The organism is Jannaschia seosinensis (assembly GCF_001408515.1).
In the GTDB taxonomy this organism is placed as follows: Bacteria; Pseudomonadota; Alphaproteobacteria; order Rhodobacterales; family Rhodobacteraceae; genus Jannaschia; species Jannaschia seosinensis.
Genome location: NZ_CYPR01000109.1, coordinates 1 through 53,468 on the forward strand (window position 1 = coordinate 1; position 53,468 = coordinate 53,468).

At 64.8% G+C, this 53,468-nt stretch carries 50 protein-coding genes and 1 other RNA gene; 18 read left to right on the plus strand and 33 right to left on the minus strand.

Annotation, left to right across the window (positions count from 1 at the left end):
• The coding region (locus JSE7799_RS08835; RefSeq protein WP_144431625.1) for an ATP-binding protein at nt 1-226 on the plus strand (226 nt) is incomplete at its 5' end.
• Nucleotides 227-587: 361 nt separating this feature from the next.
• On the opposite strand, the gene JSE7799_RS08840 is transcribed toward JSE7799_RS08835, so the two are convergent.
• Nucleotides 588-2,402, minus strand: a complete 1,815-nt coding sequence (locus tag JSE7799_RS08840) for an ABCB family ABC transporter ATP-binding protein/permease (RefSeq protein WP_055663290.1) — start codon at nt 2,400-2,402, stop codon at nt 588-590.
• A 66-nt stretch (nt 2,403-2,468) separates the two neighbouring features.
• Nucleotides 2,469-3,647 carry a LysM peptidoglycan-binding domain-containing protein gene (locus JSE7799_RS08845; protein ID WP_186201888.1) on the minus strand — a complete coding sequence of 393 codons (1,179 nt, stop codon included), beginning with the start codon at nt 3,645-3,647 and terminating at the stop codon, nt 2,469-2,471.
• A 111-nt stretch (nt 3,648-3,758) separates the two neighbouring features.
• Between JSE7799_RS08845 and JSE7799_RS08850 the strand changes: the two genes are divergently transcribed.
• Nucleotides 3,759-4,301 (plus strand): LOG family protein, encoded by a 543-nt coding sequence (locus tag JSE7799_RS08850; protein WP_055663292.1) that lies wholly within the window; start codon nt 3,759-3,761, stop codon nt 4,299-4,301.
• A gap of 6 nt (nt 4,302-4,307) precedes the next feature.
• On the opposite strand, the gene JSE7799_RS08855 is transcribed toward JSE7799_RS08850, so the two are convergent.
• The 8 genes from JSE7799_RS08855 to JSE7799_RS08885 all read right to left on the minus strand — a co-directional run bounded on the left by JSE7799_RS08855 (nt 4,308) and on the right by JSE7799_RS08885 (nt 11,128).
• Complete coding sequence (locus JSE7799_RS08855) at nt 4,308-4,781, minus strand: host attachment family protein (RefSeq protein ID WP_055663293.1); 474 nt, start codon at nt 4,779-4,781, stop codon at nt 4,308-4,310.
• Entirely contained in the window at nt 4,781-5,026 is a 246-nt protein-coding gene (locus JSE7799_RS08860) for a hypothetical protein (RefSeq protein WP_055663294.1), read from the minus strand. Before JSE7799_RS08860 ends, JSE7799_RS08855 begins: the two co-directional genes overlap by 1 nt.
• A 131-nt stretch (nt 5,027-5,157) precedes the next feature.
• The gene (locus tag JSE7799_RS08865) at nt 5,158-5,757 is read right to left on the minus strand and encodes a superoxide dismutase (protein WP_055663295.1); all 600 of its coding nucleotides are present in this window, start codon (nt 5,755-5,757) and stop codon (nt 5,158-5,160) included.
• A 54-nt stretch (nt 5,758-5,811) separates the two neighbouring features.
• Nucleotides 5,812-6,309 (minus strand): sarcosine oxidase subunit gamma, encoded by a 498-nt coding sequence (locus JSE7799_RS08870; protein ID WP_055663296.1) that lies wholly within the window; start codon nt 6,307-6,309, stop codon nt 5,812-5,814.
• Nucleotides 6,302-9,277, minus strand: a complete 2,976-nt coding sequence (locus JSE7799_RS08875) for a sarcosine oxidase subunit alpha family protein (protein ID WP_055663297.1) — start codon at nt 9,275-9,277, stop codon at nt 6,302-6,304. The genes JSE7799_RS08870 and JSE7799_RS08875 overlap by 8 nt, the downstream gene beginning before the upstream one ends.
• The gene (locus tag JSE7799_RS08880) at nt 9,274-9,582 is read right to left on the minus strand and encodes a sarcosine oxidase subunit delta (RefSeq protein ID WP_055663298.1); all 309 of its coding nucleotides are present in this window, start codon (nt 9,580-9,582) and stop codon (nt 9,274-9,276) included. Before JSE7799_RS08880 ends, JSE7799_RS08875 begins: the two co-directional genes overlap by 4 nt.
• Nucleotides 9,583-9,615: 33 nt before the next feature.
• Nucleotides 9,616-9,777, minus strand: coding sequence for a hypothetical protein (locus JSE7799_RS21030; RefSeq protein ID WP_186201889.1), 162 nt, complete (start codon nt 9,775-9,777; stop codon nt 9,616-9,618).
• Between the two features lie 106 nt (nt 9,778-9,883).
• On the minus strand, nt 9,884-11,128 hold the full coding sequence (locus tag JSE7799_RS08885; RefSeq protein WP_055663299.1) for a sarcosine oxidase subunit beta family protein: 1,245 nt from the start codon (nt 11,126-11,128) through the stop codon (nt 9,884-9,886).
• A 194-nt stretch (nt 11,129-11,322) separates the two neighbouring features.
• On the opposite strand from JSE7799_RS08885, the gene ccmI reads away from it, so the two are divergent.
• Genes ccmI through JSE7799_RS08900 form a run of 3 tightly spaced genes read left to right on the plus strand, consistent with a single transcriptional unit; the run spans nt 11,323 to nt 13,248 of the window.
• Nucleotides 11,323-12,531: a c-type cytochrome biogenesis protein CcmI gene (ccmI, locus tag JSE7799_RS08890; protein WP_055663300.1), complete on the plus strand. Its 1,209-nt coding sequence runs from the start codon at nt 11,323-11,325 to the stop codon at nt 12,529-12,531.
• Nucleotides 12,528-13,001 (plus strand): Holliday junction resolvase RuvX, encoded by a 474-nt coding sequence (ruvX, locus tag JSE7799_RS08895; protein ID WP_245624843.1) that lies wholly within the window; start codon nt 12,528-12,530, stop codon nt 12,999-13,001. The genes ccmI and ruvX overlap by 4 nt, the downstream gene beginning before the upstream one ends.
• Before the next feature lie 4 nt (nt 13,002-13,005).
• Nucleotides 13,006-13,248, plus strand: a complete 243-nt coding sequence (locus tag JSE7799_RS08900) for a DUF1289 domain-containing protein (RefSeq protein WP_055663301.1) — start codon at nt 13,006-13,008, stop codon at nt 13,246-13,248.
• Nucleotides 13,249-13,254: 6 nt separating this feature from the next.
• Here the strand turns inward: JSE7799_RS08900 and JSE7799_RS08905 are convergent, their stop codons facing one another.
• The 6 genes from JSE7799_RS08905 to JSE7799_RS08930 all read right to left on the minus strand — a co-directional run bounded on the left by JSE7799_RS08905 (nt 13,255) and on the right by JSE7799_RS08930 (nt 18,615).
• A complete protein-coding gene (locus tag JSE7799_RS08905) occupies nt 13,255-14,085 on the minus strand; it encodes a sulfite exporter TauE/SafE family protein (protein ID WP_055663302.1) in 831 nt (276 codons plus the stop codon).
• A gap of 57 nt (nt 14,086-14,142) precedes the next feature.
• Nucleotides 14,143-15,132, minus strand: a complete 990-nt coding sequence (gene dusA / locus JSE7799_RS08910; RefSeq protein ID WP_055663334.1) for a tRNA dihydrouridine(20/20a) synthase DusA — start codon at nt 15,130-15,132, stop codon at nt 14,143-14,145.
• A 230-nt stretch (nt 15,133-15,362) separates the two neighbouring features.
• Nucleotides 15,363-16,262, minus strand: a complete 900-nt coding sequence (locus tag JSE7799_RS08915; protein WP_055663303.1) for a substrate-binding domain-containing protein — start codon at nt 16,260-16,262, stop codon at nt 15,363-15,365.
• Nucleotides 16,263-16,316: 54 nt separating this feature from the next.
• Nucleotides 16,317-17,078 (minus strand): ABC transporter substrate-binding protein, encoded by a 762-nt coding sequence (locus JSE7799_RS08920; protein WP_055663335.1) that lies wholly within the window; start codon nt 17,076-17,078, stop codon nt 16,317-16,319.
• An 81-nt stretch (nt 17,079-17,159) separates the two neighbouring features.
• Nucleotides 17,160-17,915, minus strand: coding sequence for an ATP-binding cassette domain-containing protein (locus JSE7799_RS08925; RefSeq protein ID WP_055663304.1), 756 nt, complete (start codon nt 17,913-17,915; stop codon nt 17,160-17,162).
• On the minus strand, nt 17,908-18,615 hold the full coding sequence (locus JSE7799_RS08930; protein ID WP_055663305.1) for an ABC transporter permease: 708 nt from the start codon (nt 18,613-18,615) through the stop codon (nt 17,908-17,910). The genes JSE7799_RS08925 and JSE7799_RS08930 overlap by 8 nt, the downstream gene beginning before the upstream one ends.
• Before the next feature lie 468 nt (nt 18,616-19,083).
• On the opposite strand from JSE7799_RS08930, the gene JSE7799_RS08935 reads away from it, so the two are divergent.
• The gene (locus JSE7799_RS08935) at nt 19,084-21,009 is read left to right on the plus strand and encodes a glycoside hydrolase family 15 protein (RefSeq protein ID WP_055663306.1); all 1,926 of its coding nucleotides are present in this window, start codon (nt 19,084-19,086) and stop codon (nt 21,007-21,009) included.
• Nucleotides 21,010-21,339: 330 nt separating this feature from the next.
• Here the strand turns inward: JSE7799_RS08935 and JSE7799_RS08940 are convergent, their stop codons facing one another.
• The 10 genes from JSE7799_RS08940 to acuI all read right to left on the minus strand — a co-directional run bounded on the left by JSE7799_RS08940 (nt 21,340) and on the right by acuI (nt 32,694).
• Nucleotides 21,340-22,056 carry an alanyl-tRNA editing protein gene (locus JSE7799_RS08940; RefSeq protein WP_055663307.1) on the minus strand — a complete coding sequence of 239 codons (717 nt, stop codon included), beginning with the start codon at nt 22,054-22,056 and terminating at the stop codon, nt 21,340-21,342.
• A 3-nt stretch (nt 22,057-22,059) separates the two neighbouring features.
• Nucleotides 22,060-24,381, minus strand: coding sequence for a mechanosensitive ion channel family protein (locus tag JSE7799_RS08945; RefSeq protein ID WP_083480406.1), 2,322 nt, complete (start codon nt 24,379-24,381; stop codon nt 22,060-22,062).
• Nucleotides 24,378-25,406, minus strand: coding sequence for a cysteine synthase A (locus JSE7799_RS08950; RefSeq protein WP_055663309.1), 1,029 nt, complete (start codon nt 25,404-25,406; stop codon nt 24,378-24,380). Before JSE7799_RS08950 ends, JSE7799_RS08945 begins: the two co-directional genes overlap by 4 nt.
• 52 nt (nt 25,407-25,458) lie before the next feature.
• Nucleotides 25,459-26,568: an NUDIX domain-containing protein gene (locus JSE7799_RS08955; RefSeq protein ID WP_055663310.1), complete on the minus strand. Its 1,110-nt coding sequence runs from the start codon at nt 26,566-26,568 to the stop codon at nt 25,459-25,461.
• Nucleotides 26,569-26,581: 13 nt separating this feature from the next.
• Entirely contained in the window at nt 26,582-27,082 is a 501-nt protein-coding gene (locus JSE7799_RS08960) for a TrgA family protein (RefSeq protein WP_055663311.1), read from the minus strand.
• Nucleotides 27,082-27,540: a class I SAM-dependent methyltransferase gene (locus JSE7799_RS22020; RefSeq protein ID WP_083480407.1), complete on the minus strand. Its 459-nt coding sequence runs from the start codon at nt 27,538-27,540 to the stop codon at nt 27,082-27,084. Before JSE7799_RS22020 ends, JSE7799_RS08960 begins: the two co-directional genes overlap by 1 nt.
• A 103-nt stretch (nt 27,541-27,643) precedes the next feature.
• Nucleotides 27,644-28,081, minus strand: coding sequence for a class I SAM-dependent methyltransferase (locus JSE7799_RS22120; RefSeq protein ID WP_144431628.1), 438 nt, complete (start codon nt 28,079-28,081; stop codon nt 27,644-27,646).
• A gap of 115 nt (nt 28,082-28,196) precedes the next feature.
• Nucleotides 28,197-29,594, minus strand: a complete 1,398-nt coding sequence (locus tag JSE7799_RS08975) for a cryptochrome/photolyase family protein (RefSeq protein WP_055663314.1) — start codon at nt 29,592-29,594, stop codon at nt 28,197-28,199.
• Nucleotides 29,595-29,689: 95 nt separating this feature from the next.
• Nucleotides 29,690-31,561: a BCCT family transporter gene (locus tag JSE7799_RS08980; RefSeq protein ID WP_055663315.1), complete on the minus strand. Its 1,872-nt coding sequence runs from the start codon at nt 31,559-31,561 to the stop codon at nt 29,690-29,692.
• Between the two features lie 143 nt (nt 31,562-31,704).
• Nucleotides 31,705-32,694: an acryloyl-CoA reductase gene (acuI, locus tag JSE7799_RS08985; RefSeq protein WP_055663316.1), complete on the minus strand. Its 990-nt coding sequence runs from the start codon at nt 32,692-32,694 to the stop codon at nt 31,705-31,707.
• A gap of 335 nt (nt 32,695-33,029) precedes the next feature.
• Between acuI and JSE7799_RS08990 the strand changes: the two genes are divergently transcribed.
• The 7 genes from JSE7799_RS08990 (at nt 33,030) to JSE7799_RS09015 (ending at nt 37,507) form a co-directional block, all read left to right on the plus strand.
• A complete protein-coding gene (locus tag JSE7799_RS08990; protein ID WP_055663317.1) occupies nt 33,030-34,070 on the plus strand; it encodes an ABC transporter substrate-binding protein in 1,041 nt (346 codons plus the stop codon).
• An 80-nt stretch (nt 34,071-34,150) separates the two neighbouring features.
• Nucleotides 34,151-34,501: a transfer-messenger RNA gene (ssrA, locus tag JSE7799_RS19695) on the plus strand.
• A 59-nt stretch (nt 34,502-34,560) separates the two neighbouring features.
• Complete coding sequence (locus JSE7799_RS08995; RefSeq protein WP_055663318.1) at nt 34,561-34,902, plus strand: MmcQ/YjbR family DNA-binding protein; 342 nt, start codon at nt 34,561-34,563, stop codon at nt 34,900-34,902.
• 70 nt (nt 34,903-34,972) lie between these two features.
• Nucleotides 34,973-35,458, plus strand: coding sequence for an SspB family protein (locus JSE7799_RS09000; protein ID WP_055663319.1), 486 nt, complete (start codon nt 34,973-34,975; stop codon nt 35,456-35,458).
• Nucleotides 35,459-35,543: 85 nt separating this feature from the next.
• Nucleotides 35,544-36,935 (plus strand): class II fumarate hydratase, encoded by a 1,392-nt coding sequence (gene fumC / locus JSE7799_RS09005; RefSeq protein ID WP_055663320.1) that lies wholly within the window; start codon nt 35,544-35,546, stop codon nt 36,933-36,935.
• 159 nt (nt 36,936-37,094) lie between these two features.
• Nucleotides 37,095-37,280 (plus strand): DUF4169 family protein, encoded by a 186-nt coding sequence (locus JSE7799_RS09010; protein WP_055663321.1) that lies wholly within the window; start codon nt 37,095-37,097, stop codon nt 37,278-37,280.
• Nucleotides 37,277-37,507 carry a ribbon-helix-helix domain-containing protein gene (locus JSE7799_RS09015; RefSeq protein WP_055663322.1) on the plus strand — a complete coding sequence of 77 codons (231 nt, stop codon included), beginning with the start codon at nt 37,277-37,279 and terminating at the stop codon, nt 37,505-37,507. The genes JSE7799_RS09010 and JSE7799_RS09015 overlap by 4 nt, the downstream gene beginning before the upstream one ends.
• Before the next feature lie 6 nt (nt 37,508-37,513).
• Here the strand turns inward: JSE7799_RS09015 and JSE7799_RS09020 are convergent, their stop codons facing one another.
• The 3 genes from JSE7799_RS09020 to JSE7799_RS09030 are packed head-to-tail and all read right to left on the minus strand — an operon-like array spanning nt 37,514 to nt 40,431.
• A complete protein-coding gene (locus tag JSE7799_RS09020; RefSeq protein WP_055663323.1) occupies nt 37,514-38,683 on the minus strand; it encodes a mechanosensitive ion channel family protein in 1,170 nt (389 codons plus the stop codon).
• A 60-nt stretch (nt 38,684-38,743) separates the two neighbouring features.
• Nucleotides 38,744-39,838 (minus strand): 3-dehydroquinate synthase, encoded by a 1,095-nt coding sequence (aroB, locus tag JSE7799_RS09025; protein ID WP_055663324.1) that lies wholly within the window; start codon nt 39,836-39,838, stop codon nt 38,744-38,746.
• Nucleotides 39,835-40,431, minus strand: a complete 597-nt coding sequence (locus tag JSE7799_RS09030) for a shikimate kinase (RefSeq protein WP_055663325.1) — start codon at nt 40,429-40,431, stop codon at nt 39,835-39,837. Before JSE7799_RS09030 ends, aroB begins: the two co-directional genes overlap by 4 nt.
• Nucleotides 40,432-40,605: 174 nt before the next feature.
• Between JSE7799_RS09030 and JSE7799_RS09035 the strand changes: the two genes are divergently transcribed.
• A complete protein-coding gene (locus JSE7799_RS09035) occupies nt 40,606-42,105 on the plus strand; it encodes a hypothetical protein (RefSeq protein ID WP_144431629.1) in 1,500 nt (499 codons plus the stop codon).
• Nucleotides 42,102-43,022, plus strand: a complete 921-nt coding sequence (locus JSE7799_RS09040) for a site-specific tyrosine recombinase XerD (protein WP_055663326.1) — start codon at nt 42,102-42,104, stop codon at nt 43,020-43,022. The genes JSE7799_RS09035 and JSE7799_RS09040 overlap by 4 nt, the downstream gene beginning before the upstream one ends.
• A gap of 169 nt (nt 43,023-43,191) precedes the next feature.
• Here the strand turns inward: JSE7799_RS09040 and JSE7799_RS21675 are convergent, their stop codons facing one another.
• Nucleotides 43,192-43,770, minus strand: a complete 579-nt coding sequence (locus JSE7799_RS21675) for a VPLPA-CTERM sorting domain-containing protein (protein ID WP_055663327.1) — start codon at nt 43,768-43,770, stop codon at nt 43,192-43,194.
• Nucleotides 43,771-44,222: 452 nt separating this feature from the next.
• On the opposite strand from JSE7799_RS21675, the gene JSE7799_RS09050 reads away from it, so the two are divergent.
• Nucleotides 44,223-45,533, plus strand: a complete 1,311-nt coding sequence (locus JSE7799_RS09050) for an HlyC/CorC family transporter (RefSeq protein WP_055663328.1) — start codon at nt 44,223-44,225, stop codon at nt 45,531-45,533.
• 38 nt (nt 45,534-45,571) lie between these two features.
• On the opposite strand, the gene JSE7799_RS09055 is transcribed toward JSE7799_RS09050, so the two are convergent.
• Nucleotides 45,572-46,669, minus strand: a complete 1,098-nt coding sequence (locus tag JSE7799_RS09055) for a T6SS phospholipase effector Tle1-like catalytic domain-containing protein (RefSeq protein WP_055663329.1) — start codon at nt 46,667-46,669, stop codon at nt 45,572-45,574.
• The gene (locus JSE7799_RS09060; protein ID WP_055663330.1) at nt 46,656-48,953 is read right to left on the minus strand and encodes a xanthine dehydrogenase family protein molybdopterin-binding subunit; all 2,298 of its coding nucleotides are present in this window, start codon (nt 48,951-48,953) and stop codon (nt 46,656-46,658) included. Before JSE7799_RS09060 ends, JSE7799_RS09055 begins: the two co-directional genes overlap by 14 nt.
• A 196-nt stretch (nt 48,954-49,149) precedes the next feature.
• Between JSE7799_RS09060 and JSE7799_RS09065 the strand changes: the two genes are divergently transcribed.
• Both JSE7799_RS09065 and JSE7799_RS09070 read left to right on the plus strand, forming a co-directional pair.
• A complete protein-coding gene (locus JSE7799_RS09065; RefSeq protein ID WP_055663331.1) occupies nt 49,150-52,275 on the plus strand; it encodes a valine--tRNA ligase in 3,126 nt (1,041 codons plus the stop codon).
• Entirely contained in the window at nt 52,272-53,003 is a 732-nt protein-coding gene (locus JSE7799_RS09070) for a GT-B fold glycosyltransferase domain-containing protein (protein ID WP_055663332.1), read from the plus strand. Before JSE7799_RS09065 ends, JSE7799_RS09070 begins: the two co-directional genes overlap by 4 nt.
• 36 nt (nt 53,004-53,039) lie before the next feature.
• Here JSE7799_RS09070 and JSE7799_RS09075 read toward each other — a convergent pair.
• Nucleotides 53,040-53,468 (minus strand): transposase (locus JSE7799_RS09075; protein ID WP_186201797.1); only part of this gene is annotated, 429 nt, incomplete at its 5' end.

Genomic DNA, 53,468 nt, shown 5'->3' on the forward strand with positions numbered 1-53,468 from the left:
CGGCGCAGAGCTCTTGTTCGAGCTGATCTCGCAGCGCTATGAGCGCGGCTCCACGATGATCACCAGCAACCTGCCGTTCGACGAATGGACCGAAACCTTCGGCACCGAACGCCTGACCGGCGCACTGCTCGACAGGCTGACACACCACGTCAACATCCTCGAGATGAACGGCGACAGCTATCGGCTCGGCCAAAGCCGCGCCCGAAAGGCCCAAGCCAGAACCTGATCACCCGCCACAGGATTGGCCCTGCGGGCCAATGCGCCATGGCACGCGCCAGCTATGCGGCAAGCGCGCGCGCCATGGCGCTTGGCGCCCTGTCGCTGGCCTGGTTTTGCGCCGCCGCGTGGCCGGTTTTTACTCCGCCGTTGACATCCGTACTGTTACCTGAACGCCACTACCGCGCTTGGCATCCCCTTCACACAGGATGTGGAACAGGTTGTCCCGGGGAAAGGGGAGACTCGGTCATTATCAAGTTTGGGCAACAGAGCCGGTGAATGGGGATGAAGGTTAAAGTGCTACGCTGTTGTTAAACAATGGTTGTACCCAGCAACTGCTTTTGGTCAGCGCGTCATCAACAAACAGACCATTAAGCTGCATCATCCTCGGCCAGTTGCCGTTGCCACATGGCAGCGTATCGTCCGCCTTTGGCAAGCAAGGCGAAGTGATCGCCCCGCTCGACGATCTCGCCATCTTGAAGCACCACAATCCGATCCGCGTCCACCACCGTCGACAAACGGTGCGCGATCATGAGCACAGATCTGCCTTGTGCGAGGGTACGCAACTCCTTCTGAATCGACTGCTCCGTTTCGGTATCCAGAGCGGAAGTCGCCTCATCAAGCAGCAGGATCGGAGGGTCCTTCAGAAGAGTTCGCGCAATTCCGACACGTTGCTTTTCACCTCCGGAAAGCTTTAGTCCCCGCTCGCCTACGGTCGTATTGTAGCCCTCGGGTAGGCCTTCAATAAAGGCGTCGATTCGTGCGGCACGGGCCGCGGCGCGGACATCCTCAAACGTCGCATCAGGTCGTCCATAGGCAATGTTGTACCGGATGGTGTCGTTAAAGAGGACGGTATCCTGTGGCACCACTCCAATCTGCGCGTGGAGGCTTTCCTGCGTGACGTCACGAATATCCTGTCCGTCGATTTCGATGCTACCCTGCGCTACATCATAGAACCGAAACAGCAGACGACCGAGTGTCGACTTCCCAGATCCGGACGGCCCGACGATGGCGACCGTTTCGCCCGCCCCAACGTGCAGAGTGACGCTACGCAGGATCTGGCGGGCCTGATCATAACCAAATTCGACATCGCGAAACGATACCTCGCCGCGAGGCACCTCAAGCGATTTGGCATCCGGTGCATCGCTCACTTCCGGTGGCTGCTCAAGCAAACCGAACATTTCACCCATATCGACCAGCGACTGCCGAATCTCACGATAGACGGTACCGAGAAAGTTCAGCGGCATCGTGATCTGGATCATATAGGCGTTGACCATCACGAAATCCCCAACCGTCAAATCGCCCGATTGCACGCCGATTGCGGCCATGACCATGACCGCAATCAGCCCCGCCGTGATCAGGACGGATTGCCCGAAGTTCAAAGCCGCCAGGGAATAGGCCGTCTTCAACGCTGCGCCCTGATAAAGCTGCATTGCGCTGTCGTATCGCGCCGCTTCCCGCGCCTCGGCGCCGAAGTATTTGACTGTCTCAAAATTGAGCAAGCTGTCTATCGCCTTCTGATTGGCGTCCGTGTCCTGGTCGTTCATCTCCTTCCGGATTCGAACACGCCATTCAGTAACCTTGAACGTAAACGATACGTAGGCCGCGATCGTCACCAGAACGACCACAAGATACCAGACGTCGAATACAAAGAAGAGGATCGCCGCGATGAGGAGCAGTTCCAGGATCAGCGGCCCGATGGAAAAGAGCAGGAACCGCAGGAGGAATTCGACACCCTTTACGCCCCGCTCGATAATCCGGCTTAGGCCCCCGGTCTTGCGGCTGATGTGATATCGCATCGACAGTTGGTGCATGTGTGTGAAGGTTTCCGAGGCCAGTCGCCGCAGCGCCCCCTGCCCGACCGGCGCGAACAGAACGTCGCGCAACTGCTGAAACCCGATGTTGAGCGCGCGGGCCCCGCCATAGGCGATGGTCAGCCCGACCGCGCCGGCGCCAAGCGTCCAGGCCGGCGTTGCCGTCTCGGGCGCCAGCGCATCGGTCGCGGCCTTGTAGAAGAACGGGGTCGTCACCGCGATCAGCTTCGCCAGCACCAGCATCGCCAGCGAGACAACAACGCGCACTTTCAAATCCGGCCTGTCTTCCGGCCACAAATACGGCGCCACGCGGCGGACGATTTGGAGCGGGCGGGAGGGAACCTCCGCAGTGGTGATCCTGCTGGGCGACATTCTTGGTCCGATCGGGTTGCGCCGGAACAGGTTAAAGCTTGGCTTATGAAATGAAAACTCTACGCGCTAGTTTGCCGCGTCCGGCAAGGTCACGATCTGGCCCGGATAGATGAGGTCCGGGTTCTTGATGAAATCCTGGTTCGCATTGAAGATCTGCACGTAACGAATGCCCGAGCCGTAGTAACCTTCGGAGATCGCCCAGAGCGTGAAACCAGGCTGAACCGTGATCGCACTGATACCCGCCTCACGTGCGGCAGCGGCAATTTCGGGCGCCGTGCGTTGAAACGGCGTCTCAATGCGCCCCCTGACGGTGCCGTCGGCGCCGAGCGCATCGACGCGCAGGGTGTAGGTGCCGGATCGCACATTCGCCAGCTGAGAGGTCCAGGTCCCGGCACCATCCACCTGCGTCAGCTGGACCGGCCGGTTGTCGAGATAGATCGCCACCTGTCCATCCCTTAGGCCCGTCCCGCTGATCCGCACGTCGCCGTCGGAATCGTAACTGATCGCATCTATCTCGACGGGCGATTGATCATCCGGCGCATCTCCGGCTGGAACCGGGTTCATTGCGGTGACGCCATCCGGTCCCGCCCGAAACAGGCGCGGCGGCGCGATTTGAGAGGCAGCTACGCGGGAGACAGGAGATGTTGGCCGGATCTCTCGCTCAAGTCCCTCAGCCAGCACGCGCACGTCGTCGGCCGACGGTGCCACTTCCACTGCCCGGTGCGTCCCGTCGGTCGGATCCAAACCATTTTCTTGCCTCGGCAGCCGCTCGTCGAGCGCTTGCGGCATCGAGTCGTCCGAGGTCTCGGGCCGCGGCAGAGCGGCTGGGGCCATGATAACGCTCGCCTCACCGGGTGTGAGCCCTCCTGCCCCATCCCGCGCCTCAAGCGTCAGGATTCGCGGCACGGCACTGACACCGGTATCGAAGAGCGAGACGAAATTTCCGTTTTGATCCGTCTTTACGGCTGCGATTTCCTGCCCATCGATCCGGAGCACGATCTCGGCTCCGACTTCGCCTTTGCCTGCGATGACCGCAGATCCGCGAGCGTCGATGCGCACGACTTCAAAATTCGGAGGCACGGTGGCCACCACCGGGATAGCTACATCCCATGTGACGAGTTCCGCTTCCTCTTGAAACTCTGCGCCGTCCACCCGCTCCGACACCACAAATGGTGGAGACACGGCGAGCGGATCCGAATGAGACACGAGAAACCAGCCGCCGGCCCCGGTGACCGCCAGCGCCACCAGAAGCGCCAGCGCGCCCTTCCCGATCCGCATCTTCATATCCCGACCCCCCAAGGTCCTTGCACGAGTGTAGCCGTCGCGGCACTGGGGGTCAAAGCTGCCGGAGAGAGGGTGATGACGAAATCAATCTGCGTCTATTGCGGTTCGCGCGATGGGAACGATCCGCGTTACACGGCCTTGGCCGAAACCCTTGGCGCCGGCATCGCTAAGCGCGGCTGGCGGCTGGTCTACGGAGCTGGCGATGTCGGGCTGATGGGGAGGGTTGCGCGGGCGGTGCAGACAGGCGGCGGAGATACCTTCGGCGTGATACCCACGCATCTCATGTCGCTCGAAGTCGGGAAACGGGATTTGACCTCTTTCGTCGTCACCGAGACGATGCACGAGCGCAAGAAGGTCATGTTCATGAACGCGGATGCGGTGATCGTTCTGCCGGGCGGCGCCGGAACGCTCGACGAGTTCTTCGAGGTGCTGACTTGGCGCCAACTCGGGTTGCACAGCAAACCGATCGTGCTCCTGGATGCCGGTGAGTTCTGGGCGCCGCTTCAGGCGCTCCTGTCACATGTGGTGGAGAGCGGCTTCGCCGATTCCAGCCTTCTTTCCTATGTAAAGGCGGCCTCCAATCCAGAGGCCGCCTTGTCGTTCATCGCGGACTAGATCAACTCACGCGACGCGGTGATCATCCATCTCCGCGAGCGTCTCGACCACGATCTTCTCGATATCCGGCACCGGATGTCCGGTCAGGGTCTTGTCGATCTCGCCGATGACCTTATCGGACACTTCTTGATGCATCTCGTCGCGCAAGGTGCCGAGGACGCTCGGCGGCGCAACGATCACGAGGGAATCGAAGTCCCCCGAGTGAGCCATCTTGTACAACTTGTCCGACAGATCCTTGGCAAAGCGTTCCTTTTGCAGCTCGTGAAAATCCGTCTCCTGATAGCTCCGGACGCCGGGCGCCGCGCTCTCTTGCGTCGTGCCGGGAACATTGGCGCTCTGCTCACGATCCGGCGGATTGGCTTCCTCGTCCTTGCGGATGACCTCGAGGTTGGGGTCATCTCCATCTGTCCGGTTGACTAGAAAAAGTGCCTTCTCGCTATCGGTGACGACAACGAGCGTCTTGTTCTTCAGTTTGACCATTAATCCGTCTTTCCGCCGTGGGGACCGCCATGATTTTCGGACGGATCCTCTTCTTCCTTCGATTTGGTCACGCGGGTCACGCCGCGCGCACCCTGCTTCGTCGCGCGAAGCAGCGAATCTTCCGTGCCGATGTCGCGGGCGATGTCGCCCCCTTCCCGGCCCTGCTGCTTGGGCGTGTCGGGCATGTCCTTGATGTACTTGTCGCTGTCTCGGCTGCCGTCTTTGGATCGGTGGCGTTCGGCCATGATGCTGTCCTCCAAATCTGATCCTCATGAACCAACGTAGCCGGCCCGAGAGCGGTTCCTGAAATGCGAAGGGGCGCCCGCAGACGCCCCTTCGAAGTCCTAAGCGTAGCGCCCGCAGGAGACGCGCCGCCTCACATCCGCGAAGCGACGTTCTCCCAATTTACGAGGTTCTTGAGGAAGTTATCGAGATAGGCAGGCCGCTTGTTGCGGAAGTCGATGTAGTAGGAGTGCTCCCAAACGTCGCAGCCGAGCAGCGCGGTCTGGCCGAAACAGACTGGGTTCACGCCGTTTTCGGTCTTGGTGACCTTGAGCGATCCGTCAGCATCCTTCACCAGCCACGCCCAGCCGGAGCCAAATTGTCCCGCACCCGCCGCGGCGAACTCTTCGTGGAACTTGTCGACTGAACCGAAGCTCTCGGTCAGCGCGCTTTCAAGCTCGCCCGGCATTTTCTTGTCGCCGGGTCCCATCATCTCCCAGAACTGGTTGTGGTTCCAGAGCTGGCTGATGTTGTTGAAAATCCCGGATTGGGCGACGGCGTTCGGATCGTAGGTGCCCTTGATGATCTCTTCCAGGGACTTGCCGTCCCACTCGGTGCCCGCAATCGCCTTGTTACCGTTATCCACGTAGGCCTTGTGGTGAAGGTCGTGGTGGTATTCCAGCGTCTCCTGCGACATGCCGTGAGGCGCGAGGGCGTCGTGGGAATAGGGAAGGTCGGGAAGCTCGAAGGCCATGATACTCTCCTGTCGGTTGGCTTTACGGGTGATGTCGGCCGGAACCCTTCCGCGTCAACCCCCGACTGTCTTCGCCCCGCGCAGCAGATCCTCCGCATAGGTTGCGACGGAACGGAAACAGATCAGCCGCCAGCCCTCGCCCTCGCGCCAGATCGCGGCCGGGATCTGCGCCATGCGGGTCCGGCGCACCTCTTCGGCTTTCATGCGCGCGAAATCGACGGGCATCAGGCTTGCCAACGCGTCCTCCGCATGTTGCCCGGACAGCGCGAATACCTGCCGTGCATCGCTCGTGTTCACCACCGTCGCGAACGCGTCGCCAAAACGTGCGGTAAGCGCATCGGCAGTCGCACCGGCCTCGCCGTATTCGCACACCAGCATCAACTCGTCGGGAGACATCCACAGAAGCTGCCGCTCGCCGGAACGCTCGGACATCCGTGGAGCCGGGACCGCGCAGCCGGTTTCCCCCACAATCGCATCGCCGATCTTCGACAATTCGCCGCGGATCGTGACCATCCCGAGCGGCGGCAGACGTTCGACCGTCAGATCAGACATTCGCCTTTTCTCCTTCCGGATCGAAAAAGACGGTGTTCACGATGCGTGCCTCCTGCGGGCCCTGCCCGATCCGGGAGAATCGAACCGTCTCACCCATCCGTTCGGAACCGCGCTCGATCAGCCCCATGGCAATGCCGCGGCCCAGAGTCGGCGACATGTATGTCGATGTCACACGCCCCTGAACACGCTGCTGGCCGTTTGCGTTCCGTCCCTCGCCGATGGCATACGCTCCTTCTTCCAGCGGCTTTCCGTCGATCGTCTCAAGCCCGACGAGCTTCCAGCGATCGGCCTTCTGAAACTCGCTGCGCTGCTGACCGCGCTTGCCAAGGAAATCTTCCTTCTTCTTCGAAATCGCCCAGTCGAGCCCGAGGTCCTGAGGAACGACCGTTCCATCGGTCTCATCGCCGATCATGATGAACCCCTTTTCGGCCCGCATCACGTGCAACGCTTCGGTGCCATAGGGCGTGACGCCGAACTCCGCCCCCGCGGCGATAAGCGCCTCCCACAGTGCCAAACCCTGCGTCGCCGGAACCGCCAACTCGTAAGACAATTCTCCCGAAAAGCTGATCCGATAGGCGCGCAGGTCGAACCCGCCCAAGGTTCCGTCGGCCCAAGCCATGAACGGGAGCATCTCTGCCGAGACATCCATCCCGCCCAGCTTCTCCAGAACCTTGCGCGCGTTCGGGCCGACTACGGCGATCTGCGCGAACTGCTCGGTCACGTTGATGGCGTGAACCTTCCAGTCCCACCACTCGCATTGCAGCCAGTCCTCCATCCAGCCGTGGATACGGTCGGCCCCGCCCGTCGTCGTGTGACATAGGAACGTCTGGTCATCGATCCGTGCAACGACCCCGTCATCCATGAGGAAGCCCTGCTCGTCGCACATGAGGCCATAGCGGCAGCGGCCCGGCTTCAGGCTGCTCATCATGTTCGTGTAGAGCATATCCATGAACTTCGCCGCATCCGGGCCGCGTACCAGGATCTTGCCCAGCGTGGAGGCGTCGAGCAGGCCAAGGCTGTTGCGCGTGGCGCGGATTTCCCGTGTCACCGCCTCGTCGTGGCTCTCACCGTCCTTCGGATAGCAATACGGCCGCCGCCAGTGGCCGACCGGCTCCCAATAGGCGCCTTGGGCTTCGTGCCAGTCGTGCATCGGCGTGCGGCGCAACGGCTGGAACACGACGCCGCGTGCCTCGCCCGCCAAGGTGCCGATCGTCACCGGCGTGTAGGGCGGGCGGAACGTGGTCGTGCCAACCTGCGGGATCGTCGTGTCGAGCCGATCCGCAAGAACCGCGAGACCGTTGATATTGCTCAGCTTCCCCTGATCGGTCGCCATGCCGAGCGTGGTGTAGCGTTTGGCATGTTCGACGCTTTCGAACCCTTCCTGCGCGGCGAGGCGCACGTCGGAAACCTTTACGTCGTTCTGGAAGTCGAGCCACATCTTCGTGCGCAACTTCGGGCCCGCCGCCTCAGGCATAATCCAGACGGGCTGGATCGGCCCCTCCTCCTCCGCCACGCAAACGGGCGCTTCCGTATCCATCGCCTCCGCCGCGTCGGCCAAAACTTCGGCTGTCGTCAACGCACCCGATGCCGCGCCGATTGCGGTGACGAAGCCTTGCCCATCCGCGCCACTTGGCGGATTGTCGGGATCCGGACGGAACATGGCGCGAACCTCATCCCACCAGAGCTTTCCACCGCAATGCGACCACAGATGAACGACCGGAGACCAGCCGCCCGACATCGCCACGCAGTCACAGCGGATTTCCTGCATCACATGCCCTTCGCCCGCCTGAAGGCAGACCGAGACGCCGGTGACGCGGTCATCGCCGTGAACCTTGGCGATGCCCCGCCCATGATGAACCGCGACGCCCATTGCCTTGACTTCATTGACAATGGCACTGCCCGCCGCTGATCGCACGTCGAGAATGGCAGGCACGCGTAACCCGGCCTTCAATAGAACCTTGGCCGTGCGGTAGGCATCGTCGTTATTCGTCACGATCACCGTCCGCTCGCCCATCGAGACGGCATGGTTCACCACGTAATCGCGCAGCGCCGAGGCCAGAAGAACGCCCGGCACGTCGTTGCCCGCAAAGCTCAGCGGCCGCTCGATCGCACCCGTCGCGGCGACGACCCGCCCCGCCCGGACACGCCAAAGCCGCTCGCGCGGACCGTCTTTATGGCTCGTGTGATCCGTCAGGTTCTCGGTGCACAGGACATAGCCGTGGTCGTAGACGCCGGACGCCTCGCACCTCGACATCCGAACGACGTTCTCCATCCCGTCAAGATGTTGCAGGATGTCCTTCACCCAAGTGTCGGCAGCTTTGCCATCGATCTCTGCGCCGTCGGTCACGGATCGTCCGCCCCAGTCGGCGCGGCTCTCGACCAGCATGACCCGTTCACCGGCCTCGCCCGCAGCTTTCGCCGCCAACAAGCCGGCCACGCCCCCACCCGCGATGAGCGTATCGCAATAGGCGTAGCGATGGGCATAGGTGTCGGCATCCGCCTGCTCCGGCGCAGCGCCCAAGCCGGCCGCCTTGCGAATGAACGGCTCGAACACGTGCTTCCAAAGCGGGCGCGGGTGGATGAAGGTCTTGTAGTAAAAGCCCGCAGGCAAGAACCGGGAGCCGTAATCGTTCATCCGTCCGATATCGAGGCCCAGGGACGGCCAAGCATTCTGGCTCCGCGCGGTCAGCCCCTCATAGACTTCCTGTAATGTCGCGCGTCGGTTCGGTTCAAACCGCGCGCCTTCGCCTACTCCCATGAGGGCGTTGGGTTCTTCCGGACCCGCCCCCACCACGGAGCGCGGGCGGTGGTACTTGAAGCTCCGGCCCATGACCATGCGCCCGTTCGCCAGCAGCGCCGACGCCAGCGTGTCGCCGGCATAGCCACGCAACTCGCGCCCGTCGAAGGTGAACGTCACGGGGCGGCTGCGGTCGATCAACCGCCCGCCGATCTTCAGACGACGGCTCATCCACGGCTCCCCTTCTCGATCTTCATGCGTATCTCTGCGGGCGGCTCCGTCGTCTGCGCCGGATAGGTGCCGAATACTTCGAGCGTGGCCGTATCACGCGCAGCGAGAAACCATTTTCCGCAGCCATATGCGTGGCGCCAGCGTTCGAAATGCACGCCCTTCCGGTTCTCGCGCTTGAACAGGTACTGCTCGAACGACGTATCCGAACCGTCCGGTCCGACACGCTTCAGGTGCGCTTCACCGCCGGGAGCCAATTCGGTCTCCTCGACCGAAAGCCCGCAACAGGGACAGGTCAGGAGGAGCATAGCCCGCCTCGCAAATCAGAGAAATTTGAACGTTCAGCGCGACCCTTCGATGAGCACGTCCGGCGCACCGCCGAGGCCGAGATCGACCACGCCGCTGATAACGGCAGCGCCCACCAGGGTCGCGGCGACGATGACGCCGCCGAGAAGGAAATTGATGCCACGCGGAAGGCGTCGGCGGTGGCTGAAGCGTGCCATGGCGAACGATACTCGGCTCGTTGCAGGTTCGACGCCGGATATAAGTGCCCGCAGGCGTTCCGCCTACCCCCTTCAAGCGCTTGTAATTTTATGCGGCCGAACCGGATCAATGGGCCACCCCCGCGGCGACGCTTTCATCGATGAAGCGGCCCTCGCGGAAACGCTCCATCCCGAACTCCGCCGTGAGCGGCGAATATCCCTTCGCCATCAACTCCGCCATCGCGAAGCCCGAGCCGGGGATGGCCTTGAAGCCGCCCGTGCCCCAGCCGCAATTGACGAAGACGCCCTTGACCGGCGTTTTCGACAGGATCGGGGAGCGGTCGCCCGTGACATCCACGATCCCGCCCCATTGCCGCAGCATCCGAAGCCGGGAGATCATCGGGAAGGTTTCGACCAGCGCCCGCAGCGTCTCCTCGATGTGATGAAAGCTTCCGCGTTGCGTGTAGTTGACGAAGCCGTCCGTGCCGCCGCCGACCACCATCTCGCCCTTGTCGGACTGGCTCATGTAGCCGTGCACGGTGTTGGCCATCACGACGACATCCATGCAGGGTTTGATCGGTTCACTCACCAAAGCCTGCAGCGCCACGGATTCGAGGGGCAGCCGGAATCCGGCCTTTTCGGCCAGCACACTGGAATGCCCGGCCACCACGATGCCCAGCTTGTCGCAGTCGATCGCGCCTTGCGTCGTGTCCACGCCCGCAACGCGCCCGCCTTCGGTACGCACGCCGGTGACCTCGCATTTCTGGATGATGTCCATGCCCATGTCGGTGCAGGCCCGGGCGTAACCCCACGCAACGGCGTCATGACGCGCCGTGCCGCCACGGGCCTGCCAAAGACCGCCCAGCACCGGATAGCGCGGCCCGTCGATATTCATGATCGGACACAGCTCCTTCACACGCTGCGGACCGATCCACTCCGTCGTCACCCCTTGCAACGCGTTGGCATGCACCGTCCGCTTGTAGCCGCGCACCTCGTGATGCGTCTGCGCCAGCATGATGACGCCGCGGGGCGAGAACATGACGTTGTAGTTCAGATCCTGGCTTAGCGTCTCGTAAAGCGAGCGCGCCTTTTCATAGAGAGCGGCCGACGGATCCTGGAGGTAGTTCGAGCGGATGATCGTCGTATTCCGGCCGGTATTTCCCCCGCCGAGCCAGCCCTTCTCAAGGATCGCGACGTTGGTGATGCCGTAATTCTTGCCTAAGTAATAGGCCGTCGCCAACCCGTGCCCGCCCGCGCCGACGATGACGACGTCGTAACGCTTCCCCGGCGGACGCTTGGCCCAAGTTCGCCCCCAGCCCTCATGGTTGCGGAAGGCCTCGCGCGCGATGGCAAAGGCGGAAAAGCGTCGCATGGCCGGACCCCTCGTCTCTCATCGCCCCGAATGCCCGCTCCGCAACGGTCGAACAAGCGCTCGGGCGGCATCTGCGCGCCTATTCCCGACATCTCGTCTGCGCCAGTCGGTCACGATGCCGCAAGCACGCGCCGCGGGGGTTTCGGTCCGGCCGTTCGACGCGGTAGAGCGGCTCGAAATCTCGGGGGGACGGAATGGAGTTCTGGATCGTTGCCGCCTTCATTCTGGCGGCCTGCATCGCGGTAATGGCGGTTGCCCTGCGCACCCGCCCGGAGCGGGAAGACCCGCCGGACGTTGCGATCTACCGCGACCAGATGAAGGAGTTGGAGCGCGACGCGGCGCGTGGGACGCTCGGCCCTGAGGAGGCTCAGGCCGCGCGTGCCGAAGTCGCGCGCCGTCTGCTGGCCGCTGACCGTGCCGCCGGCACGGCGAAACGGCGCGAAAGCGGACGATTCGGCCTCGGGTTGGTCTTGATCGCGGTGCCTGTCGTTGCCGTCGCAAGCCTCACCTATTGGCGGATCGGCGCGCCCGGCTACCCTGACTTGCCTCTGGCCGAACGCATCGCGCGCGTCGAGGCGGCGCGGGAGGCCCGTCCGGGGCAAGCGACCGCCGAGGCCGATGTGCCGGACCGGATCGACCGATCCGATCCGCAGGTCGTCGAGATGGCTGCGCAGCTGACCGATGTCCTGCGCGATCGTCCCGATGATCTTCGCGGCTGGCGGCTGGCCGTCTCCACGCAGATGGGCATCGGCGACTTCGAGACGGCTTGGCGGGCGCAGAATCGGGTGGTCGCGATCCTCGGCGATGGGGCGACGGGAGAAGACTTGTCCCTGCTGGCCGAGTTGATGATTTTCGCGGCCGGCGGCTATGTGTCACCCGAGGCGGAGCGTGCGATCCGCGAGGCGCTGCGCCGGGATCCGGGCGACGGCACGGCGCGGTATTACGCGGGACTGATGTACAAGCAGGGCGGCCGCCCCGACCTCGCCTTTCGCATCTGGCGCAGCTTGCTGGCCGATTCACCCGAAGGCGCCCCGTGGCTCGCGCCGATCTACGCGCAGATCGAGGACGTTTCCGTTCGCGCGGGAGAGCCGACGCCAATTGCGGAACTGCCGCGTCCGGGTGCCGCGGGGCCCACGGCGGACGACATCGCCGCAGTCGAGGATCTGAGTGCGCAGGACCGGATCGAGATGATCGGCGGGATGGTCGATGGCCTTGCGACCCGCCTTGCCGCGGAAGGTGGTCCGCCCTCCGACTGGGCCCGGCTCATCACATCCTACGGTGTCCTCGGGCGGGGCGCGGCGGCCGCGCAGGTCTATGCCGAGGCGCAGACGGTGTTTGCCGACAACCGCGACGCGCTCGACCTGCTGGCCCGCGCGGCCGAAAATGCGGGGATTGCTCCGTGAGCATCCATGACGAGATAACGGACTTCGCCGCCGCGCTTCCTCCTTTCGGCGCGCTTCTCGGGCTCGACCTCGGCACCCGCACCATCGGCGTCGCGATCTGCGACGCGATGCGCAGCGTCGCGAGCCCCCTCGTAACCATACGGCGCAGCAAGTTCACGGCCGATGCGGTCGCGCTGGAGGCGATCATCGCGCGGCGTGGCGTGACGGGCCTGATCCTGGGCCTGCCGCTCAACATGGATGGCAGCGTGGGACCGCGGATCCAATCCACCCGCGCCTTTGCCCGCAACCTTGCGCGCCGCACGGAGTTGCCCATCGGCTTCTGGGACGAGAGGCTCAGTACGGTTGCGGCCGAGCGCGCCTTGCTGGAGGCGGATACGTCGCGCAAACGTCGCGCAGAGGTCATCGACCACGTCGCGGCCGCGTATATCCTGCAAGGCGCGCTCGACCGCTTAAAGCATCTGAGAGATTGAATACGTGACGAACGACCCGACTTCCGACCGCATCTGGACGCGTGCCGAGATCGAGAGCCCGTGCGTCAAGCTGTGCGTGGTTCATCCGGAGACACGCCGCTGCGCAGGGTGCCACCGGACGTTGGACGAAATTGCCGCTTGGTCGCGGATGACACCCGAAGCGCGACGTGCGGTGATGGCGGAACTGCCCGGCCGTGCGGCGGAGAAGCCCAAGCGCCGCGGCGGTCGCGCAGCCCGACGCGGCTAATCGGAGCTAAAAGCCGCCGCGAAACAGGGACTGGCGGAGCATGTTCAGCGCCACCAAAAACAGAAACGCTGCGAAGACGCGCTTGAGCGGCGTCGGATCCATTGCATGCGCCAGCCTCGCCCCGAGCGGCGCCGTCACGATGGTCATTGCCACGACCACGACGAAGGCCGGCAGGTTCACCAGGCCGATCGTTCCGGGGGGCTGCGTACCGGCCGCCGGGAGGACGAGGAACAGCACGACCGCAGGCACCGCGATCAGCATCCCGAATCCCGCCGCCGTTGCCACCGCGCGGTGGATCGCAACGCCGTGCAAGGTCATCAGCGGCACGCCAAAGCTGCCGCCCCCAATCCCCATCAGGACCGAGAGAAATCCGACGCCGGGTGAGTAGAGATAAGGCTTCCACCCTTTCGGCATCTCCTCGGCCAGACGCCAATGCGACCGCCCGAACGCCATGTAGAGCGAGACCAGAAGCGCAAGGCCCGCGAAGATCGCCGTCAGCGTCTCGGACCGTAATTGTTTGGCCACCAGCGTACCGATGGCCGCGCCTGCGATGATCCCCGGCCCCCAGGCGCGCAGAATATCGAACCGGACCGCGCCTTTCGCCGCATGCGCCTTTACCGACCGAAGCGAGGTGATCACGATCGTCGCAAGCGAAGTCGCCACGCAGGTTTGCATCAGCTTCGGGCCGTCATAGCCGATCGTGCCGAAGATGTAGTAGAATGCCGGGACCAGCACGATCCCTCCGCCGACGCCGAGCAGACCGGCAAGCACCCCCGCCCCCGCGCCGACGGCCAAGAGAAACACGGTAAGCAGGGCGAGCGCGGTTGGGTCGATCATCGGGTCCTCCGGAGTCGTTCCGGCATATCCGGCGCACCCGACGGTGGAAAGCACCGATCAGGCGGCGCGGACCATGACCTGTTCCAGAGCGTCGTGCAGGACCTCCACGCCGGCACCGGACCGCGCCGCGCCCTCGGATAGAATGCGCCGCCAATGCCGCGCGCCCGGCACGCCGTGGAAGAGGCCCAGCATATGGCGCGTCACCTGGTTCAGGCGCCCGCCGGCCGTGAGATGCTCTTCGATGTAGGGGATCATCCGCAGGACAGCCGTCTCCCGGTCAGGGCACGGATCCGGGCGGCCGTGAATCACGCTGTCGGCCGATAGCAGGATCGCGGCCGGATCGTGATAGGCTGCGCGGCCGACCATGACGGCATCCATCATGGCCAGATGCTCCGCCACCGCATCCAGCGTAGCGATCCCGCCATTGATCGAAAGATGCAACTTCGGAAACCGCGCCTTCATCCCATGAACAAGCGCGTAGTCGAGCGGCGGCACCTCGCGGTTTTCCTTCGGGCTGAGCCCCTGAAGCCAAGCCTTGCGCGCATGGATCGTGACGCCGTGTACGCCCGCATTGTTCATGCGCGACAAAAGGTCGGGGAGCACGTCCTCCGGCACCTGATCATCGACCGCGATCCGGCACTTCATCGTGACGGGCACGTCACCCGCCGCCTCCGCCATCGCGGCAAGGCATTCCGCGACCAGTTCCGGCCGCTCCATCAGAACCGCTCCGAAACATCCCGATTGCACGCGGTCGGACGGGCAGCCGACATTGAGGTTCACCTCGACATAACCGCGCTCCACACCCATGGCGGTCGCTTCGGCCAACTCGCCCGGATCGCTGCCGCCCAGTTGCAGCGCCACCTGCCCTTCGCGCGGATCGAGGTCGAGCAGATGCGTCGCGCCACCACGCACAAGCGCGGCGGACGTCACCATTTCGGTATAAAGCAAGGTTTCCGTGGTGAGAATCCGGTGGAACACGCGGCAGGCCGGCGTCGTCCAATCCATCATGGGCGCCACGGAAAGCTTGTAATCGTGGTTCATCTGCATGTCTCGCGCGCCTGCAAATCGTTCGGCCATCTGTACCAGATGGGGGCTTCGCCCACTTCTTTCGCGGCCCTATCGCACGAATGGTGCAGACAAAAGATATCGAAGTTCCGCCGGTCGCGTACGGGCAAAGCTTCGTCACCAAAACCGCTACAGAAACGCCGCATGATCTCGCCGCAGCAGTTGCCTCCCTTCGCTGCGGCAGAACCTTCTGCGTGTCCTACCCGGAGGTCTCAAGAGTTCCAGACTACCGCGCCGAGATCTTGCACATCGTAACCGCCGTAGGTTCTGGCCCGAGCCAAGAACGGCTCCGTGCCACAAAACGAGATCAGTTTGCGGACCTGCGGCTCGAACCAGGCCTTGCGATCTACGAGCAGCGCGAACTGCTCCTCGATCAACGGCAGGAACTCGAGCCCATAGCTGTGCGCACCGGCCTCAATCCCGAAGGCCGCGTCGGCCTCCCCGCGGCGCACCGCCTCGACCGCGCCGTCTTCGGTCCGCGCAACATCGGCGAAGTCGAGTGCCGACATATCCAGCCCCTCCTGAGCCGCAAGTTGCCGGAACAGGGTGTCGGTCCCCGATCCCGGTTGTCTCGGCACGATGCGCCGTCCCACCAGATCCGAAAGTTTCGAGGGGGCAGGTTCCCCGGAGCGGAAGACGAGGCCGCGCCGACGTATTGCAAACGAGACCAGCACGGCATTCAAGCCCCGCGCCGCGCGCGAAACCGCCGGCACATTCCAGTCGCCCGACTTCGCATCGTGTATGTGCACCCCCGCCGCCACGCCGTCACCGCGCACGAACCGATCGAGACCGTCGAGAGAGCCGTCGTAATAGGTCGCCAAGCCGCAGCCAGATTGTCGGATGGCCCAATCGAGAAGCGGGTCATGACTGCCCAGCAGGATCGGCGGTCTCGTGACGGACCCTTTCGTTGTCAGCCAATCACCTCCGGACTTAGCCCGCTCGATCCACTCGCGGATCTCGGTCGCCGGGAACAGGAGCTTTCCGGTGGCTCGGGAGCATGGAACCGCTCCCGAAGCAGCCAAGTCGTACACCTTGCGATCCTTCAGGCGCAGGAGCACGGCCAGTTCCTTCACGGTGAGATATTCGTGGTCCGGAAAGGCGTCGTCGGTCATGGGATCCCGGGCAGATTTAACTGGCGGCCGATCATGGCTGCCCGTCTTTGTCTATCAGTTCTCCGGCGCGTTGGGAAAGAACAGCTGCTGGCCGTCGACTTCGTAGTCTGCGATCGCCTCCTGCCCCGCATCCGAGACCAGCCAATCGGCAAAGGTCTGTGCCGCGTCGGAATTCACCGATGGGCATTTCTCGGGGTTCACGGGGATCACCCCGTACTGGTTGAACAGATCCTCATCGCCCTCGACCTGAACCGCATAATCCTGCTTGTTCTCGAAGCTGATCCAGGTGGCGCGGTCCGTGATGACATAGGCGCCCATGCCGATCCCGGCATTGAGCGTCGCGCCCATCCCCGAGCCGGTTTCGCGGTACCAGTCACCGCTCGCCGCGGTGGGATCCGCCTCGGTATCGCCCCAGAGCAACATTTCCTTCTTGTGCGTCCCGGAATCGTCACCCCGCGATGCAAAGAGAGCCCCCTCCTCCGCAATCTTCGACAGCGCGTCCTGCACATCGGTCATGCCGCCCACTCCGGCCGGATCGTCGTCGGGGCCGACGATGACGAAATCGTTGTACATCAGGTTGGTGCGCGCGGTGCCAATGCCTGACTCGACGAATTCCTCCTCGGATGATTTCGCATGCACGAGCAACACGTCGCCATCACAGTTCCGCGCATTCGCGATCGCCTGCCCGGTGCCGACGGCCACCACGTTGACCTGAATTCCGGTCTGGTCGCGGAAGATCGGCAAGAGGTGATCGTAGAGACCGGAATTGGCCGTGGACGTGGTGGACTGGACGATGATCGACTGGTCCTGCGCCATGGCGGCGCCGGCGAGGGCAAGCGTGGTGGCGGTCACGCTCAGGATTCTGAATAGCACTGGGTCTCTCCCTTTCTTGGTGGATCAGACAAGGAGTTTTCCGCTGAGGTAATTCCGCGCCGCGTCGCTTTGCGGCTCGGGGAAGAACTCGGCCGCGGAACTGTGTTCGGCGACACGGCCTCGCTCCAGAAACACGACATCGTCGGCCAGCCGACGCGCCTGGCCCGGATCGTGGGTGACGAAGATGATCCGCACGCCCCGCGCGCGCGCATCGCTCACGATCGCCTCGATTGCCAGCACCGAGGCGGGGTCGAGACTGGCCGTGGGCTCGTCGAGGAACAGGACCTCCGGATCGGTCGCGAGAGCGCGGGCCAGTGCAAGCCGCTGCGCCTCTCCGCCCGACAAGAGGCGCGCGGGTTGGGCCGCCTTGTGCGCGAGGCCAACGTGATCGAGCAGGAAATCGCGCCGCGCAACATCCTTCCCGCGCGCTCTCAGAACGAACTCGATGTTGGCAGCCACGGACCGTCGCAAGAGGACCGGCTTCTGGAACACCAAGGCCTGCCGCGAGGTGACACGTGTGGGCCGGACTTTGCCCCATGAGATTCGCCCCGAATTCGGCGCGATCAACCCGTGTAGAAGCTTCAGCAGCAGACTCTTTCCCGCCCCGTTCGGCCCCATGATCATGGTGCAACCGGTTGGACCCAGATCGAAATTGATGCCGTCGAGAATGGTTGCCTCACCAAGCCGCAGGACCAGATCACGCACCGCAAGCGGCAGGATTGCCGTCTCCTCTCCGCAATCCGCCAGAGGCGCATAGGTCATGATTGCGGCATCAGACATAGGCGTGCCGCACCGCCGCCATCCGCACGGATTGAACGGCCGCATTCACGCCCAAGGCTATGCCGAGGAGGATAATCCCCAGGGCCAGCGCCAACCCGAGATCGCCTTTCGAGGTTTCCAGCGCGATGGCCGTCGTCATCACGCGCGTCAGGTGGTCGATATTGCCCCCGACGATGATAACCGCACCGACTTCGGCCACCGCTCGGCCAAAGCCGGCCAATCCGACAGTCAGCAGCGAATAGCGCGCGTCCCACAGAAGCGCCTGCACCGTCTGCGTCCGCGTGAGGCAAAGCGATCGGAATTGTTCGGCATATTCGACGTGAAGGTCCTCGATCACCTGACGCGACAGCGCGGCGACGATGGGTGCGATCAGGATCGTCTGAGCGATGATCATCGCGGTCGGCGTGTAAAGCAGGCCCAGAAAGCCGAGGGGACCGGAGCGTGACAGATGCAAATAAACAAGAAGCCCGACGACCACCGGCGGAAGCCCCATCAGCGCGTTCATCACGATCAGAACCGCGCTGCGTCCCCGAAACCTGCCGATTGCGACCAAGGCACCAACAGGGAGCCCGACGATGCAGGCAAACGCCGTCGCCGTCAGGCTGACCCGCAGCGACAGAAGGACAATCTCCAGCAAGTCCGCGTCACCCGAAAGCACCAGCGCAACGGCAAGTCCCAAGGCGTCGCCCATGCTTTGCAAAATTTCCCACCTCGTGCATTTCACCCGCAGGCCGCATGATTATGCAGCTTGATCGCTTGAACACAAGGCGCGCTCGTCCGCCGAGGATGACGCGATCCAAGAGAGCCAAACGGAAAAGCAGAGGAAGAGACTGCAAAATTTTCACTTTGCCTACAAGGCGATCTTGGTCGGACCACGTATCGCTGGCTGGGAAAGTGCACTTTGCTGTTGGAGATCCGACCCCTCGGCTCTTCCGCAAATTCTGCGATTCATAAGTCCAGTCCGAGCCATGAAGGGCCGCTCGCGTCTCCGCTTGGCTCCTTGGGCCGGCACCAGAACAATCTCCATCAGCTCCAGTGACGATGTCGCCGCCCCGAACGCTTGAAGCAATTACTGCAGTGAAAGCCTGTTCCATGCAAAAGGTCGCACTTGGTTCCGTGACTGCACACGGTACAAGATCAAATCATACGGTAGAAAGGAGAGCAGCTTTTGACGGAAGGAAGCCGCCAGCCACCGATAGAGGATTACGCGCTAATCGGTGACTGCCATGGTGCCGCGCTCGTCTCCGGCAAAGGGTGCATCGACTGGTGCACGCCGCTCCGCTTCGACGGGGAGCCGGTTTTCTTTCAACTGCTCGACGCGAAAGGCGGCGGGTCGTGGAGCATTGAGCCGGAGGGGGTAACGCGCATCACGCGCGGCTATATCGAGCGGACGAACATCCTGCGCACCTGCTTCGAGACAGCGACCGGCACGCTGGAACTCGTCGACTTCATGCCGGTCGGCCGAACCCGCACCGCTTCGGTCCACGATTACGTGACACTCAACGCGCCGGGCTGGGTCGTTCGTCGAATGCGTTGCCTGTCGGGTCGGGTCGACCTGACCAGCCGTTTCCGGCCGCGCGGTGCGGGGTGGGCAACAGAGCCGGTGAAGATGGAGCTCCAGGATGGGCAGGTCGTATGCGAGGGCGGATTGACGCTCTGGTGTAACGGCGAGGCGCGGCAGGAAGAGGACGGGGCGGCGATACGGATCGCCCTCAACGGGGGCGACGTCGAAACCTGTGTCTTGACGAGCTTGGCACCGCTTTTCGACCCGCGAGAGCAGGCCGACCGCCTCTACGACGTCACCCACGCATTCTGGAGCGAATGGACGGAATATTCGCGCTATCACGGCCCTTACGCGGATGCGGTCCAGCGCAGCGCGCTGGCGCTGAAGCTTCTGACCTATGCGCCGACCGGAGCGATCGTGGCGGCGCCGACGACGTCGCTGCCCGAGCAGATCGGCGGAGGACGGAACTGGGATTACCGGTTCTGCTGGATCCGCGACGCGACCTTCGCGCTCTTCTCGCTGTCGGTGCTGGGCTACAGCGCCGAGGCGGACCGCTTTTCCGACTTCCTGTCGCGATTGTGCCTGCGCGAGGGGTCGACCCTCCGGATCATGTACGGCATCGATGGCGAACCTTTCCTGAGCGAGCGCACCCTCGACCATCTGTCCGGCTACCACGACAGCCGTCCGGTGCGGACCGGAAACGAGGCCGCCGAACAGCGGCAGCTCGACGTGTTCGGTGAACTTCTGGACTGGGCCGAACTGCGCGCTGTCTTGAACTCCCGCCTCACTGCCGACGAAGAAGCGCTCCTGAGCGGCGTCGCGGATCACGTGTGCAAGACGTGGCAAGTGCCGGATCACGGCATCTGGGAAATGCGATGCGAGCCGCGGCATTTCACGCAGGGCAAAGCGATGGCTTGGGTGACGCTCGACCGCGCAATAAAGCTCTTTGGCGACAAGCCGCTCTGGCGCGAGACGCGCGATGAGATTCTGCAGGAGATTCTCGAAAAGGGCTGTGCCGGCGATCCGCCGCATTTGACGCAGCATTACGGGGCGGAAACAACCGATGCCGCTCTCCTGCAGGTTCCCCTGCTGGGCCTCCCAATCGACCCCGCAATCCTTGCGCGCACAATCGAGGAAGTGGAGCGCGAACTTCGTTCGGGCGATCTCGTGCATCGGTACCGCGGCACCGATGGTCTCGAAGGCGACGAGGGTGCATTCTTCATCACCAGCTTCTGGCTCGTCGAGGCCTTGCTGACGGTCGGACGCGCGAACGAGGCGCGAGAGCTGTTCGAGCACCTTCTCACGCGCGCCAACGATGTCGGGCTCTATGCGGAGGAGGTGGACGCGAGTACCGGCGCCTTCCTCGGCAACTTCCCGCAGGCCTTCACCCATCTGGCACTGATCTCCAGCGCATCGTTGCTGCAACTCTACGACCGCGAAGGCGCCAAGGCGCTCAGGGGCTCCAACGCCGACCGTGCAAAGCGCATCGCCGGCGCCACGCGCGGCAAGAGGGCCCTGCTCTTCTCCCTCATCCGCAACCGGAGCATCCGGCTCCGGTCGTCAAGAAAGTCGGTTCTGTCGCTCACCTGAGGGCACTATTGGGCCACCTGGTCTGAGTTCAACACACGTCCCGCCGAAGCCAGAGGAATCAGCAAGTTTTGGTGACGGCGACGTTCCGCGATTCGGTCGTTTGGCCATCGTCAGCTTACCTGCCGATCGCCTCCAGAGCAGCAACCGTCAGTGGCCGGCCTTTCCAATTAAGGCCACACTACCGCACAGCTTTCCGCCAGATCTCACAGCTTCTTCGCGGTCAGAGGCCGTCTAGGCCGACAGCCGAAGCTCCGCCTGCCTGAGGACGGAAAAGACCGGCGGCTGGCTTCGCTCAAGCCAACTCGCTCCCGACGACATCGGCAACCCGGATCATGCGAATGTCAGGGAAATCCGGCGGTTGGAGCGGCCCTTGTTCTCGATCTTGCCCACCCGCACCGGACCGATTTCGGCGGTGGAGCGGACATGCGTTCCGCCGCACGGCTGAAGGTCCACCGGCACATCGCGATCCCCGATCCGCACCAGCCGGATGCGACCCGCGCCGCGCGGTGGCTGCACGGCGAGTGTCTTGACCAGTTCAGGATTCGCGTCGAGCTCGGCCTCGGTGATCCACTGCGATCCGACGGGATCGTCCGCGTCGATCAACTGGCCGAGGCGTGCCTGGATGAACTCGCGGTCCTGGATTACCTCGGGCATGTCGAAATCGAGCCGGCTCTTCTCTGCCCCGATCTGCCCGCCCGTCACCGGCAAAGGTACGACCACCGACAGGAGGTGCAGCGCGGTATGCATCCGCATGTGACGGTGCCGCCGCTCCCAATCGAGCCGCATCTCGACCTCCGCGCCAACGGGCGGCAGGGGCCCCGCTTCGGTCGGCAGCAGGACGATCTCGTCCCCGTTCCCCTTCACCGTATTCGCCACGTCGCAGGCGCCGCCGTCCCAAACGAGCCGCCCACTATCGCCCGGTTGACCGCCGCCCGTCGGATAAAACACTGACCGGTCGGTCACGATGCCGCCCTCCTCCGTCACGCGGACGACCCGCGCGGTCGCGGTCTTGAGATAGGCATCTTCGCGAAAGAGAGGTTGGGTCATGGATCAGGCTCCTTCGCCCCTAGGTTGCAAGACCTCTGGATTGCGCAGCCAGAGATCGCGTTGCGCGAAAGGTATCTCGATCCCTTCGGCAGCAAAACGTTCGGCGACGGCATGGTTGAGTTCGGAGTGCACGATCACCTTGAACAGGATGTCACGGATCACGACGCGGACCGTGAAATCGAGGCTCGACGCGCCGAACCCGTCAAACGTCACCAGAGGCGGCGGGGACAGAATGGCCATGGGATGCGCCTCGGCCACCTCCTGAAGGATCGTCTCCACCCGCCGCGTGTCGGTGCCATAGGCCACCCCGACCGTCACGAGGACACGCCCCGCCGAGTTGTCGAGCGTGTAGTTCGTCACGACACCGGAAATCAGGTCCGCGTTCGGCACGATTACATCCTGGCGGTCGAAAGTTTCGACGCGGGTCGAGCGGACCGAGATCTCGCGCACAAAGCCCTCGGTTCCGTTCACGTTGATCCAGTCACCCAGCTTGATCGGCCGCCCGATCAGCAGAATGATCCCCGAGACAAAATTCTGCACGATCGTTTGAAGGCCGAAGCCGATACCCAGAGAAAGAGCACCTGCGACGACCGCCAACCCGGTCAGGTCGATCCCCGCCGCGGTGATCGCGATCAATGCGGCGAGCGTGATGCCGACATAGCTCGTCCCCGACAGAATGGCGTTGGTGCCGCCCGTGTCGAGCTTTGTCTTCGGCAGGACGCTGGCGCGCAACACGCCGCGGATGAGCCGGACGAAGAAGAATCCGATCAGAAAGACGATCGCGAAGGTCAGGAAATTCGCGGGCGAAATCCGCGTTCCGCCAAGGTCGAACCCGCGCAGGAACGTCTGCCACCATTCCAGCAGCGTAATCGGCCGCAGACCCCAGATCAGCCCGAAGAGAGGCACCGAAGCCAGCGCGAGCGCAAACCCAACAAGCGTCGGAACGAGCGCATCGTGGCCCGTATCCGTCCGCCGCGTCACGGCGACGTAGAAATCGAAGACAAAGCCTTGGAGGATGCCGATCAGCGCGATGAGCGCAAGGCTGACCGCCGTCGGCCAAAGCAGCGCCGCGCCGAGATTGCCATAGCCGAGCGCGGCCGCAAGGGGCGCGAGGACGCCGACCACAATCAGCGCCCGACCGACCAGACGGGTGATCTGCGCCCAGAATGTGTGAACCTCCTCAGCCTCTTCGATCGTGATGCGCCCTTCGCTCAGGAACAGGCGCCCGAGTTGGAACATCACGATCCCGGCCAGCGTCAGCAGGACGAAGCGCGGCACGAAGATCGTTTCGGCCATGGCGACCGACGTCTCCGCCATGCCCCGCCATGCAATACCGAGCGCGATCAGGCCGCCCAACAGCAGGACCAACCGCCGCGCCCTGCCACGCCGTGCCGGTGAAATCGGCAGGAAAGCGTTCGCGCCCTCCCGCTTGGGCAAGGCCTGAAGTGCCAGCCACCGGGCGACGAGCACGGTGAATCCAAGGACCGGCAAAAGACCGATCGCCACCGTCGCCTCGGGACCGGAAATGCCGATCAGGATCGCGGCCCGCGAAATCGCGACGAGGCCAGCCACGGGTAACAGCATCTGCGCGAGCGAAATCGCCAGCAGCGCGACGCGGGCGACGGCGTTCTCGACCTCGCGCCGTGCGACGCGCGCACGCAGATGTCCGAGCCACACGTTCGAACGCCAGAGAAGAACGATCGCGATCAGCGCCAGCAGGCCCAGTTCCAGCCCGCGGGCCTGCCACACGGCACGCGCTTCGGGCGTGGCGAAGGGCGCGGCGACCTGCATGCCCAGATCCCGAAGCCAGCTGCCGAACGCCGCCACGGCCGGCGGCCACGCACGAGGATCGAGCGGCGTGACCGATTTGGAGAAGAGCCGCGCCGCGCGCTCCGCCTCGACCCGTTCGTCGAGTTCCGCGATCAATGCATTGGCTTCGGCGAACACCGTCTCCGCCTCGCGGACGGGGGCGAGCAGTTCCTCAAGCTGCGCGTTGAGCGCTTCCCGCTGGTCGGCAATCGCCTGCGGCTCCGATTCACCTTCGGCCGGAGGCGGCTCGAGCGCGTCGATCTGCGCCCTGAGCGCGGCCACGCGCGGACCGGTCTTGGCCATCTCCGCCTCGAAGGTCGCGCGCCAAGTCACCAATTGCTCGCGCAGCGCATCAAGCGCCTCAATCGTGGCGTCCTCGGCCGCGATGGCAGTTTCCGCGCTTTCGACGATCTCACCCCAGCCGAGTGCGCTGCGCGGCTCCTGCGCCGCGACAGGCAGCACCAGCAACAGCGTCAGCAGCAGGCCCGCAAGGGCACGCATCAAGCGAGGCGTCATTCGAAGACCGAAGGCACCTCGCGCCCGGGACCGTCCAGCCAATGCGGCACGGGCAGGCCCTTTGCACGCAGGAACTCCGGGTTCCACAGCTTGGACTGATATCGGGAGCCGTAATCGCACAGGATTGTCACGATCGTGTGGCCCGGCCCCATATCGCGCGCCATCTTTACCGCGCCGCCGACATTGACGCCCGTCGAGCCGCCCATGCAGAGCCCTTCGTGCTCCAGCAGGTCGAACACGATCGGCAGCGCTTCCTCATCCGGAACCTGGCAGACGAAATCGGGGGTGAAGCCTTCCAAGTTGCCGGTGATGCGCCCCTGCCCGATCCCCTCGGAAATGCTGTCGCCCTCGGACTTCATCTCGCCGTGCTCGTAGAAGTTATAAAGCGCCGCACCCATCGGATCGGCCAGCCCGACCTTGACGCCGCGCGGCTGCAGAACCTCCGCGACGCCCGCGACGGTGCCGCCGGTTCCCGCGGCACAGATGAAACCGTCCACGCGACCGCCGGTCTGCTCCCAGATCTCGGGCCCGGTCGTCTCCACATGCGCCTGGCGGTTTGCGGTGTTGTCGAACTGGTTCGCCCAGATCGCGCCGTTGGGCTCGGTTCTGGCCAGTTCCTCGGCCAGCCGACCGGAATAGCGGACATAATTGTTGGGATCGCGGTAGGGCTTCGCCGGCACCTCCACAAGCGTTGCGCCCGCCAGCCGCAGCATGTCTTTCTTTTCCTGGCTCTGCGTCTCAGGGATCACGATGACGGTCTTAAACCCCATCGACGCTCCTGCAAGCGCCAGCCCGATGCCGGTGTTGCCGGCCGTCCCCTCGACGATCGTGCCGCCGGGCCGGAGCGCGCCGCGCGCCACGGCGTCGCGGATGATCCACAGCGCGGCACGGTCCTTTACGGACTGACCGGGGTTGAGGAACTCCGCCTTGCCGAGGATTTCGCAACCGGTCTCCTCGGAGACGCGATTGAGCCGGATCAGGGGAGTGTTGCCGATGGTGTCGGCGAAGGATTTGTTGATCGTCACGGGATGCGCCTCCGGGTCTGCCTCCCCGGTCTAAGGTGCGTCTCCGTCCGCTTCAACCGGAGAGCGACGCCTTGTGAAGCGCCAGCCACTGCGCCGACAGGATCAGCGGCGCATTCGCCGCCTCGCCGGACGCGATCATCGCCACGAGGTCGTCGAGCGGCACGAGATGCGAGCGGATATCCTCGCTCTCCCCCTCCACGCCATACAAGCCGGGGATATCGTCAGGCAGGTCGCAGAGCGCGACATAGGAATGGATGATCTGCGCCAATCCACCGGGGCTCGGGTAATAACGCGCGACAAGACGGAGCGCGTCGAGATCGGCGGTCACGCCTGCCTCCTCCTCCAACTCCCGGAGCGCCGTCGTCTCGGGCCCCTCGCCCGCGTCGATCAGCCCGGCAATCGGTTCGATCATCCAAGGCTGCGTGTCGCCCTTGGCCAGCGCGCCCGCGCGGATTTGCTCCACCACCAGCACATGATTTCGGGCGGGATCGTAAGGCAGAACCGTCGCGGCGTTCGTCACATGACTGATGGCACGTTGAATGGTCCCCGAGCGGGTGCCGTCAAACCGGGGGTGATCGATCCGCCACTCCTCGACCCGGTGGAACCCTTCATAGGGATAGGCCACGTCCTCGACTTTCACAGACGCCCTGTCGGGGCCGCCACCAACTGTGATCGGGCGCCGCATGGCGCGGGTGGCGACGATGCCATCGGCGCGGGCATTGATGACCGATCGCATGGCGGCGACGTCCTCCGGCGTGCGACGTCCATGGGCACGCATCATCTCGGCCGCCGCCTCCAGGGTTCGGGGGCCGTGCTCGTGGATCCAATCATCAAGAGACCATTCCGCGCCCGCACCCGCGTCTGTGGTTCGATAAACCGAGGCCTCTACCAGACCGTCCTCCGTCGCGACCTGCACGCGCTCCGGTCCATATGCGAAAACGCGCTCATAGAAGTCGAGACGGTCCTGCGCCTGCGGGTCAAGCGGTTCGGTTACCATGACGCCAGCGCCGTCACCGGGCACCAGAACCGGCCAATTCCCCTGCGCCGACCGCTCCACCGCCCAGCCGTCGAGCCGCGCGGGAACAACGTCCACCGGCCGGCCCGCCACGACCTGCCGCAGCGCATCCCACATCAAGGTTCCGAAAAGAACGTAACGGCTCACGCGGCCTCCGGAGTCAGTGCCAGACGCGCCCGACGACCCCGCTGATCAGGCCAACCGCCACCGCACCAAGGAGAAGCGGGGCGAGGATCACCTGATTCATCACGATCTGCACGTCGTCCCACAGGAAACCCAGCCAAGCGTTCATGGCAATGCCCACTTGGGTGTATTTTCCCGACAGGGAGACGGTAATCATCTCGACGAAGCTGTGCAGCACGACCCCGAGGCAAAGAAGTACGATCGCGGCGCCGATCCCCGCCGTCAGAACCTCGGTTATCTTGCCGCCGCGCCCCCGCGGACCAGTTGCAGGACGGCCGATCACCTTCCAGCCCACGACCAGCGCGCCCAGTGCGGCGATTTCGCGGAAGAACCCGACGCGGCTGCCATCCGGCAGGACCTCGCGGAAGAACCCGACGCGGCTGCCATCCGGCAGGACCTCGCGGACGATGATCTCGCAGACATACCACGCGAGCGCGGCCATCAGCACCGCGGCAACCAGCTTGGCCGGCGTCGGCATCAGGATACCTTTCTGACGGTGGTCCAGATGACGTCACTTATGCCGCATTCGAACACCCCCGCACAGCCGGTCAGATCAAGGTTCCACATGCGGGGAAACCGCTCCTCGAAGCCCTGCTCGACGATCTCGTTCCAACGGCTGTTGAACCGTGCGATCCGGCGGCGTGGCGTGGTCGAGTAGCTATGCCCGGGGCTGAAGGATCTGCGATCTTCCAGCCCCGTGCGACGCTGCTGTCCGGTCAGCTTCATCGGCGCGGCCGGCATGTCGCTTGAAAAGATGTGCTGCTGAATAAAATCCAACTGCTTCGAACAGATAGCTCCAGCACCAGTCGGTGATCGTGGCGATCCGGAGCGACGCGTAGCGGCCGGGACGTCGGTGGTCGCGCAGCGTATCTGAATAGGCGCGCCCGTATCGCTGACCGACCGCCTCGAACATCTCGATTGAAGTGATGTGGTCATAGCCGCCGATCCCGTTAAAATAATCCTGCATCTTCAAGTCCACCTGCTCCGCAAGCGTCGCGCATTCGATGCAATCGCGGACGAAGTCGAATTGGCTTCGGCTTTAGGTCAGACCGATGACCCGAAGCCCCGCTTGGCGGCCGCGCATCTTGCGGATCCGTCCGAGCCGCAGCCGGTTTCGAAAACATATTTCCCCCTCGATCAGCTCCATCCGGTCGACGATCGACGCGTAATTGGCGGTCAGCGCCGCTTCGACACTGTTTTGCCCAGTCTCGAAAAGCTTAGCGGAACAAGTCGACATTTCATCGAGCCAGATACGACAGAAACTGTTGCCGAAGTCATAATGCGTCGCGAGGTTGCGCCGGGTATGCCTTTGGGTGTTCCGCACCATGTAGAAGCTTAACTTCTCCCATACGCGCAGAAGGCCCAAGCCGGCGACCTGCTGGATGAAAACATACCCCACCTTAGGCGAGATAACCCATCGAGCCCTGATCCCCCTCGCGAACGAATGCGCGATCGCATCTGGTTTGCCGACGATCAACTCGGCCGGGGGCCTGATTGCGGCCCCTTCGTGGCGGAAACACCGCCCCTCGGGGAGGACAATGTCGAGGCGGCCGGACCGCACCCGAGACGCACGGGCAAGTCCGGCGACCTGATCAGCCGTCGCCCCGCTGCCTGTAGGCGTCGAGCGCCGCTTCCCGACCCTCCTTCAACCCCACGATCGGCGTATCCGGCCGGTCCGCTCCCTTCGTCATGTGCCAGCCTTCGGGAACCGCCTCGTAGAACTCTTCGCTTTCGAGCCACCGGTCGCGGTAGCGCCCCTTCGGGTCAAACTTCCGGGCCTGCGTCTCGGGATTGAAGATGCGGAAGAAGGGCGATGCATCCGGCCCGGATCCGGCCGCCCATTGCCATCCCATCGCGTTGTTTGCCGGATCCCAGTCGATCAGCACGTCGCCGAACCAGTCGCAGCCGACGCGCCAATGCGTCATCAGGTGCTTGGTCAGGTAAGACGCCACCAGCATCCGCGCCCGGTTGTGCATTCGCCCGGTGACGTAGATTTCCCGCATCGCGGCATCGACCACGTCAAGCCCCGTGCAGCCCCGTCGCCACGCCTCGGCCTTTTCGTTGTCGCCTTGCCACGGAAACGCATCCCACTCCTTCCGCCAGTTAGAGGTCGTCAGACGCGGCGTGTGCCAAGCCAGATGATGGGCGAAGTCGCGCCACACGATCTCCCGCAGGAACGTTTCGGCGCCGGACCGCCCTTCCTGCATCGCCCGCTGTCCGGCGGCCCAGCATGCTCGGGCGGAGATCTCGCCATAGGTCAGGTTCTCGCTCAGACCACTTGTGCCGTCTTCGGCCAGCATGTCCCGCGCCCGGGCGTAGTCTTCGAGTTTTTCCTCGATGAACGTCGCCAACCGCGCCTGCGCCGTCTCCTCGCCGACATGAGCGTAGCGGGCGACGACATCGATGCCGCGCCGCATGTCATGCCCAAGCTTCCATTCCGCCAGCGTCTCCGTTTCCGGCCAATCGCTCGGCGCAGGCAATTCCGACGGAGCAGAAATCGGCGGCCCCGGATCGCGGTCCCGGACCGCTTTCCAGAACGGCGTGTAGACCTTGTAGTAGCTGCCAGCACCGGTCTGCACCTTCCACGGCTCGAAGAGGACATGGCTCTGGAACGTTTTCACGGTGACGCCGTCATCCGTCAGCCCAGCCTCCACGCCTTCGTCACGCGCCCGCTCGTTCGCAACGTAGAGGCGGTTCCAGACGACAGTGTCCGCACCCGTCTCCGCGATCAGCGCACGCAGGGTGGCCAGCGCCTCGCCCCGACGCAGGATCAGGCGCGAGCCGAGACTCTCCAGTGCGTCGGCATGGGCCGCGAGGCCGAGGCCCACGCGCCAGCGCGGCGCGGCGCCCCAATCCTCCGTCACCTCGTCATGGAGAAAGACGGGAATGACCGGGCGCCCCTGCTCGGCCGCCCAATCCAGCGCAGGATTGTCCGACAGCCTCAGGTCGCGCCGCAGCCAGTAGAGGATGGGTTTGGTCTGGTCGTTCATGTGGTGAACCTACTTTGCCTCGAATCGTGCGCAAGACTGCCCCCACGCAAAACGGGGGCCCGGAGGCCCCCGCAAGACACGCGATGCGTGTGGTGTCATTCGGCCGGAACGCCTTCCTTGATCACCTGCCGCTCGGCGCCCAGTCCGCGCCAGATCGCCACGCACATGACCAGAAGCACGACCGTGAAGGGCAGACCCGTGGAGATGACCATGGATTGCAACGACGCCAGCCCCCCTGCGGAAAGCAGAAGCACGATCGCCACGGCCCCCTCGAAGAGGCACCAGAACACGCGCTGCGGAACCGGCGCGTTGATCTTGCCGCCGGCGGTGATCGTGTCGATCACGAGCGACCCGGAATCGGACGACGTGACGAAGAACACGATCACGAGGATGATGCCGATCAGCGACGTGATCGTCGTCAGCGGCAGCGCCTCGAGCATGCGGAAGAGCTGCAACTCAAGCGCCGCATCCTGCGCCCCGGTATAACCGTCGACCAGCACCTGCTGAATCGCCGTGCCGCCAAAGACCGCCATCCAGAGCACGCAGACCAGCGACGGGATCAGAAGCACGCAGGTCAGGAATTCGCGCACCGTACGACCCCGGCTGACGCGGGCGATGAACATGCCGACGAAGGGGGACCAGCTGATCCACCAGGCCCAGTAGAACGAGGTCCAGCCTTGGCTGAAGTTTACGTCCTCCCGGCCGAACGGGTTCGACAATGCCGGAAGGTAGGTCAGATAGGCGAGGAGGCTGTCCGCGAAGCCGGTCAGGATCGCCAGCGTCGGGCCGACGAACAGCACGAACAGCAACAGCAGCGTCGCAAGGCCCATGTTGATCTCCGACAGGACCTTCACGCCCCCCTCGAGGCCGCGCACGACCGAGATCAGCGCGACGCCCGTGATGGCGGTGATGAGCAGCACCAGCAGCGTTCCGGAGTTCTCGACCCCGCTCTCCTCGACGTTGCTGAAGGGCAAACCGATGAACGTGCGCGTCCCTTCGGCGGCATCGCCGGTGCCGAACAGGTAAGTCAGACCCGAGGCCGCCTGCGTCGCGCCGAAACCAAGCGAGGTGGCGAGACCGAAGAGCGTGGCGAAGACCGCGAGAATGTCGATGACATGCCCCGTCCAGCCCCAGACCCGCTCACCGAAGATCGGGTAGAAGGCCGAACGCAGCGTCAGCGGCAGACCCTTGTTATAGCTGAACAGCGCCAGCGCCAGCGCGACGACCGCGTAGATCGCCCAGGGGTGAAGGCCCCAGTGGAAGATCGTCGCCGCCATGCCCAGACGAACCGCCGCGACCTCGTCGCCCGAGGCCGCGCCCAGTGGCGCCCAGTCGGACCGTGCGGTGGCGACGGCGAAATCGGCGCGCGCGTCGCCCAGACCAAATCCGTCCAGAGCCGCCTCAACGGCCTCCGGTGACGGAGCGACCACGCCAAGCGGCTCAGCGAATTGGGTCGGATCGCCAGCGCCGATGTAACTGACCCCGTAGGAGACGTCCCCCATCGCGGTGGAGAAGTGGGTCAACGGCTCCGACACGCCGTAGAACATCAGACCGATGCCCATGCCCGCCGCAAAGAGCATCGCAAACCAGCCGACGTAGTTGTAATCCGGCCGCGCATCGGCTCCGCCGAGACGCACAGAACCCATCGGCGTGACGATCAGCAGCAGGCAGAACAGCACGAAGATGTTCGCCGACAGCAGAAAGAACCAGTCGAAGCTTTGCGTGACCGAGGCAAACAGCCACGAGAACAAGCGCCCCGACTGCTCGGGGAGGGCCAGCGTGTAAAATGTGAAAGCGATGATCACCAGGCCCGAAGTTGGAAAGACCGGGTTGTGAATATCGAAACCGAACGGCCCCAGCTTGCCATCCTTGTTGTCCTGACCGACGCCGTAATCGGTGTCGATCAGGTCGTGTTCCCCTTCCGGGGCGGGAATACCGTGACTGCTCGTGTCGTCAGTCGAAGACATTACTGCTTTCCTTAATTTCTATTCCTGAGATTTGGGCATGCCAGTGGACGTCGCCACTGAGGATGAGCCGATTGTGACACAATCAAGGTCCAAAAGCGACACGTCCTGCCGGTTTTCGTTGTCGCGCGGAAAAAACCCGAGGTTCACGCGTTCATATCGACCACCACGCGTCCTCTGACCTGCCCTTGGAGGATGTCCTCGCCCAGCTTCGGCAGGTCCGACAGAGTGGCGGGCACGATTATCTCCTCCAGCTTGTCACGCGGCAGCAGATCCGCAAGGCGGGCCCAGGCGCGGACACGGTTTTCATAGGGTTGCAGCACGCTGTCGATGCCCAGAAGGTTCACGCCCCGCAGCAGGAACGGGATCACCGTGGCAGGAAGATGCGATCCGCCAGCCAGCCCGACGGCCGCGACGCTCGCCCCGTATTCCATCTGCCCCAGAAGACGCGCCAGCATCGCCCCCCCCACGGCGTCGACACAGCCGCCCCACGTCTCGCTCTCAAGCGGACGCTTCACCGTCTCGGCCAGATCGGCGCGGGGCACGATTCGGGTGGCGCCGAGCCCCGTCAGGTAATCGGATTGTTCCGGCCGCCCCGTCACGGCGGCAACTTCATGGCCCATCGCCGACAGCAGCGCGACGGCAACCGATCCCACGCCCCCCGCGGCCCCGGTCACGAGCTTCGGGCCGGGTTTCAGCCCGTGATCCTCCAACGCCTGCACGGCAAGCATCGCCGTCAGACCGGCCGTGCCCACTGCCATCGCCTCGCGCGTCGTCAGGCCCTCGGGCAGCGGGACAAGCCAATCGGCACGCACGCGCGCCTTTTGCGAATAGCCCCCCCAATGCGCCTCGCCCACGCGCCAGCCGGTCAGGACCACCTTGTCACCCGGGGCATAGCGGTCGTCGTCGCTGGCCTCGACGGTGCCGGCAAAATCGATGCCGGGCACGTGGGGGTAATTCCGCACAAGCCCCCCGCCCGGCCCAATGCAGAGCCCGTCCTTGTAGTTCACCGTCGAATACTCGACGGCCACCGTCACCTCCGCCTCCGGCAAATCGGCCAGCGTCAAATCCCGGACCGCGGCCGACGTGCCGTCCTCGGTTTTCTCCACCACCAGCGCTTGAAATGTGTCACTCATCTCCGGAACCTTTCCCTTTGATCCGCTCCGATCGTCCCGTCCCGCATCGTGCAGGTCTGGACGTTGCCGAAGCTCCGCCTGACTTTCACCATGCCGGGTGCCCGTCCGGAATGAAACTCCTCCGAACGCAGAGCGCGTCGCGGATCCTCTGTGCCTGGCGGGCTCGGAAAAGTTTTTTCGTCCGGGTGCTCATCTTTCCGGCGTTGAGAAGCTCGGATCGAAACATCCGGCCATGCAGCGATTAAGACGACTAACTCTACGCGCCGCGCGCTAGACATTCTCTGCCGCAGAGCCCAGTTTTCCGCACAATCAACGGTCCATAACGGGAGAGATCAATGACACGTCGCACCACCCTCCTCGCCTCCGCTGCATGCGTTGCGGCCCTGCCGGCCATGGCACAGGAACTCACCGTCTTCGACTATTCCGGTTTCGAGGATCCGGCGTTCCACTCGCGCTACATCGAGGCGCAGGGAACGGCACCGGACTTCGCGTTCTTCGGAGACGAGGAAGAAGCGTTTCAAAAGCTGTCATCCGGCTACAGGGCGCCGGGCGTCACGCATATCTGCGCGGGATCGGCCACCAAGTTCGTCGAGTCGGGCCTCGTGGAGCCGTGGGACACATCGCGCATCGAAGCCTTCGACAGCCTCAACAGCGATCTGACCGGCACCGACGTGATGAGCGAGGGGGAGACCTACTTCCTGCCGACGGATTACGGCTCGACCGCCATCGCCTACAACGCCGAAGAGGTGCCGGCGGAGGACGTGTCCTCGCTCGACGTGTTCCTCAACCCGAAATATCAAGGCCGCGTATCGATCCCGGACAATGTCGACGACGCCTTCGCGCTGGCCTACCTCGCCACCGGCGTCACGGACTGGTCCGAGGTCACCGACGCGCAGTTCGAGGCCGCGGCCGACTGGCTGCGGCAGGCGCATCAGAACATGCGGACCTACTGGGTCGATCCCGGGGAACTATCGCAGCTTCTGCAGTCGGGCGAAGTGCTCGTCTCCTGGGCCTGGAACGAGACCCTGCCCACGATGGTCGAGGAGGAGTTCCCGGTCGGTTATCAGCGCGAGGCCGAGGAAGGATCCTCGCTCTGGGTCTGCGGCTACGTGAACATGGCGGAAAGCGACAGCGACGAGGATCTCGCCTACGAATACGTCAACGCCCTCCTCGATGCATCCTCCACGCAGGCGCTGATGGAAGCGGGCTTCGGCCAGGCTAACCAAGCAGCGTTCTCGGAGCAGATCAGCGAGGAGCAGCAGGTGGCCGGCGGGCTGGGTCCGGTCGATGCACCTGTTCTCGCACAGCTTCCGATCGCAGGACAGCTGCGTGAGCGTCAGGCCCAGGTCTTCGAGCGGATCAAGGCGGGCTTCTGAACCGGGCCGGCGCATGAAGATCGGGGTCGCCTTTCCGGGCGGCCCCTACGGAAATTTCGAGCCGCAAAAATCGTCCCCCGCCCCTTGATCGGCGCCGAAGCCCCGCCTATCTTCATCGTGTCCCTTCGGAGACTATGGCGATAAACGCACCCGTAATAAGCGGATCGGACCCGGGGGCGGTACCCGGCGGCTCCACCAACCACCCTCGTTGGGGGAACATGGGGCCGAAACAGGATCGACGGACGTCTAAAGGGGCTAGCTTTCGCTCGGTGAGATACCACCGTTATCGGTTCAAATTGTACAGTTGCCAACGACAACCGTGCTCCGGTCGCGCTGGCTGCGTAAGCAGTCCGCAAGATCGAAACTTTAAGCCCTTGCGCCTAGCAGCGTAAGGCGGGGTTCGCAGGCACCTGGCAACAGAAGCCTGCACTTCCCCTCCCAAATCGCGAAGAATGCTCTACCTCCCGGACATGTTCCGACGGAGGTTTTCATGACTCGTGCCCTAGCAGACCGCATCTGCTCCGAGTTGCCCGGCGCAAAGACCGGCGACCGTCGCGCGCCCGGACGCCGCGACTGGACTATCGGAGGGGCCGTCTTCGCGTCTCTCGGCGACGACGCCATGGCGCTGCGTGCGACGGACGATTCGTCCAGACATACAGGGCAGACGCCCGGCGCGGACTTGCCCGGCGGCGGCGCCGGATGGGAGGAAACGACCTATGGCGCGACGGAGCGGGAGTTGCGCGACCGTATCGCCCTCTCCTACGACCACGCACGCCGCGCATTGCCCGGAGACGCCGACGATCGCCTGCCCGTCTGGACGCTCCCGGGCTAACGCCCCCTTGCCGCCCCGTCCCGGCTCTGTTTACTTTCGGTAGGTGATACCGACGGGGGCGAGCGTGGCCATGACCGGAAAATCTGACCGCATCGACTACGGTGTGCTGATGCACGACGCGATGCGCGGGCTGATCGCCAAGGTGCTCGACCGCGTCTCGCGCGAAGGGCTGCCGGGCGATCATCACTTCCTGATCTCGTTCGACACCAACCATCCCGGCGTGGACATCGCCGACTGGCTGCAGGAACGGTATCCCGAGGACATGACGATCGTGCTCCAGCACTGGTTCGACAACCTCGAGGTTCGCGACGACGACTTCACCGTAACGCTGAATTTCGGCGACCACCCGGAGCCGCTGGTCATCCCGTGGGGCGCCATGAAGACCTTCGTGGATCCCTCGGTCGAGTTCGGCTTCCGCTTCGAGCATCGGGACGATGACGACCCCGACGATCCCGGCGGGATGGAGGAGGAGGCGCCGTTCTCCGAAGTCGAGACGGAGGATGCGCCGCGCAAGGAGGCCGAGGTCGTCTCTCTCGACCGCTTCCGCAAAAGTTGAGTTCGCGCGGTCCATAGCAGGAACGATGGACGCCTCCCGCCCGCTTCGCTAGACCCCGCGGCAACAGCGAAAGGGAGCGTATGACATGACCGAAACCCGGACCGAGACCGACAGCTTCGGCCCCCTCGAGGTGCCCGCCGACAAATATTGGGGCGCGCAGACGCAGCGCTCGATCCGAAACTTTCCCATCGGTTGGGAAAGGCAGCCGGTCGCCATCGTACGCGCCCTCGGCGTGATCAAGAAAGCCGCCGCGGCGGTCAATGTCGACTTCGGCGATCTGGACGGCGAACGTGGCGCCGCAATTCGGCAGGCCGCGCAGGAGGTGGTGGCCGGCAAGTTCGACGACAATTTTCCGCTTGTCGTCTGGCAGACCGGTTCGGGCACGCAGTCGAACATGAACGCCAACGAGGTCATCGCCAACCGCGCGATCGAGATCATGGGCGGCACCATCGGCACCAAGGAGCCGGTTCACCCGAACGATCACTGCAATATGGGGCAGTCCTCCAACGATACCTTCCCGACCGCGATGCACGTGGCCATCGGGATGATGGCACGCGACACGCTGCTGCCCGGCCTGCGCAAGCTGCACGAGGCGCTGGCCGCCAAATCCGAGGAATTCGCTGACATCATCAAGATCGGCCGCACCCATACGCAGGACGCCACCCCCCTGACGCTGGGCCAGGAATTCGGCGGCTATGCCCATCAGGTCGCCAAGGGGATCGAGCGGGTCGAAGCCTGCCTGCCCGACATCTACGAGCTGGCGCAGGGCGGCACGGCCGTCGGCACCGGCCTCAACACGCGCGCAGGCTTTGCCGAGAAGGTTGCCGCCGAAATCGCGCAGATCACCGGGCTGCCCTTTGTCACCGCGCCGAACAAGTTCGAGGCGCTGGCGGCCCATGACGCGATGGTCATGTTCTCGGGCGCGCTGAAGACCGTCGCCGCCTCGCTGTTCAAGATCGCCAACGACATGCGGCTTCTGGGCTCCGGCCCGCGGTCCGGTCTGGGAGAGTTGATCCTGCCGGAGAACGAGCCGGGCTCCTCGATCATGCCGGGCAAGGTGAACCCGACGCAAGCCGAGGCCCTTACAATGGTCTGCGCGCAGGTCATGGGCAACGACGCCGCGGTCGGCTTCGCCGGCAGCCAAGGGCATTTCGAGCTGAACGTCTACAATCCGATGATGAGCTACAACGTCCTGCAGAGCATGCAGCTTCTGGGCGACGCGGCGTCGAGCTTCACCGACAACATGGTCGTCGGCACGCAGGCCAATGTCGAACGCATCGACCGGCTGATGAAGGAGAGCCTGATGCTTGTCACGGCGCTCGCCCCCACCATCGGGTACGACAACGCGACCAAAGTAGCCAAGACCGCGCACAAGAACGGCACGACGCTGCGCGAAGAGGCGATCGGGCTCGGGCTTGTTGATGCCGAAACCTTCGACCGCGTCGTGCGCCCGGAGGACATGATCGGCCCAAAATAGGCGCTGCCGATCTTTTTCACCATCACGCGTCGGAACATCGCTGAGAAAAGACCGAAGCCGGACCTTCCGGCTTCGGCATCCAGCCTAGCCCTGCGAAACCCCTATTGCACCCTGCCGCACCATCTGGAACTCGTCGCGCCGCTCGGCTAACGTTGCGGCATGAGCGGCAAGATCATCTCCCTCTCCGGCGCACGCAAAGCCAAAGCGCGGGCCGAGGCACGCCAGCGCGCCGACGCGAATGCCGTCAAGCATGGCCGCACGAAGGCCGAAAAATTTCGCGACAAGGCGCAGTCCGAGAAGCGCGCGCGCGACCTCGACGGCCACCTACCAGATCGCGACAGATGAACGACGCGCGGCCGCGCAAACGTTCGCTCACCCTGCACGGGCATCGCACTTCCGTATCGCTCGAGGACGCGTTCTGGATCGCGTTCGTCGATCTTGCACGTCGACGGCAGATGTCGGTGAACGCGCTCGCCGCGCAGATCGACCGCGAACGCGGTATCAGCGCAGGCCTTGCTTCGGCCATTCGCGTGGCCGTCCTGCGCGATCTACAGGCCGCGGCCAAAGTCTGAGCGCACTCACTCCTGACGCTTCATCTCCTGCGGAACGCGCTGCGGCGCCTCCGGACCCTTGCTCTGTCCGCCGGGATTGCCGGTCATCGACCAGCCATCGCGCATCTCCATCTCCCCGCGCAGACGCGGCAGGGCCTCCGGGTGCGCCTCTTGCATCCAAGCCATCACCTTCTCGCGCACCTCGCAGCGCAGATCCCAATTCGTTGGCGAATTGCGAGAAGACATCAGCGCCCGCAGATGCATGACGTCCTTGTCCACGTCGACGACCTGCAAAACCTTCACCTGCCCGTCCCAGTGCGGGCTCTCGGAGATGATCCGCTCCACGACCTCGCGCATTTCGGCGACCGGCATCGTGTAGTCGACGTACCAGAACACCGATCCCATGATCGACGCCGATTCGCGGGTCCAGTTCTGGAACGGCTGCTCGATGAAGTAGCTCAGCGGCACGATCAGGCGGCGCCAGTCCCAGATGCGCACGACGACATAGGTGGCGTAGATCTCCTCGATCCAGCCCCATTCGCCCTCGACGATGACGACGTCGTCGATCCGGATCGGTTGCGTCAGGGCGATCTGCACGCCCGCGATCAGGTTGGCGAGAACCGGCCGCGCGGCAAAACCCAGCACCAGACCCGCCGCGCCCGCCGAGGCAAAAAGCGAGACGCCGTATTCGCGGACACCTTCGAAAGTCATCAGCACAGCCCCGATCGTCAGGATGACGGTGACGATCTTCGTCGCGCGTTTCAGGATCCGAATCTGGGTAAGATACTTTCGCGCCGTCAGGTTGTCTGCCACGTCCAACCGATGCTTGCGGACCGAGCGGGCGGTCAGGATATCGACCGCGATTAACACGCTCCACCCGATCAGGACGACCACGCCTGCCAGCACCGCATGCTGCAGCGCCTCGCGCCCCCAGACCGACAGCGCCAGCCCCGGCGAGACCGCTCCGATCGCGAGAAGTACCGCACCCAGACGCAGCGGCCGCCGCGCACGCCGCAGAAACTGCGCCAGCGGCGAGTCGCCGTCCGTGAAATGCCGGAACACGATGCGGTAAACGATGTTCAGCGCGATCAGAGCCAGCGCGATGGCAACCGCCAACGCCAGCAGCGGCTCGACGAAAAGCGGCAAGTCCGTGCGAAGCGCGGCAAGCCGCGCGGAGAGGTCAGTCAGTCGTTCCATGGTGGCGCAATCTAGGAAGAGTTTTGGTAATTGCGAAGGGAGCTGGCCGGAAGACCGCCGTCAGGCCGCAAAGCGCAGCACTGCCAGCACATCTTCGGGATCCACCGCGTCGGTGACAAACGCGTCGCCGATCCCGCGCGCGAGAACGAAGCGCAGCCGCCCGGCCACAACCTTCTTGTCCTGCCCCATGAGGGCGAGAAGAGCCTCCGCGTCGGGCAGGTCGCCGGGAATGTCGCGCAGGTCGCGCATCAGGTCCATCCGCGCCAGATGCGCGCGCACGCGGCTCGGCTCCTCCTGCGGGCAAAGACCCATCCGCGCCGAAAGCTCGAAAGCCAGCGCGCAGCCGATCGCGACCCCCTCGCCATGAAGCAGTCGGTCGGAATAACCCGTCGCCGCCTCCAGCGCATGACAGAACGTATGCCCCAGATTGAGAAGCGCCCGGTCTCCCTGCTCGGTCTCGTCGCGCGCGACGATCTCGGCCTTCATCGCGACGGAATGGCGCACGGCCTCGGCGCGCAGGTCCGGGTCGCCGGCAAGCCGCGGCCCGTTCTTCTCAAGCCAAGCGAAGAAATCGGCATCCCCGAGCAGCCCGTATTTCATCACCTCGCCATATCCCGCCCGAAAATCGCGATCGGGCAACGTGTCGAGCACATCCACATCGGCCAGAACGAGGCTCGGCTGGTGGAAGGCTCCGACGAGGTTCTTGCCATGGCGCGTGTTGATCCCCGTCTTGCCGCCGACGGAGCTGTCCACCTGCGCCAGAAGCGTTGTCGGGATCTGCACGAATCGGACGCCGCGGCGCAGGATCGCCGCGGCAAAACCCACCAGATCGCCTATGACGCCGCCGCCGAACGCGACCACGACATCGCCGCGCTCGCATTTCGCATCGAGAAGCCATTCGACGGTGCGGGCAAGCTGGTTCCAACTTTTCGTCGCCTCACCGGGCGGCAGGGTCAGAACCTCCGCCGCAATATCGCCCAGCCCCGTGCGCAGGGCAGAAAGATGAGCCGCGGCAACCCGTTCTTCGGTTACCACGAAAACGCGCGGCCGACGCAGAAGCGGCGTAATCGCCGCGCCCACCCGCGCCATGAGACCGCGGCCGACATGCACATCGTAGGCGCGCGCACCCAGCGGAACATGAACTACCTCACTCATTCCAGGTGCCCCGCCTCGTGCAGGGCCCCGGCAACACGCCCGGCCATATCCGCGATCGAGAAGGCCGAGTCGCACCTCACCCTGAGATCGGCCTCGGCATAGGCAGGCGTGCGCGCGGCAAGCAGATCCATCAATGTTCCTTTCGGATTTTCGGTGAGCAGGAGCGGCCGCGTCGTCTTGTGCTTCACCCGGTTCCATAGAAGCTCCGCGTCGGCCTCAAGCCAAACGGAGACGCCCCGGCGCGCAATCTCCTCACGGTTCTCGGGGCGCAGAAACGCCCCGCCGCCGGTCGAAAGGACCCCCGGTCCCTCCCCCAATAGACGGCGAAGCACTTCGGTCTCGCGGGCGCGAAAAAACGCTTCGCCGTCGCGCGCGAAAATTTCGGCGACGGACATGCGTGCGGCGTCCACCATGGCCTCGTCGGTGTCGCGGAACGGGACGCCCAGACGTTCGGCAAGGGCCGTACCGACCGCCGTCTTCCCCGACCCCATCATGCCGACAAGCACGACGGGCCGTATCAGGCGCGGCCGGGTTTCCGGTGTCTTGCCGCTGACGTTTCGCAACGCATGACCCCTTCGTGTGACCTGCCGCATGGACAAGTATATCTCTGGCCTCCAAGATGGATGCAACGATAACGGGCAGACAGGCAATGTTCCGGTTCTTGAAATACCTTTTGATTCTCACCGTGATCGCGGTTCTCGGCCTTTGGGCTTACTCTTACCTCATGGAGCCGGAGACGGTACCGCGCAGCACGACGATCGAGATTGATGCGGGTTAGTCCGCTCATCGGCGCCCTGATCCTCGCCGCAATGCCCGCCGTCGCCGAGGAGGAACCGGCTTCGGTGATCCCGTGGCTGTCGGAGTCGCTTCGCGCGCCGAAGACCGCGACCGAACCCGCCGCGAAGCCGTTGACCGCACCGGAGGTGACGACGATGCCGCTCAGCGGCATGCGCCGCGACGCGGTAGGCCTTCTGTCGCCCTCGCTCACGGGGCTGCCGCGTGACCTGTTTGCGGCTACGGATCCGGACCGCGTGGCACGGCTGATCGCGGATTTGCCGCCGGACGCGCTGCCGGCGATGCAGGACCTTGTCCTGATGCTCCTTCTGGCGGAACTGGACCCTCCGCGCGCGACGGCCGACCCGGATGCGCTGTTCTTCGCGCGGGTCGATGGGCTTTTGCGGCTCGGTGCGCTGGACCAGGCGCAGGCCCTTCTGGAACGCGCGGGTGCCACAGATCCGGAGGCATTCCGCCGCTGGTGGGATGCATCGCTCCTGACGGGCTACGACACGCGGGCTTGCGATGCGATGACGGCGAATCCTGGCGTGGCGCCGACCTTGCCCGCGCGTATTTTCTGCCTCACGCGCACCGGCGACTGGGCGGCGGCGGCACTCACCCTCGATACCGGCCGAGCGCTCGGCGCGATCTCGGAGGAAGAGGACCGGCTGGTGGCGCATTTCCTCGACCCCGAAATGTTCGAGGGCGAATCGCCACCGCCGCCGCCGCAGCCGATGACGCCGCTGGCCTTCCGCCTGCTCGACGGGATCGGCGAGGCCCCGCCCACCCGCGATCTTCCGTTGGCCTTCGCGGCCGCTGATCTGCGCCACACGACCGGCTGGAAGGCGCGGATCGAGGCGGCGGAGCGGCTGACGCGGGCGCAGGCGCTCGACCCGAATCGTCTGCTCGCGCTCTACACCGAGGCGCGGCCGTCGGCTTCGGGCGGCGTCTGGGACCGCGCGGCGGCGATCCAGGCGCTCGACACCGCGCTCATGTCCGGAGATGCCGAACGGATCGCCGCATCCCTGCCCCAGGCGATGACCGAAATGGGCGATGCCGGGCTTCTGGTGCCCTTCGCCGCCCTCTATGGCGAACGCGTCGCGCTGGCTGGCCTCAACGGGCCGCCGCGCGCGCTCGCCCTGCGGTTGGGACTGCTGTCGCCGGCGTATGAACGGGTCGCGGCCAGTGTCGCGCCGGAAACGCCGCGCGAAGCCTTCGCCGTCGCCATCGCGCAAGGCGACTTCGCCTCAACCCCGCCGCAGGGCCCGCTGCCGGAAGCGATCTCCGACGGCCTGACCGGCCCGGCCCCCGCCGATCTGACCGGACTCGCCGCCGAGGGCCGGCTGGGCGAGGCACTGCTGGAAATCGCCACCACACTGAGCGATCCCGATGCGACCGACCCGCAGGACGTGGCCGCGGCGTTGGCCTTCCTGCGCGAGGCCGGGCTGGACGACGCCGCGAGGCGAACAGCGTTGCAGCTTTTGCTGCTGTGAAGTGGGTCGAGCTTTTCCTTGAGGCGCAGGCGGCGGAACGTGGCGCGGCGCTCAATTCGTTGATGGCCTATCGCCGGGATCTCGAGGACTACACCGCCCACCTTGAGGCGCGGGGCCTCTCTCCCGCGACCGCGCAACGCAGCGACATCGAGCGTTACCTCGTCGCGTGCGAGGCCGAGGGTCTCGCGGCCTCGACACGCGCGCGGCGGCTTTCGGCGATCCGGGGGCTGCACCGCTTCGCCTATGACGAAGCGTTGCGCTCTGACGATCCCGCCATCCGCATCACCGGTCCTGCCAAGCCGAAGACTTTGCCAAAGACGCTTTCGGAGGCGGAGGTCGACGCGCTCCTCAACGCCGCCGAGGAATTGGGCGTCACTGAGGCGGAACGTCTGCGCGACACCTGCCTGATGCAGCTTCTCTACGCGACCGGAATGCGGGTGAGCGAACTCGTTACCCTCCCCGTCGCCGCCGCGCGCGGCGATCCGCGGATGCTGCTCGTGCGCGGCAAGGGCGGGAAGGAACGGATGGTGCCCCTCTCGCCCGCAGCCCGCGCGGCCACGTCGGCTTGGCTCTCTCACCGCGACACCGCGGAGGATACGGCCGGGCGCGAAAAGGGCACCGCACCCTCCGCCTTCCTGTTCCCCGCGCGCGGCAAGGCGGGCCACGTCTCCCGCGTCTGGTTCCACACCCGCATCAAGGCGCTCGCCGCTCGGGCCGGAATCGCCCCCGGGCGCGTCAGCCCCCACATCCTCCGCCACGCCTTCGCCACGCATCTCCTGTCGGGCGGGGCCGACCTGCGCGCGATCCAGGCGATGCTGGGCCATGCCGACATCGCGACGACCGAAATCTACACCCATGTGCTGGAGACGCGGCTGAGGGAACTGGTTCTGACGAAGCATCCTTTGGCAGAGAGGTAAGGGCGCTTCGTAACCGCGTCGCCGCAGGTTCCGGCCGCACCGCGTCAAGCATTGACTGACGACTTGATGCCGACGTCGCGATTTTCGGGGCAGGCAACCTGCCGACAATCAGAAAGGGCGGCCCACCGGACCGCCCCCTCGTAAATTCCATGTCCCGTAGCGGGCGCGCTCAGGCTTTCTTGCGCCGGCGCATCGCGGCCAGACCGCCGAGACCGCCGAGCAGGAGAAATCCCGCAGCCGGCAGCGGAACCGGGGCCACGTCGAATCCGTCAACGCCGCTGAGACCCGAGCCTTTGCCGGTTGCGTTCCAAGTGAACGTGTTGTCGGCAAAGTCGCTCTTGATCAGAACGTAACGCGGATCGAACCCGCCCCAGGCGAGGTAGTAGCCGGCCGAACCGCTCCACCCGCCGTTGTCACCGCCGGAAAACGAGTCGAGCGAATCCACGTTGCTGATATTATCGGAGCTTTCCGACTGCGACGTGTAGCTGGTGCCCAGCACGTTGTTCACGAACGTCAGACGGTTCGCCTTGCTGTTGCTGTTGCCGATATTCCCGTAGCTTCGGCTGAGCCAGTCACCGCTTGTCGCGCTGAACCCGTCGGGGCTGAGACCGAGGTCCCAGTATGCACAGGTCTTCGTGCAAGTGATGTCAACGCTTTTCGTGCCAGTCTGCACCGTCGCAGCCGACGCGCCGGCCGCCATGGTCACAGCCGCGACCGCAGCGACGGCCAATGTCTTCAAGGTATTCATTTGAGGGTCCCCTCAAAAAAGAAAATCAAAGCGCTCTCTCATGCGCACCGGAAAGAGGTATTAAAGAAAGGTTAAGATGTCAAGGAAACGTGAACGCCACATCACCGCATCACCCACAGATTGATCGCCCGCGCGCCCGCGGAATCTTCGCGCCGAAACCCCACAAAATAAAGGGAATCCCACGTCGAGCGGGCGGTCCCTCCGCAAAACCCGGCGCCGTCGCACCGCAATTGTGACACCCTGACGATTTTGCAATTCCGCATCGCCACAAATAAACGCGCGACGCGCACCGCTTGCAGGACAGCACCCGGAGACGACAGCCAATCGCGGGCAACGGGTCGGACCCGCCTCCGCCGCCGCAACTTGCACTCCGGCCGCGAGCACCTCCCGGTAACCGCCCCTGCCGCAAACCTCGCCTTGCCCAGCCGAAATCCGCGCCCCATAACCGCCCCATGGATAGCATCGACACCATCAACTGGGGCGCGACCCTCGGAACGGCGGGGGCCATCGTGTTCCTGCTGGTCCTGTCGGCCTTCTTTTCCGGCTCCGAGACGGCGCTGACGGCAGCTTCGCGCGCCAAGTTGCGCAGTCAGGCGGACAAGGGATCGGCGGCGGCCCGCCGCGCGCTCGACGTGACCGAGGATAGCGAGAGGCTGATCGGCTCGGTCCTGCTGGGCAACAACATCGTCAACATCCTCTCGGCGTCGCTGGCCACCGCGCTGTTCACCGCACTGTTCGGCGAGGGCGGCGTGGCGATCGCGACGCTCGTGATGACGGCGCTGGTGCTGGTCTTCGCCGAGGTCATGCCCAAGACCTATGCCATCACCAACCCCGAACGCGCCTCGTCGCTCGTGGCGCCCATTATCGCGATCGTAATTCCCATCTTCAGCCCCGTCGTCTCCTTCGTGCGCGCGCTGGTTCGCGCGGTGCTGGGTGCGTTCGGCGTGACGACCGACCCCGACCGCAACATCATGTCCGCCCATGAAGAGATCATGGGCGCCATCACGCTCGGCCATACCGAGGGAGGGGTGGAGAAGGAGGATCGCGACCGGCTGCTCGGTGCGCTCGACCTGTCGGAGCGGTTCGCGGAGGAGATCATGCTCCACCGCTCGAACATCGAGATGGTCGACGTCAACAGCCCGCCCGACGAGATCCTCGACCAGGTGCTGGCCAGCCGCCATACCCGTCTGCCCGTCTACCGCGATGAGCCCGAGAACATCATCGGCGTGCTCCACACCAAGGACCTGCTGCGCGCCATTGACCGGCTTCTGCGCGGCGAGGGCGGCGGGCTTGCGGCGCTGACTGCCTTCGACGTCACCGAAGTGATGATGGAGCCATACTTCATCCCCGAGACGACCACGCTCGACGACCAGATGCGCCAGTTCCTCGCGCGGCACACGCATTTCGCGCTGGTGGTGGATGAGTACGGCGTGCTTCAGGGGCTGATCACGCTGGAGGACATTCTCGAGGAGATCGTCGGCGAGATCACCGACGAGTACGACACGCCCGAGGAGGAGATGCTGGAGCCGGATGCCGACGGCACCTACGTCATCGACGGCGCCATGACGATCCGCGACCTGAACCGGCGGACGGACTGGACGCTTCCCGACGATGAGGCGAACACGGTGGCGGGTCTGGTGATCCACGAGGCGCAGACGATCCCGATCGTGGGACAGGTCTTCAGCTTCCACGGTTTCCGTTTCGAGGTCGCCGCGCGCGAGGCGAACCGCATCACCCAGCTGCGGATCCGTCCGCTGGGCTGAGACCGCCTTCGCGCGGGCATCCCGTCGTCGCGACCGGCCTAGCGGGCCGCGACGGACATGCGCGCCACCTCCCCGCGATCCACGCGCGTCTCCCGCCACACCGGCAGGCCAGCCGCCGCGCGGTGCCCCTCGGCGGTCGGATGCAGCCATTCGCTGCCATCGAGCCCCACCTTCCGCCGACACCGCGACAGGAAGAACGGCCCGAACCCGCGCCAGCTGCCGGCCGAAGGCGCATCCGGATCGGTCGGAAACCGCGCACGCCAATCCTCCGGCAGGGCGAGCCCCAGCGCCTCCAGCCGCGACAACATCCAGACCAGCGGCACATTCGCCAACGGACGCGCCGCATCGGCCCCCGCAAGATGCCCGCCGAGATCGCCGTGACTGCCCCGGAACCAGACCTGCTCGACGCTCGCCGTCCGCTCTCCATGCGTGCGCCAGCGGTCGAGCGCGTATGCCTTCCGCGTCTCGTCGAGCGCCATCGCGTGCAGACCGTGTGCGATGCTTCGCCCCAGCCGGTGCGACCGGAAGGCGTGCACCTCCGGGAACAGCCGCCACAGGATCGGCCAGCGGATCCCCACCGCCTGAACCGTGTCGAAGACGGCGACGGCCTCGATCCGAACGCGGGAATGGCAGTAGCGCGCGGCAAAGCTTCTCGCCGCCGGCAGGGTCGGGTCGTCACGGTAATGCGTGTAGGCGTGCAGGACCCGATCCTCGTCGGCATGCTCAGGCGTCAGCAGGCCCACCCGGTCGATCATCCCCGCCAACGCCCGCACGGCATAGGCCCCGCGCGAATAGCCAAGCAGGAACACCTGGTCGCCCGGAGCATAACGCTGCGCCAGAAACGCATAGGCGCGCCGGATCTGGTGGTTGATCCCGACGCCGGCCATCACCTCGTCCACGTTCTGCCAGCCGCGCCACTGGATGCCCGGCTCATAGTAGAGCGAGTGATCCGTCTCGGCGTCGAGCAGTTTGTAGACCAGGCCGATGGACGTCTCCTGCCCCGCTTCGAGCGACGACAATGTCCCGTCGAGCAGAACGACATGCGTCGTCCCCTGCGGCGGCTCGTCGCGCGTCTCGCGGGTCTCTCCCGCCGGGTGGCGGGAGAAGAACCGCGCGAGCAGCTTACTCAGCGGCAATCGCGCCCTCCGCCGTCTGCAACATCGCCCAGACGCGGGACGGCGTGAGGGGCATGTCGACCTGTCGCAGACCCAGCGGCCAGAGCGCGTCGAGCGCGGCGTTGCCCACCGCGGCCATCGCGCCGACCGTCCCCGCCTCGCCGCAGCCCTTCATCCCCAGCACGTTCGCGGTGGAGGGGACCGGCTCGGAGTGGAAGGCGATCATCGGCAGGCCCTGCGCGCGCGGCATCCCGTAATCCATGAAGGACGCAGTCAGAAGCTGCCCGTCCTCGTCATAGACCACACGCTCGGACACAGCTTGCCCGATCCCCTGCACGACCCCGCCATGCACTTGTCCCTCCGCGAGCATCGGGTTCATCAGATTGCCAAAATCGTCGACGACGGTATAGCGGACGACCTCCAGATTGCCGGTATCGCGATCGATCTCGATCTCGCAGAGATGACAGCCATTGGGATAGGACCGCCCCGGCAGGGTCGCCGTCTCCTGCGTGCGCAGAAGCTCCGTCTCGCCGGCCGCGCGCGCCGCCTCGGCGGCTTCCAGCATCGTGACGACACGGTTCGATCCCGGCGCGCGGAACACGCCTTCGTCGAACTCGACGACATCGACCTCCAGCATCCCGGCCACGAAGGGCGCGAACTTCTCCAGCACCTTCGCCGCCGTCGCCTTGTTGGCCGATCCTTGCGTGGTGACCGACCGCGAACCGCCCGTGCCGCCGCCCTTGGCGATCCGGTCGCTGTCGCCCTGGACGACATCGATCATGTCGGGCGGGATGCCCAGATCGGTGGCAAGGAATTGGCGATAGACGGTGTCATGCCCCTGCCCGTTCGACTGCGTGCCGACATAGAGCATGGCGCGTCCATTCTCGGTGAACTCGATCTCCGCCGTCTCGTCGGGCGCGCCGAGGATCGACTCGATGTAGTAGCAGACGCCCAGCCCGCGCAGCCGTCCCGCCGCCTCGCTCTCGGCACGTCGGGCGGCGAACCCGGCGACGTCGCCCTCGGCCATCGCGCGAGTCAGGACGCGCGGAAAATCTCCCACGTCGTAGGTCTCGCCCATCGCCGATTTGTAGGGGAAGGCATCCGGCTGTATGAAGTTCTTCAGCCGCAGCTCGAACCCGTCTACCCCCAGCTCCCGCGCGGCATAATCCATCGCGCGCTCCAGCACGTAGATCGCCTCCGGACGGCCCGCACCGCGATAGGCGTCGACCTGCGTCGTGTTGGTGAAGAACCCCTTCGACGTCATGTAGCAGGCCTGCACGTCGTAGCAGCCCGGCATGACCTTCGAGAACAACTCCGACTGGATGTTCTGTGCGTAGCCGGAATTGTAGGCCCCAAGGTTGCAGACATTGTCCATCCGGTACGCCACCAGCCGATTGTCGGCGTCGAAACCCAAACGGGCACGGCAGATCAGGTCGCGCCCCGCATTGTCCGACAGCATCGACTCCGACCGGTCGGCCATCCAGCGTACGGGCGTGTCGAGCATCCGCGCGGCCTGCGCGGTCAGGAACATCTCGGGATAAGTCATGCCCTTCATCCCGAAGCCCCCGCCGACATCCGGCGTCGTCACCCGCACGGCATCTCTCTCCAGCCCCAGCATGCGCGCCAGTTGATCGCGCGGCCCCCAGACGCCCTGACCGTTGACGCAGACATGCAGACGGCCGCCGTCCCACTCGGCCCAGTTGCCCCGCGGCTCGAGGGAGGCGCAGATGATCCGCGTGTCGTCCACGCTCATTTCGACCACCCGCGCAGCCCCGGCCAGAGCCGCGTCGCAGGCCTCCTCGTCGCCCTTGCCGTAATCATAGGCAAGGTTGTCCGGCGCCTCCGGATGAATCTGCGGCCCGCCGGGCTTCAACCCAAGGTTGACGGGAAGCTCGTCGATCTCCACCTCGATCGCCTCGGCGGCATCGCGGGCCTGGGCGAGCGCGTCGGCCACGATGAAAGCGATGCCCTCGCCCACGAAGCGTACGCGCTCCTGCGCCAGAAGCGGCCGACGCGGCGTCGCCCCTTTCGATCCGTCGCGATTGCGGGCGGGCGTCGTGGCCATTCCTTCGGTGATCCCCGCGGCGTCAAGATCGTCCGCCGTCAGGATCAGCCGCACACCCTCCATCCCGCGCGCATCCGCCACATTGAGCGACGTAATCTCGCCATGCGCAACGGTCGAGCGCAGCATGTATCCATGTAGCGCGCCCTCGGGCGCGGTATCGTCCACATACGCGCCGCCCCCCGACAGCAGCCGCGGATCCTCGTGACGTCGGGTCGATTGGTTGAGGCCGAACTTTTCCATCTGTCTCTCCGGGCGTGCATGGGTCGCGGGGAACCTTAACCGGGCAAGCGCCACAGTCCAGAGGCGGCCGGGTCGCGGCAACGCCGCCGCGGCCTTCCCGCTCCTTTCGCGCCGGACCACCTGCCCGTCGCCGCGCCCGCCCTTTCCCTCCGGCGGGTCAACGGCTATCCGAACCCGCAACACGACGGAGAGCATTATGGCGATGGAAAAGACGTTCGACGCAGCGCAAGCCGAGGCCCGCATCAGCCGCGAATGGATCGAGGGCGGCCATTTCCGCGCCGGTGCCAACGCAAGCCGGCCGGAGACCTTCTCCATTGTTATCCCGCCGCCGAACGTGACCGGCTCGCTGCATATGGGCCACGCCTTCAACAACACGCTGCAGGACATCCTCGTGCGCTGGCACCGGATGCGCGGTTTCGATACGCTCTGGCAGCCGGGCACCGACCATGCCGGCATCGCCACCCAGATGGTGACCGAGCGCGAAATGGCCGCCAACGGCGAGCCGACCCGACAGGAGATGGGCCGCGGCGCCTTCCTCGACCGCGTATGGCAGCAAAAGGCGAAGTCCCGCGGCACCATCATCGGTCAGCTTCAGCGCCTCGGCGCCTCCTGCGACTGGGACCGGGAGGCCTTCACCATGGGCGGGGCGCCGGGCGATCCCGACCCGAGCCAGCAGAACTTCCACGATGCCGTCATCGGCGTCTTCGTCGAGATGTACGAGCGCGGGCTGATCTACCGCGGAAAGCGGCTCGTGAACTGGGATCCGCATTTCGAGACGGCGATCTCCGATCTGGAGGTCGAGAACGTCGAGACGCCGGGCCACATGTGGCACTTCCGCTACCCGCTCGCTGGCGGCGCGACCTACGAATACGTGGAGCGCGACGAGGACGGGAACATCCTCTTCACCGAGACGCGCGACTACATCGCCATTGCGACCACGCGCCCTGAAACGATGCTGGGCGACGGGGCGGTCGCGGTTCATCCATCCGATGAACGCTATGCCGCAATTGTTGGGAAACTCTGCGAAATTCCCGTCGGACCAAAGGAGCATCGCCGCCTCATTCCCATCGTCACCGACGATTATCCCGACCCGACCTTCGGCTCGGGCGCGGTCAAGATCACCGGCGCGCACGACTTCAACGACTACGAGGTCGCCAAGCGGCAGGGCATCCCCTGCTACCGCCTGATGGATACCCGCGCCCGGATGCGCGACGACGGCGTGCCCTACGCCGAGGCCGCCGCCCTCGCCGTCAAGCTGCGCGAAGGCGCGGAGATGTCGGAGACCGAGATCGACGCCATCAATCTCGTCCCCGACCACCTGCGCGGCCTCGACCGGTTCGAGGCTCGCGCGAAGGTCGTGGACGAGATCACCTCCGAGGGGCTGGCCGTCATGGTGCCCGCAACCGATCCCCGTCTCGGCGTCGGCGCGGCCTCCTCCGGCAAGGCCGCCACCGGAGAGCCGCCCCTTGCGCCCGAGGAAGGCGGCGAGCCGCGCACCGATGCCGACGACCTCGTCCCGCTGGTCGAGGCCAAGCCGATCATGCAGCCCTACGGCGACCGCTCCAAGGTGGTGATCGAGCCGATGCTAACCGACCAATGGTTTGTCGACACCGCCAAGATCGTTCAACCCGCGATCGATGCCGTCCGCGACGGCACCGTCCGCATCATGCCCGAGGCCGACCGCAAGGTATATTTCCACTGGCTTGAGAACATCGAGCCGTGGTGCATCTCCCGGCAGCTCTGGTGGGGTCACCAGGTACCGGTCTGGTACACGAGCGATCCCGACGGCGATGCCGACTGGCTTCCGATCTGCGCCCCGAACGAGGAGGAGGCGCTGCGTCATCTGCGCCTGATCCACGGCGAGGATGCCGACATCCGCATCGTCGCCGACGAGGCCGCCGCGCTGGACATCCTGCGTGACGACCTCGCTGGTCTCAACACGCGGACCGAGGGCCTGATCCGGCAGAAGCAGGGGCCGATCGTGGTGCCGGCATTCCGCGACCCCGACGTGCTCGATACCTGGTTCTCATCCGGCCTCTGGCCCCTCGGCACGCTGGGCTGGCCCGAGGAGACGGAGGAGCTGCGCAAGTACTACCCGACCTCCACCCTCATCACCGGCTTCGACATCCTGTTCTTCTGGGTCGCCCGGATGATGATGATGCAACTTGCCGTCACCGACGACACCAAGCCCCTGTCCGACCGCGTTCCCTTCCACGACGTCTACGTTCATGCCCTCGTCCGCGACGAAAAGGGCAAGAAGATGTCGAAGTCGCTCGGGAACGTCCTCGATCCGCTTGACCTGATCGACGAATACGGCGCCGATGCAGTCCGCTTCACCTTGTCGTCAATGGCGGCGATGGGCCGCGACCTGAAGCTGTCGACGCAGCGGATCGCGGGATATCGGAATTTCGGCACCAAGCTCTGGAACGCCGTCCGATTTGCCGAAATGAATTCTGTACAATTCGGGGCCGAAGGCGGTCGCGGCCTACCCCGGGATGTTCAGATCACCGTCAACCGCTGGATCATCGGGGAAACCGCCCGCGCCCGCGCCGAGGTCGATGCCGCGCTTGCCGCCTATCGGTTCGATGACGCCTCCGCCGCGCTCTACCGCTTCGTCTGGAACGTTGTCTGCGACTGGTACGTGGAGTTCTCCAAGCCCATCCTGCAGGGCGACGAAGCTCAGGAAACACAACAGGTCATGGGTTGGGTTCTTGAGCAGTGCATGACCATGCTCCACCCCTTCATGCCTTTCGTGACCGAAGAACTCTGGCGCGTCACCGGCCATGAAGGGATGCTGGTCCACGGCGCATGGCCCGAAGACCTGAACGAGGAGGTCGTTGATCCCAAGGCCGAGTCAGAGATGCGCTGGGTCATCGCCTTCATCGAGGCGATCCGGTCGGCGCGGGCGCAGATGAATGTCCCCGCCGGCGCGCATATTCCGGTCGTCGCCGTCGAGTGGGACAAGGACGCCGCGCAAGCCTTTGAAACCAATCGAGACCTTATCGCGCGTCTTGCGCGGATCGATGGGCTGGTCGAAGGGGAGGCTCCAAAGGGCGCCATTGCCGTCCAGGTCGGCGGCAACCGCTTCGCACTGCCGCTCGGCGACATTATCGACGTCACCGCCGAGCGTGCGCGCCTGGAAAAATCAGCCGCCAAGCTCGACAAGGAGATCAAAGGCCTGCAGGGGCGCGTGAACAACCCGAACTTTGCCGCCTCCGCCCCGCAGGAAGTGGTCGAGGAGACCCGCGCCAATCTTGAGGCGCGGCAAGCCGAGCGGAGCGCCCTGCAATCCGCCTTGGACGCGCTCGCCCAGATCGCGTGACGTTCAACATCTTGATCGTCGGGCAGAAGGGTCGCCTCCAGCACGAGGCGGCCCTTTTCGCCGCAAGCCTTCGCCACAACGCACCGAATTGGTCCGGCCGCTTGATCGTCGCGGAACCGCAGCCGGGGCCTCTGTGGCCGGACGATCCGCGAATTCCAGACAGCGCGCAGCGCAACCTCCTGCAATCGCTCGATGCCGAGATCGCGCCTTTCGAGAATCGGCACTTCGGAAGCGCCTATTCCTACGGCAACAAGATCGAGGCTCTGGCGGCAATGCCCGCCGGGCCGTTCGTGTTCTTCGACACAGATACAGTAATCACGGCGGAATTGGCCGATATTGTCATCGACTTCACCCGCCCCTCTGCGTCGATGAAACGTGAGGGAACGTGGCCGCAGGTCGACCTTTACGGACCCAATTTCAACGACATGTGGGGCGTTCTTCATGAACGGCGCGGCGGGCGGCTGGCGGATACGCTCGACACGAGATGGCCCGACAATCACTGGCGCCGCTATCTTTATTTCAACGCGGGCTGGTTTTTGGGCGACGACCCGCAGGCGTTTTACCGTGCCTTTCGCGATGCGGCGCTGATGATCCGTGATGACCCGCCGGACGAGATCGTTACGCAGGAGCTCGACCCTTGGCTCGACCAAAGGGTCGCCTCCAGCACGAGGCGGCCCTTTTCGCCGCAAGCCTTCGCCACAACGCACCGAATTGGTCCGGCCGGATAGAGCAACCTGCGGTCTGGAAATTCTGCTGAGAGCGGGTCATGCATCCTGGCATTCCCATTTGATGTAGGCCTTGGTCTCGGAGGCCCATTTCTCGTCGATCTCTACGAGGACGGCGCTGACCAGTCGCAGCAGAGCGTCGTCGCTGGGAAAGACCCTGACCTTTACGGTGCGCCGCTTGAGCTCCTGCTGGACGGATCGCTCCATCGGGTTTGAAGTGCGCAGCCGGCGGCGATGGTGCTCGGGCAGCGTGAAGACCGCGAGCCCCTCGGGCGCGTTTTCCTCCAGCCATGCGGCCAGCTTCGGCGCAGAGGTGCGATAGCTGGCGACGATCTCTGCCAAGGCCGTTTCTGCCTTGGCGAGCGTGCTGGCATTCCACACGGTGCGCAGCTCAGCTCCGATGCGCTTGCGGCTCTCGACGTTCGGAGCGTGATGAATGGCGTTGCGCGCGAGATGGAACTGGCAGCG

Excerpts from the sequence above, each read along its gene's own strand:
- JSE7799_RS08975 (WP_055663314.1), bottom strand. The coding sequence starts at position 29,594 with ATGAACGACCAGACCAAACCCATCCTCTACTGGCTGCGGCGCGACCTG.
- JSE7799_RS09015 (WP_055663322.1), top strand. The coding sequence starts at position 37,277 with ATGAACGACGCGCGGCCGCGCAAACGTTCGCTCACCCTGCACGGGCAT.
- JSE7799_RS08860 (WP_055663294.1), bottom strand. The coding sequence starts at position 5,026 with ATGGCCGAACGCCACCGATCCAAAGACGGCAGCCGAGACAGCGACAAG.
- acuI (WP_055663316.1), bottom strand. The coding sequence starts at position 32,694 with ATGAGTGACACATTTCAAGCGCTGGTGGTGGAGAAAACCGAGGACGGC.
- JSE7799_RS09060 (WP_055663330.1), bottom strand. The coding sequence starts at position 48,953 with ATGGAAAAGTTCGGCCTCAACCAATCGACCCGACGTCACGAGGATCCG.
- JSE7799_RS08905 (WP_055663302.1), bottom strand. The coding sequence starts at position 14,085 with ATGATCGACCCAACCGCGCTCGCCCTGCTTACCGTGTTTCTCTTGGCC.
- JSE7799_RS08865 (WP_055663295.1), bottom strand. The coding sequence starts at position 5,757 with ATGGCCTTCGAGCTTCCCGACCTTCCCTATTCCCACGACGCCCTCGCG.
- JSE7799_RS08855 (WP_055663293.1), bottom strand. The coding sequence starts at position 4,781 with ATGGTCAAACTGAAGAACAAGACGCTCGTTGTCGTCACCGATAGCGAG.
- JSE7799_RS09035 (WP_144431629.1), top strand. The coding sequence starts at position 40,606 with ATGCGGGTTAGTCCGCTCATCGGCGCCCTGATCCTCGCCGCAATGCCC.
- JSE7799_RS09000 (WP_055663319.1), top strand. The coding sequence starts at position 34,973 with ATGACCGGAAAATCTGACCGCATCGACTACGGTGTGCTGATGCACGAC.
- JSE7799_RS08885 (WP_055663299.1), bottom strand. The coding sequence starts at position 11,128 with ATGCGACGCTTTTCCGCCTTTGCCATCGCGCGCGAGGCCTTCCGCAAC.
- fumC (WP_055663320.1), top strand. The coding sequence starts at position 35,544 with ATGACCGAAACCCGGACCGAGACCGACAGCTTCGGCCCCCTCGAGGTG.
- JSE7799_RS08875 (WP_055663297.1), bottom strand. The coding sequence starts at position 9,277 with ATGAGCCGTCGTCTGAAGATCGGCGGGCGGTTGATCGACCGCAGCCGC.
- JSE7799_RS08840 (WP_055663290.1), bottom strand. The coding sequence starts at position 2,402 with ATGTCGCCCAGCAGGATCACCACTGCGGAGGTTCCCTCCCGCCCGCTC.
- JSE7799_RS08960 (WP_055663311.1), bottom strand. The coding sequence starts at position 27,082 with ATGCCGACGCCGGCCAAGCTGGTTGCCGCGGTGCTGATGGCCGCGCTC.
- JSE7799_RS09065 (WP_055663331.1), top strand. The coding sequence starts at position 49,150 with ATGGCGATGGAAAAGACGTTCGACGCAGCGCAAGCCGAGGCCCGCATC.
- JSE7799_RS08980 (WP_055663315.1), bottom strand. The coding sequence starts at position 31,561 with ATGTCTTCGACTGACGACACGAGCAGTCACGGTATTCCCGCCCCGGAA.
- JSE7799_RS09030 (WP_055663325.1), bottom strand. The coding sequence starts at position 40,431 with ATGCGGCAGGTCACACGAAGGGGTCATGCGTTGCGAAACGTCAGCGGC.
- aroB (WP_055663324.1), bottom strand. The coding sequence starts at position 39,838 with ATGAGTGAGGTAGTTCATGTTCCGCTGGGTGCGCGCGCCTACGATGTG.
- JSE7799_RS08915 (WP_055663303.1), bottom strand. The coding sequence starts at position 16,262 with ATGACCGACGACGCCTTTCCGGACCACGAATATCTCACCGTGAAGGAA.
- JSE7799_RS08870 (WP_055663296.1), bottom strand. The coding sequence starts at position 6,309 with ATGTCTGATCTGACGGTCGAACGTCTGCCGCCGCTCGGGATGGTCACG.
- JSE7799_RS09050 (WP_055663328.1), top strand. The coding sequence starts at position 44,223 with ATGGATAGCATCGACACCATCAACTGGGGCGCGACCCTCGGAACGGCG.
- JSE7799_RS08880 (WP_055663298.1), bottom strand. The coding sequence starts at position 9,582 with ATGCTCCTCCTGACCTGTCCCTGTTGCGGGCTTTCGGTCGAGGAGACC.
- JSE7799_RS08995 (WP_055663318.1), top strand. The coding sequence starts at position 34,561 with ATGACTCGTGCCCTAGCAGACCGCATCTGCTCCGAGTTGCCCGGCGCA.
- JSE7799_RS09020 (WP_055663323.1), bottom strand. The coding sequence starts at position 38,683 with ATGGAACGACTGACTGACCTCTCCGCGCGGCTTGCCGCGCTTCGCACG.
- JSE7799_RS08990 (WP_055663317.1), top strand. The coding sequence starts at position 33,030 with ATGACACGTCGCACCACCCTCCTCGCCTCCGCTGCATGCGTTGCGGCC.
- JSE7799_RS08925 (WP_055663304.1), bottom strand. The coding sequence starts at position 17,915 with ATGTCTGATGCCGCAATCATGACCTATGCGCCTCTGGCGGATTGCGGA.
- JSE7799_RS09010 (WP_055663321.1), top strand. The coding sequence starts at position 37,095 with ATGAGCGGCAAGATCATCTCCCTCTCCGGCGCACGCAAAGCCAAAGCG.
- JSE7799_RS21675 (WP_055663327.1), bottom strand. The coding sequence starts at position 43,770 with ATGAATACCTTGAAGACATTGGCCGTCGCTGCGGTCGCGGCTGTGACC.
- ccmI (WP_055663300.1), top strand. The coding sequence starts at position 11,323 with ATGGAGTTCTGGATCGTTGCCGCCTTCATTCTGGCGGCCTGCATCGCG.
- JSE7799_RS22020 (WP_083480407.1), bottom strand. The coding sequence starts at position 27,540 with ATGACCACATCACTTCAATCGAGATGTTCGAGGCGGTCGGTCAGCGAT.
- JSE7799_RS21030 (WP_186201889.1), bottom strand. The coding sequence starts at position 9,777 with ATGGCACGCTTCAGCCACCGCCGACGCCTTCCGCGTGGCATCAATTTC.
- dusA (WP_055663334.1), bottom strand. The coding sequence starts at position 15,132 with ATGCAGATGAACCACGATTACAAGCTTTCCGTGGCGCCCATGATGGAT.
- JSE7799_RS08920 (WP_055663335.1), bottom strand. The coding sequence starts at position 17,078 with ATGGCGCAGGACCAGTCGATCATCGTCCAGTCCACCACGTCCACGGCC.
- JSE7799_RS08940 (WP_055663307.1), bottom strand. The coding sequence starts at position 22,056 with ATGACCCAACCTCTCTTTCGCGAAGATGCCTATCTCAAGACCGCGACC.
- JSE7799_RS08945 (WP_083480406.1), bottom strand. The coding sequence starts at position 24,381 with ATGACGCCTCGCTTGATGCGTGCCCTTGCGGGCCTGCTGCTGACGCTG.